Genomic DNA, 56831 nt, shown 5'->3' with positions numbered 1-56831 from the left:
AGCAGCGAACTGATCCGGGCATGCGCGTACTGGACGTAGAACACCGGATTGTCGCTGGTCTGGCGGGTCACCAGGTCGAGGTCGAGGTCGAGGGACGAGTCGAGCGAGGACCGGACCAGCGAGTAGCGGGCCGCGTCGACCCCGACGGCGTCGACGAGGTCGTGCAGGGTCAGGAAGGTCCCGGCCCGCTTCGACATCTTCACCGGGGCACCGCCGCGCGACAGCGTCACCAACTGCCCGATGATGACGTCCAGGTTGGTCGCCGGGTCGTCGCCGAAGCAGGCGGAGATCGCCTTCAGCCGGGCGACGTAACCGTGGTGGTCCGCCCCGAGCAGGTAGATGAGCTGGTCGAAGCCGCGGCCCCGCTTGTCGCGGTAGTAGGCGGCGTCGGCGCAGAAGTACGTCGGCTGGCCGTCGCTCTTGACCAGCGGGCGGTCCTTGTCGTCACCGAAGTCGGTGGTGCGCAGCCACACCGCGCCGTCGGCGTCGTAGACGTGGCCCTGCGCGCGCAGGTCGTCGATCGCCTTCGTCAGCGCGCCGGCGGTGTGCAGCGCCCGCTCGGAGGCCCACCGGTCGAAGTGGACGCCGAAGCCCTCCAGCGTCGAGCGGATCTCGGTGAGCATCAGGGCCAGGCCCTCTTCGGTGGTCACCGCGAGCGCCTCGTCGTCGGGCAGGTCGAGCAGCTCCGGCCGGGCCGCCAGCACCGCCGCGGCGATCTCCGCGACGTACGCCCCGTGGTAGCCCTCCGCCGGGATCTCCCGGCCGGCGGCCGCGGCCAGCACCGACGCGCCGAACCGCTCGATCTGCACGCCGGCGTCGTTGACGTAGTACTCGGTGCCCACCGAGTACCCGGCCGCGGTCAGGATGCGGCCCAGCGCGTCGCCGACGGCAGCCCACCGGGCCGAGGCGAGCGTCACCGGCCCGGTCGGATTGGCGCTGACGAACTCCAGGTTGACCCGCACGTCGCGCGGCTTCGCCGCCTGGCCGTAGCTCTCACCGGCCCGCACCACCGTGCGGGCGATCTCGCCGAGAGCGTCCCCGGCCAGGGTGAAGTTCAGGAATCCCGGCCCGGCGATGTCGACGCTCGCAATCCCGCGCTGCGTGACCAGCCGACCGGCCAGCACCTCGGCGACCTCGCGCGGCTTGCGCCGGGCCGCCTTCGCGAGCTGCAGCGCCACCGGGGAGGCGTAGTCGCCGTGCCCGGCGGTCTTCGGTCGCTCCACCGTGACGGTGGTCGGCACAGTCACGTCCAGGTCGCCGTCGGCGACCGCGCGACCAATGGCCGCGACGATGGCGTCGGCGAGATCGGCGGGGGTCATGTCGCGATGCTATCGGCGCGACGCCATCCCACGTCCGCCCGCCGATCCGACCGTCCAGGCCGCCACGCGGCGAACCGGCGAGCCGAACGGCGCGAACCCGGTGATCCGCCGGCTGGACCTGGCTAGGCCGGCTGGCCGGCGGCGAGCTTCTGGACGACGGTGATCAGCTCGTCGGGGTCGAACGGCTTCGTCAGGTAGTAGTCGACGCCGATGCGAGCCCCGCGCTTGACGTCGGCCTCCTGCGCCCGCGCGGTGAGCATGATCAGCTTGATGTCGGCGGTCGACGGGTCCTCCCGCAGGTGAGCGGCCACGTCCCAGCCGTTCATCCGCGGCATCATGATGTCGAGCGTGATCACCTGCGGGTCGACGGCCCGCACCATCTCCAGCGCGTCGACACCGTCGACGGCGGTATGGACCTCGAAGCCTTCCAGCTCAAGGTTGACGACCACGAGCTGACGGATCACCGCGTCGTCGTCGACGACGAGGACCCGGGGGGCGGCTTGGTACACACCGGAAGCTTACGGCCGACCCGGGTGCGCGATCCGGTGTTCCCGCCTGGTAACGTATGCCGCGTTGCCCCAGAGCCCCCGTAGCTCAGGGGATAGAGCACCGCCCTCCGGAGGCGGGTGCGCAGGTTCGAATCCTGCCGGGGGCACGTACAGCATCCTTGCGGTGAAAGGGCCGGGCGGTTGCTGTACGGGGTGCGGAGGTGCCGACGACCACTTCCGCCAGATCCACCACCTGATCAAGATCCATGATCGGGATTTTTATCATTATCTTTACCTCCCGAGACTCAGGGTTGACATGAACGGTGAGCTGCGTGACCTCGTAGAGACGTCGCTGTAGCGCCTCCGGCGTCTTGTCGAGCTTGAACCGAAGCTTCGGCAGCGCGTCGAGAAGGGTAAGGCTGTCGGGTCCGGGCCGGTCAGGCTCAGCCTCGTCAGCCGCATCAAGATCTTCGAGCTGAGCGAGGGCGGCGGTACGCTGCGCGTCGAGCTCGTTATAGCTACGGCGTAGCCCCTGGGTGAACGGGTCCGCCGGGTCGCCGTCCTGCGCCTGACGCAGAACGTTGCCCTGCTTCCGTGTGAATTCGTCGATCGCGCGTTGAAGCCTGCCCTTCTCGGCTGCCCGCTCCTGGGCAGCTCGATCATCGTAGGCGTCGAGTTCAGCGGCCAGCAGGGCCACCCGACTCCGACCAAATACGCGTTCGGTATAGAAGTCCGAGACGGCTCCTAGCAGGATGTCCTCACGGATGCGGACCGTCTTGGGATGGTCGGCCAGCTTGTCATCGCGCCCCCGGTTGTTCGCCTTCGGCCAGCAGATGTAGTAGACGGGGTCCCCGGCTCGGCGGAGGTNACCGGCCATGCGCCGCCCACAGGAGCAGACGATCATCCCGCGGAAGACGTAGGTACGCAGTGTGGCCGGATGGCTGTTGAGTGCGTTGCCCTCCCGAGAGCCCCGCCTGGTCTGCCGCCGGGCGTTGAACTCGTCGAACATCCACTTGGGGATGAGCGGCTCGTGGACGGGCTTGGGTGACCAGACCCACTTCTCCGGGGGATTGACCGCGCCGCGCCGAGAGCGGCTTGCGCGACGGTTGAACACCTGGTAGCCGGTGTACTTGGGATTGCGGAGCAGGTCGGACACCGTGGACTTGGACCAGGCGCCGCGCGCCTGATGCGCCCCGCCGACAGGCTGGGGTGGGGGGTAGCGCTCAAGATCGGCATTGAGCTGGTCCGCGATCGCCCCGTACCCGAGCTGCCGGTGGTAGCGCCAGTGCGCGATCTGGGTAACTGTCTCCCCGCGCGCCCCGTCCGGTTCGAGCCGGTTCTTCGTCGCGCCGCGGTCGGCCTTGGCCGGGTTGGGATGCCGGTAACTCTTGGCCCGGTAGCCGTAGGGCGGCTTGCCGATGTTCCAGCCGTCCCGGACGTGGGTGCACAGTCCACCCCACGAGCTCTCCAGAACCTGCCATGCCTCGTACTCGGCGACGGACTGGTTGATCCNCCGCTGCAGGATCTGCGAGGCCCGCGGCCCGTCGATCTTGATCGGCTCGTTCCAGGCGAACAGCGGAACCCCGGCGCGTTCGAGCGCACGCTCGATGGAGAGGTTCTCGAACATCCGCCTGGCGATCCTGGACATCGACTCGCAGATCACCGCGTCGAAACGGCGGTTGGGATGAGTCGCTTCGGCGAGAAGATCGTCGATGCCTCCGTCGCGGGGGATCGGGATGTCGAAGCGGGAGACGTCGGCGCCGTGGCCGCGCTCCCCCAGCTCCTTCCGCCCGGACTCCACGTCGTAGAAGTGGGACACGATCATCCAGGATTCAGGCAGCGCCGACTTCGCTCGGCCGAGCTGGCGCATCAGCGACTGGCGCGGATCCTGCTGCTCCTCGGTGGAAGTACGCCCAGCGAAGGCGACACGGACCTCCCCTTGCAGGAGCGCCAGCGGCAGCCCGAACGGGGAGACCGCCAGATCCGACAGCGCCGGGTTCGCCGGGTCGGTTGCCTGATTCGCTGCTCCGGGCCCCGGACGGCCTGATCCAGCCGCCCGACGACCATGATCAGTCATGCCGCCTCCTCACCCAGTGCTCCACCATCGGCCGCGCCTTCCCCAGCAGCCCACCGCAGAAGATCGCGAATGACGTCCGCCAGCTCGGCCCGGATCCGGTCAGCTTCCGGGCCGCTGATCGTCTGGACCTCGCCGTAGAACACCCATCGCCGGCCAGTCCGCCCGCCCCCGCCGTCCGCCTCCGTCCGGGAAGGCAGCGCACGGACATCCGCGCCCGGCGCCTCCCTCGGCTCCTCNACCGGGGCGGGTGGCTCCTCGACCGGGACGGCTCCCGTCGGCCCAACCCGCTCGCTCGCCTCGGGGCGGGTGGCATCGCCTCGGGTGGTCTCGCGCGGGTCGTGGTCGTCCGGGCTATCGAGGGGACCGGTGGTGCGGGTAACCGTCATAGAGCCTCCAGAGGTCGGCGGAATGGGCGAGACCGAGGCAGAGGAGGCCAGCAACGGGCAGCCGCTCCCGGCAGGGCACGGGGCAGTATCCGGCTCATTGACGGAAAGAGTAACACCCGGACGGGCCGAAAGGTAACCCGCGAAGCACGGAAAATGCTCCGATCCGGGAATTGATCGCGGGCACAGGCCCGACTGGGAAGGGTGCGGATTACCGCCCGCCGAGGAGTCGGAGGAACGACCGGGAAAAGAGCCGGGTCCGGACTCGGACTCAACCGCCGACAGTCCGAGGGGATGCGGCGGGTCGACGGGCGCCGCCGGCGGCTCCGAGGGCGAGGCCGCAGGCTGCGGGCCCTCTGGCTGCGGCGCCGCAGGGGATGCCGGACCTATGAGGTGTGGGCGCTGTCCGGAGTCAGGGTGGTCAGGGCTGGTGTGGGACGGGTCGGTCACGGGGCGGGTCTCCCTTCCACGCGGCGCGAAACGCCGCTATAGAGGAATCCGCTTCCTGGGCCCAGTTCTGTCAGTCGATCTTCATCGTTGTTGGAGCGTTGTTCTGTACATAACGAGGGGATTGGTGCCCAGCAGGCCGCTGGGCACCAGCGTTTTCGCTTCCCGACTAGTAGGAATGGGGCCCACCCACCGGACCACCAGGTTGAGAGATCAAAATATGGCCTGACATGGATTCACAGCGAAAAATAGTCTGCATGAACTAGTTCATTCGAGTGGTGATCGCTGGGCACGGCGAGCAGCCCAGATGGAGATCGCTGGCAGCCCCGAGCTCAAGCCCGCGGCCCGCACCCAGCAGACGGGCCACACGAGCGCGACGATCATCTCGTAGGCGCCCAGGGACCGTTCGCAGCCGACGGATAGAACCCGGCGCGGCCGGACCACGGACTCGCTGTACGGGCCGGCCTGCGGCCTACGCGAGGGGCGGTCCACCGGCCGAGCCAACCGCAGGCCCCAGCCACGAACAGCGCCGGAGCCAGGCGGCTTGACCGGCCGCCGATCGAGGCCCTATCCAATGACGGGCGGCCCGCAGCCTCAACCGTCCGCAGGGATGAAGTCAGGCATGGACATCGGTCTGCCCGCAGACCACGGAGTCCGGGTCCGGACCCGGACTTTCACGATCGGACACCGGACCGAGCCGTGCCCAGACCGTCGCAGGCGCGGCACGGACCCACGCCGAGCCGCCGATCAGCCGCCGGCTCCGCAGCGAGTCGGCAGCTCCGAGAAGGCCTCACAGCGCCAGTGGAGCCCGAGCCACTGGCGCCACCGAAGGGAAGCAGCTCGGCCGCCGCCGCGGCGACGAGGCTGCGCGATCGCCCACGGCGGCTCGCCACGCCGATGGATCTGGGACCCGGACGCCAGATCCCGCCCTTGGTTGGGCCTGTCGCCCGGCCGCGCTCAGGTGTCGGAGGTCCAGGTCCGCAAGCGCGAGCGATTGTCGATCCCGGTGCGACGATGTGTGCACGGCGATGCGGGTGCTCTTGGCAGACGCTCCTACCCGTTCCGCACTCGGGCAGCAAGGACTGGAGGAGCTGTCACGCACCCTCAGCGAGAAGGCCGGGCGATGCCGGTGGCCGGGCGAGGCTGCCAGCCGATTTCGGCGTAGGTGCTGTTGCCCAGGATGGCGGTGAGCGCGTTCGCGTCCCAGGCGGCCAGTGGCTGTGGGGGTTCTCCTGGAGCGCACCATCGCCGCCCTGTCGACCCGCCGGAGCGAACGTCCGAGGGGACGGGGTGGCCCTGCCAGTGGCCGATGCTGATGATGAGGCCGAGACCAGCGTGGGTGGTGTCGCGGTGGGCGCTGACGTGAGCGAGGAGGAGATCGCGTTCGGCCACCTCGATCCCGAGGACATCGTGGGCCATTCGGACGATCTGCCGGTAGGGCGAGACCTGGAAGGTCAGCACGGTCGATGGCAGCGCCCACGCCCCCGCCGTGGTCCGGACGAGGAGCACCCGGCCTGCAGGGTCCAGCAGCAGTGCATGCGCGGTCATGCGTAGCCGCAGGCCGGACGGGTTCACCGGGCCCTACCCGGCCCGGCACCGCCAGCCGGCCCCTCGTCGGCGGAGGATGCGACGCCGCCATGGCTGGGGCGATGCCAGGCGTCCAGGGCGCGAAGACCGTTGACCACTCGCCGGAGAAGCGCCGGCTCGTCCGTGAACGTGATCGCGACGGCCGGCGGCGGCACCTCACGCGGGGACCGCCTGGGCAACGTCATCGGCGCGTCGCGTGTGGTTTCGAGGCGCGGCCTCTCTGTCCTCTCGATGCCCATTTCCGCCCAGACGATCTTTCCGCGGTCGCGTGCCCGAAACCATCCCCATCGAGTGCTCAGCGCCTCGACGAGCGCGAGCCCCCGCCCGTGTTCCTCATCTGCCTGCGGGGAGATGGGGACGGGCCGGGCGTCGTTACCGTCCCAGGCTTCGATGAGCAGGTGCCTGGCGGTCAGGGTCAGGCGCGTGGCGATGACGTCGCCGGGCGGGCTGGCCTGCACGGCGTTGGTGATCAACTCACAGGCCACCAGCTCGGCGTCCTGGACCTTCGGAGGGTCGAGGTGCCAGCCGCGGAGCGTACGGACGGCGGCGGAGCGCGCCGCCGGTACCGCGGCGGCAACGGCGGCGTAGTGCTCCACCGCAACGAGGACGGGTGAGGGCGAAGAAGAAGAGGTCATGCCGACTCCGGCAGATCGGATGGCGTCCGGCAGGCCCCTCGCAGCGGCGGTGGGCGGCCGATGGATACCGTCAGGATGCGACCACGAACCTCGCATACGCAAGTACGTATGGAAAATACGCCATGGCTTTGGTCTGCTGGCTGTGAGGCAGAGCGCGGAGCCGACGCCCAGGCGAGGAGTAGGGACGACGATGACGACCACACCGGGTCCGACCGTGCGGCGACGGCGCCTCGGCGCCGAGCTACGACGCCTTCGCGAGGCCAGCGAGCTAACCGTCGAGCAGGCCGGCACACACATCCACCGCAGCGGACCAACGATCAGCCGGATGGAGACCGGTCAGTTCCGGTTCATCGCCCGCAACGTCGCCGATCTGCTCGACCTCTACGGCGTCACCGACTCCGACCAGCGCCAGGCACTGCTCGCCCTGGCGAAGGAGACCCGCACCCCGGCCTGGTGGCACTCCTACGGCGACATCGTCCCCCGCTGGTTCCAGGTCTACATCGGCCTGGAAGCCGAAGCCTCAACGATCAGCACCTTCCACGCCCTGCTCGTCCACGGCCTGCTCCAGACCGCCGACTATGCCCGCGCCGTCATCCGCGCCGCCTCCCCCGACATGCCCCTGGCCGACGTCGACCGGGCCGTCGAACTCCGCCTCACCCGCCAGAAGATCCTCGCCACAGACCCACCGACCACCCTGTGGATGATCGTCGACCAAGCGGTGATCCACCGGCACGTCGGCGGCCCACAGGTCATGAAGGCCCAGCTCGAACGACTGATCGACGCATCCGAGCAGCCCGGCACTACGATCCAGGTCGTGCCCTTCGCCGCCGGCGCCCACGCTGGGATGATCTCCAGCTTCACCCTGCTCGGCTTCGCCGACACCGGCGGCGCACCCGAAACCGCCTACCTCGAAGCCCCCACAGGCAGCCTCTACCTGGAGAAGCCCACCGAGGTCCGCCGCTACGAGCACTGGATGAACCAGCTCCGCGGCACAGCCCTCGACCCCGCCGGCTCCCGGCAGATCATCCACACCGCACGCGAGGAGCTGTCGTGACCGACGACCATCCCCAGCCGCTGACCTGGCGCAAGAGCAGCCACTCCGGCGGCACCGGCGGCGAATGCGTCGAGGTCGCCCTCCTCCCCGACGGCGGACGAGCCATCCGCGACAGCAAGCACCCCGACGGCCCCCGCCTGCACTTCACCGCCACCGAATGGGCCGCCTTCCTCGCCGGCGTCCGCGACGGCGAGTTCGACCAGTAGCTGACTCGTCGCGACCGCAATCGAACTCGGAGTGTCCGACCGATCACGACCCTTCAGGGGCTCACCGCTCGTGTGACTGATCGACTCCGACGGCTCCGAGGACCTGTCTTCGACCGGATCACAGGAAGACACCATGTTACCTCGTACTCAGACCTAACGAGCCACACGTGCGAGCAGCCCCGACCCCCTAAGTGCGCGTGACAACGCATCCCGCAGATGCCCCCACGTCAGCACGGGGAAGGTATTGCGGGGAGCTGACGCAACCGGGACGGGGTGGCAGCGTTGAGATGGGGCAAACGGGACGACATGGTGGTCCACGGGTGGGAGCCGTTCAATGTCGAGCCGCCGCCCGCGGCGCTGGCCGATGCGCCGCTCACGCCGGTGGAGGCGTTCTACAGCCGTAACCACGGACCTGTCCCGAGCACGGATCGGGACACCTGGCGGCTTGCCGTGACCGGGCTGGTGGACCGTCGACTCGCGCTGTCACTGTCCGATCTACGCCGCGGTTTCACGACGTGCACGCTGGCGGTGACGTTGCAGTGCGCCGGCAACCGGCGCGCCGGCATGACGGCGATCCGGGAGATCCCCGGGGAGGACCCGTGGCGGGATGGCGCCACCTCCACGGCCGAGTGGACCGGGGTCCGCCTCGCCGATGTGCTGGGCGCCGCGCGCCCGACGGAGCGAGCCGCCCACGTGGCCTTTGAGGCTGCCGACGTCTCGCAGCTCGCCGAACCCCCACAGCCCTACGGCGGTTCGATTCCCTTCGCCAAGGCGATGGGGCCGGAGGTGCTGCTGGCCTGGGCGATGAACGGCCGCCCGTTGCCCGCCGTGCACGGCGGGCCGCTACGGGTCGTCGTACCGGGCTTCATCGGGGCGCGCAGCGTCAAATGGGTCCGTCGTGTCACCGTCCAGGCCGAGCCGTCGGACAACTACTTCCAGGCGGTCGCCTACCGGCTGCTCCCCCCGGGCACCGATCCCGACCGGGCCGGCCCGTCGGACGGCCTGCCCCTGGGGCCCATCGCGTTGAACTGCGCGATCCTGTGCCCCGCCGATGGAGCGACGGTGCCCTCCGGGCGGACGATGGTCCGTGGCTACGCGCTGGCCGGGGAGCACCGGCGGGTCATCCGGGTCGACCTGTCCGCCGACGGTGGAGCGAGCTGGCAGCAGGCGAATCTTGCTCCGCCGGCGGGTGCGTACACCTGGCAGCTCTGGCACACCGACGTCATGCTTCCCCCCGGGGTGGACCCGGAGCTGGTCGCCCGGGCCTGGGACGACACGGGGGCGCTGCAACCCGAATCGGCGGCGGCGCTGTGGAACCCGAAGGGCTACGCCAACAACTCCTGGCCCCGGGCCGCCATCCACACCCTGTCCGAGACCTGAGCTGCCAGCAGGCACCTCACACCGCGATCATCCTCGTGCTCGAGTTCACCCACACCGGCCTGACTCTGCTTGTCCCCACCACCCTCGCGGTTGCCACCGCGACCCTCGCCGTCCACGCACTGCAGCATTCGCCCGCGGGTCGAACGCCAACCGGTGACGTCGAAGGGCTCCTCGTCCAATACGGNAGCCCCCAATACCCCCGGGGGTATTATCGAGTCTGGAGGTGGGCCACATGGAGATGAACGCCGCGATCCTGTCAGACGCGCTGGTGCGCCTGAAGCGCGCACACGGCCAGTTGGGCGCCGTGATCGGCATGATCGAGAGCGGCGACGACTGTGAGCGGGTGCTGACGCAGCTCGCGGCGGTGTCACGCGCACTGGACAAGGCCGGCTTCAAAATCATCTCCACGGGGATGCGCCAGTGCCAGGCCGCGCGCGAGCGGGGCGAGCAGCCGCCCCTGACCGAGGCCCAGCTGGAGAAGCTGTTCATGGCCCTGTCCTGAGCTGATCGGCACACGCGCGGCGCGGGGCGACCCCCCTGCCGCGCCGCCGCGGCAGACCCTCCATATACCCCCCCGGGTATATGGAGGGAATGAGGACCTTGGGGATCGGTGTGGTGGATCCGCGGGAGTGCCCGGTGGGCGGCCATCCCAGGGCAGCCAGGTCCTGGCGAGAAGGGGCCGGCTCCGTGCCCCAGCGCCGGGCCGGCAGGAACGATCAGAAGGAGATCGAGCAGATGAGAGCGGAAACCGACGTCCGGATCGACGTCGAGGTCGTGACGACCTCGACGCTGGGTGACCGCAGCTACCTGGCCCACGACGGGCGGGTCGCGGTCGTGGTCGATCCGCAGCGCGACATCGACCGCGTCCTGGATCTGGCGGGTCGGCTCGGAGTGCGGATCACCCATGTGGCCGAGACGCACCTGCACAACGACTACGTTTCCGGTGGGCTTGCCCTGGCACGGGTGACTGGCGCCCGGTACCTGGTTGCCGCCACCGACGATGTGCGCTTCGACCGGCTACCGATCACGGGCGGCGACGAGATCACCGCGTCGGACACGATGCGGCTGCGGGCGGTGGCCACCCCCGGTCATACCTTCCACCATCTGTCCTACATCCTCGCCGGCCCACGCGGACCGGTCGGGGTGTTCACCGGTGGGTCGCTGCTGTTCGGCACCACCGGCCGCACCGACCTGCTCGGCCAGCGCCACGCCCACACCCTCGCCGAACAGCAGCACGCCTCGGCGCGCCGGCTCGCCGACCTGCTCCCCGACGGCGCGCAGGTCTGGCCGACCCACGGGTTCGGCAGCTTCTGCTCCGCCACCCAGTCCGATGCCACCGCCTCGACGATCGGCGAGGAACGGCAGGTCAATCCGGCGCTGCGGCTGGAGACCGACGCGTTCGTCACCGAGACACTGGCGGGTCTTGACGCCTACCCCGCCTACTACGCGCACATGGGTGCCCGCAACGCCGATGGTGCCGCGCTGGTGGACCTCACCCCGGCCCGCCAGGCCGACCCGGCCGACCTGCGTGCGCGGATCACCGCCGGCGAGTGGGTGATCGACCTGCGCTCACGCAAGGCGTTCGCACACCGACACCTGGCGGGCACGCTGAGTTTCGGCCTGGACGGGCCGATGTCCACCTGGCTGGGCTGGCTGGCCCCCTGGGGAGCACCCATCACCCTGCTCGGCGAAACCGAGCAGCAGGTCACCGACGCCCAACGCGAACTCGCCCGCATCGGCATCGATCGGCCCGCCGCCGCGGCCACCGGTCACCCCGACAGCTGGGCCGCGGGCGAAAAGCAGCGCCTCGCCACGCTCCTTACCGCCACCTTCGCCGACCTCGCCGCCGCCCGCGCCGGAGACCTCCCACCCGGGCTACCGGCGTCGGAGGTCCTGCTCGATGTACGGCTGGGTAACGAGTGGAACGCCGGCCACATCGACGGGGCGATCCACCTTCCCCTGCCCGACCTGCCCNCCCACCTCACGGGCATTCCCGCCGGCACCGTCTGGGTCCACTGCGGCTCCGGCTACCGCGCCGCCGTCGCGAGCAGCCTGCTGCAACGCGCCGGCCGCCGGGTCGTGCACATCGACGACACCTTCACCCAGGCCGCAGACGCCGGCCTGACCGTCACAGATGACGGCACGACCTCGTGACCAGCCCCGCCCCGGCCACACCCGCCACCCTCGGCTCCGGGGCTGACGACGCCGCCCCGACCTGCCCCCACCCATGATCGCCGCCCTGGGTCTCGGCGCGGCGATCGGGATCCTGCTCGGCCTGCTCGGCGGTGGCGGCGGCATCCTGGCCGTCCCCGCCCTCGTCTACGGAGCCGGCCTCACGGTCAGGGCTGCCGTACCGACATCGCTGCTGGTCGTCGGTATCTCCTCAGCCACCGGACTGCTGCCGCGGCTACGCGCCCGGCAGATCCGCTGGCGCATCGCCGCGGTGGTCGGCGCCGCCGGGGCGCTCGCGGCCTTCGCCGGCGCCGCCGTCAACCGGCTGCTCGAACCCCGCGTCGTGCTCATCAGCCTCGCCGCCCTCATGGCTGTCGTCTCAGTCCGCATGCTGCGCCCGGACGGCCAGGCCCGCAGCGACTGCGCCCTGCCAGACGGCGGGATCAACTGGCACGGCTGCCTCCCCAAAGCCATCGCCACCGGCATCATCGTCGGATTCCTCACCGGCCTGTTCGGCGTCGGCGGCGGCTTCCTCGTCATCCCGGCCCTCGTCCTACTCCTCGGCCTGCCCATGCCCGTCGCGATCGGCACCTCCCTCGTCATCATCGTGATCAACTCCGCCGCAGGGTTCGCCGCCCACGCCGGCGACACCGCACTCGACTACCGCATCACCGCCGCGTTCACCGCCACCGCGATCCTCGGCTCCCTGGCCGCCGGCCGACTCGCCACCCACATGCCCGCCAAGCACCTGCGCGGAGCCTTCGCCTACCTCGTCCTCGCCGTCGCGGCCTTCGTCGCCATCCAGGCCGGTATCCACCCTCCCATCAGCTGACCCCAGCCCCGCAGGGGCGATAGCACACGGTCCACGCCGTCGCGCCCAGCATCAGCTACCTCGCGCCTCCGACCAGAAGACTGGCGAGCACTTCGGGAGTCGGTTCAGAGACGCCGGGCGAACCAGACCTCCTCGGCCGGCCAGCGCTGAATCCATGCGTGCGGAAACTCCGGGAAGTCGTCAGTGACCGCATTCGGCGGCACCTCGACCTCGATCAGGTCCTCCACTGCCAGACCGCNCCCCGCCATGAGCCGGATCCATTCGCCGTGCGGCAGCGTGAACTGCCGGTACTTCATGCCCGAGCCGCCGCGCCGTATCAACCGGTGCAAGCCGAACGAGGCGTGCACCAGTCGATCGGTGACCGGCCCCTCCTCCGGCATACACAGGCGTGCCAGGACCGAGTAGGTCAGAAACACCAGCCGGCCGCCCGNCCGCAGCAGACGGGCCGCTTCCGGGATCCACCGGTACGGGTCGCACCAGACCGCCGCACCACACTCGTTGATCACCAGATCCGCGCAGGCGTCGACCAGCGGCACCTGCTCGGCGTCCCCCTGGACCAGCGGGAAGCACGGACCGTACTCGTCCTGCATACGGCGGGCGATGGCCAGCTGCCGAGCCGAGACATCCACACCAACCGGACGCGCGCCGCGGCGGGCGAGCCACGCCGAGACGTACGCACTGCCGCAACCCACCTCAACCGCCATCGCACCAGCCACATCGGCCGGTAGGACCGGCAACCGAGACTGGGGAACGCGCCACATACCCCAGGAAGGCTCGTCCGCGGCCCACCGAGGACGCACGTACCGCTCGATCCAGGCAGTCGGATACTCGTCCCACTGCCGTTGGGTAACCAATACGTGACCATCCATCGCATCCGCCATGGCGGTGATCGTAAGGCGGTCCGCGCTCGGCTGACCGTGGCCCACTGTCATGATCCACCGCCGGGTTTCGCGACCATCGGCCACCCGCGTCTGGGACTTGTGCGGTCGTACCCGGCATGCCGCGGTCTGTATCCTTCGGGCAGGTGTGCCGGGAAGTCTGGTCGGCAGTGCGGTTCTCGTCCCCTCGACCATTGCGCGATCTCGCAGCAGCGGGTGCAGGGCCGACGTGTCCAGCAGGCTGACCGGAGGAGGTTCCCCATGTCCGGCGCGGCGCGTCGTCCCCCCGCGCGCTCTCGTGCGAACAGGGCCGCGTCATCCGCTCGTCTCCGGCTCCTGACCAGACCGTCACGGCCGCAGGCGCAGGATGTGGCACAGGCCCTGCGCAATGAGACGGTCGGCGGACTGCTCCTGCTCGCCAGTGCGGTGGTCGCGGTGGTCTGGGCGAACTCCCCGTGGCGGGACGCCTATCGGTCCTTCACCGGCACGACCTTCGGCCCGCATTCTCTGCACCTGCATCTCGACCTGGCAGGCTGGGCCGCCGACGGCCTGCTCGCCGTGTTCTTCTTCGTGGCAGGACTCGAACTCAAGCGCGAGTTCGTCCTGGGCGACCTGAGATCACCCAGCCGCGCCGCCCTGCCCGTCGTCGCGGCCGTCGGGGGGATGGCCGTGCCAGCTGGCATCTACACACTGGTCAACATTCTCGCCGACGACGGCTCCCTGGAAGGGTGGGCGGTGCCGACCGCGACGGACATCGCCTTCGCGGTCGCCGTCCTGGCCATCATCAGCACCCACCTGCCCGCGGCGCTGCGGTCGTTCCTGCTGACCCTGGCCGTCGTCGACGACCTGCTGGCCATCATCGTCATCGCCGTCTTCTTCAGCGACGGGTTCCACCCGGCGCCGCTCGCCGGCGCCCTGGCCGTGACAGGGCTGTTCGCCCTGGCCGTCAACAAGGACGTCACGAGCCGATGGATCCTGCTTCCGCTCGCCGTCGCGGCGTGGGCGCTCCTGCACGCCTCCAGACTGCACGCCACCATCGCCGGAGTCCTGCTGGGCCTCGCCGTACCCGCCCGCCCCCGGGAGGGCGAGACGACGGGGATGGCCGAACGGTTCGAGCATGCCTGGCGCCCGATCTCGGCGAGCCTCGCGGTGCCGATCTTCGCGCTGACCGCCGCCGGCGTCCACCTCTCCGGTGGCTTCACCGCCTTCGTGCACGATCCCGTCGGACTGGGGGTGGCGCTGGGCCTCGTCGTCGGCAAGCCAGTCGGCGTGCTGGTCGCCACCGTCGGACTGGCCCGCTTCACCCGCGCCGAGCTCGATCCCGCACTGTCCTGGTGGGACCTGCTCGGAGTCGCCCTGCTCGCCGGCGTCGGGTTCACCGTCTCGCTGCTCATCGGCGAACTCGCCTTCGGCGCCGGCAGCGACCGGAACGCCCACGTCAAAGCCGCTGTCCTGGGCGGATCTGTGCTGTCCGCCGCGCTCGCCACGGTCGTACTGCGGATCAGGAACCGCGTGTACCGCGAGATCGAACGGGAAGGGGACCTGGACCGCGCCACAAGCGGCACTCCCGATACCTTCTGAACATCGGGCCCTGGGAATCCGCTGCTGGGCCCGAGGGCCCGCCAGATCGGTCGGGAAGGGCGGTCGGACGCCAGCCCCGCGTCAGGTCGTGCCGTTCGCCTGTTTCCTCGCCACCGGGTCGAGTCTGGCCAGCCAGTCGTTGTAGGCCTGCCAGCTTGCGTCGTCGTCGTCGATGTCAACCTGCCGCGTCGCCGCACCTCCGACGCGGTCGGCGGTCGGTGTTGTTCCGGCGGGTTCGTGGCCGGTGTGGGTGGTGAAGGTGGCGGTGCGGACCTGTTCCATCCAGCCGCGGCGGGCTCGGCGTACCGCTTCGGGTTTGCGGTACCAGGTCCGGAACACCAGGACGATCATCAGGACCATGATGCCGTCGCCGGCGACCCACATGACGCCGCCGCCGGTCTGGGTGTCCAGCAGGGGGCTGCTGCCCCAGCTGTGCGGGGCCATCATGATCGGCGTCCGTGACTGCAGCAGGACCAGGCCGACGAAGGTGTCGACGCCCATGGACAGCACGAGCAGCGCGAGCCGGCCGGGCATGGACAGCCGGCGGCGGATCGGCTCGTCGCCGAACAGCAGCACGAAGAACTGGTATCCGACGACGAGGTACAGCAGATGCTCGAGCTGGCCGAGCNAGGGCCGAGCCATCGCCTGGTCCATGAACCCGGTGAGATGGGTGCCCACGATGGTGATCGTGTAGCAGGTGAACGCGGCCGCCGGGGAGAACAGCACACCGAGCGCACGGGAGCGGATGACGGCGCGGGCCCGGGTGTGAAGCGGGTTGCGGGTGCTGTGCAGCAGGAGGGTCAGCGGCCGGCCCGCGACGAACAGCGACGGCGCCACCATGATCAGCATCAGGTGTTGGGCCATGTGGATGCTGAACAGCGTCTGGTCGTAGACCCCGACGACACTGCTGGTGGACAGGACGACGACGGCGACGCTGGCCAGGAACGCCGCCGTGCGCGGCCACGGCCAGGGTCGGGCCGGGTGCCGCGCCCGGACCCGGGCGACCCCCCACAGGTACAGGGCGGTGACGGGCAGCAGGAAGGCCAGCGCGACCGCGTCGAGCTGCCAGGTGTCCAGCAGCCGGCCCGGGGTGAGTGGGGGCAGCGTGCCGCCCTGGCCCCAGCGGCACCAGGACACCGGCAACACCGGTCCCGGTCGACGTTGCGCGATCCAGGCGGCCAGCGCAGCCACCAGGATGAGGACTACGACAGCCGCCGCACCCGCGACGCCGGCGTGGCGGCCCTTCCGGCGGCGCGCTGGCGCGCCCATGCCGTGTGCGTCAGGCGCCGCCAGGAGCTGCGAGCCCTCGGCCGGGGCGGGCGAGGGGCCGGTGCGGCGGGTATCTCCCGTCATGACTTCGCCGCGGTCACGCGTCGGATCGTCCGGGCCTGATGGCAACGCGTCCTGACCCTTCCCTCGGCGAATCCGCCCCGCTCCCAGGGCATGGCCTTGGACGACGCACGTGGATCGATCACCTGATCGGATGAGTACACACCAAAGATTGTATGATGCAAATATTGCCTAGGTGGTCGTGGGTGAGACCTGACACGGCCTACGCGTTCTCACCGGAACCNCCGGGCGGAGAGGTGCTGCGATGAGCGCAAATGTGATCATCGACGAGGTCCGGTTCCGGTTCGTGTGCCGCCGCTGCCAGACGGCCTGGTGTCGGCGGTACCGGGTGCGGCGATGGCGGGACCACGAGGGCACCCCGTATGAGCTCTACGAGCAGCACGGGATCGCCATGCCCGCACCGAACAGCGGCATCGCGTGTCCCTCGTGCGGGGGTCTGCGGGTGCACGTGGACACGCTGGTCGACCTCGTTCCGCCAGCCGCGGTCTCCCGGCCGTCTCCTCGGATCCGGCTCCGGCGCCGTCCCCCCATGCTCGTGCCGCGGGTGCGCCGCTTCCCCTGAGGGCACGCCGCTGCGGTCGGAGGGTCTCAGCTCCAGCCGCGGGGGTCGTGCCGATCGGAGCCGAATCCTGGATCGGAGTCGGGATCGTCCGGCGCCCACGGTCGATCCGCGGCGTCGGCGGCGACGCAGAGATCGTCGATCTCGCGAGCCAGCGCCAGGAATCCCTCGAAGTCATCGGGCTTGGCCATGGGCACGCACCCCGCGTCCACCAGGCCAGAACGCTGAACCACACCGAGGGGCAGATCCTGCGTGCCGGACGCGGTGAGGACGATGATGAGGATGTTCCGCAGGCGGCGCCTGCGCCGTGCCTGGACGACGAAGCCCTCGGCATCGCCACCCGGGGAGTGCAGATCCAGCAGGATCGCGTCCGGTGGAGCGGGCAGACCCGCCAGCAGGTCGAGGGCACGTTCGGCGTTGCGCACCACGTGAACCTTCCAGGGATACCCGCCCTCATGCAGGGCCTCGTGTAACAGCGCGACGTCGACCGCGTCGTCGTCGACGAGCAGCAGCCGCCGGGACGGTTCCCGGCCACACTCGCTGCTCATGCGCCATCCGGCGCCAGATCCGCGCCAATCCGGTCCGCGCCGTCCTGGGCCACGCCGACGGCTCTCGGTCGGGCGCGGGATCGATGGCCGCCGGTCCGTGGCCTGTCCTCGGGCGGGATCGGAGGTGCCTGTCGGGCGGCGGGCAGGGGGTGGGTGGCGGCGAGCATCGACTGGTGGGTGATCCACCCGACGACATCGTGGTGGCGGGAGTCGAGGACGGCGACACCGCTGCCCGGGGCGTCCTCCAGTGCGTCGAGGCCGTCGGCGAGACTGGCGGCGGTGGTCACCTCCTGCGGCCAGACGGCGAGGTGACCCGCGCTCTGGCCACGTCGGTCGGGATCGTCGAGGGCTTGGGCGACCGCCAGCGCGGTGAGAATGCCCTGGTAGCGGCCGGTGTCGTCGACGAGTGGCAGGCAGCCGTGCGGGGTGCGGGCGAGTGCCGCCGCTGCGCTGTCCAACGGTGCCGCGACGGGCAGGGCCTCGGGTGGCGGGCCGAGCGCGTCGGTGATCGGCCGGGTTCGCAGCCGGCGGGAGCGGTGAGAGGCGCCCAGGTCGACGCCGCGGCGGGTGAGCTTGAGGGTGTAGATCGTGTCGGGGGAGAGCAGAGCGCTGGTCAGCGTGGCGAGTACAACCGCGGCCATCAGCGGCAGGATGATCGTGTACTCGCCGGTGAGCTCGAACAGGATCAGCACCGCGGTGATGGGTGCCCGCGCCGCGCCGGCGAAGACCGCGCCCATGCCCACCAGCGCGTAGGCCCCGACCGGCGCCACCAGATGCCCGCCGGCATCCTGCGCGATCAGGCCGAACGCGGCCCCGGTGGCCGCGCCGACGAACAGCGAAGGAGCGAACACCCCGCCCGACCCGCCGATGCCGATCGTCAGACTCGTGGCGACCATCTTGCCGACCAGCAACAGCGCGAGCATCGCCAGCCCGTACCGCCCGCCCACCGCCCGCTCGAGAACGGGATAGCCCACGCCGTACATCTGCGGCAGCCCCAGCAGGAGAGCGCCGAGAAGCAGCCCGCCCGCCGCCGGCCGCAGCCACTCCGGGCCCCGCCAGGCCAGGTCGCAGCCGTCCTCCACCGCGTAGAGCACACGGGTGAACACCACCCCGACGACGCCCGCGACGACACCGAGCAGCGCGAAGAATGGGTAGTCCAACCCGGTGCGCACGGTGAACGGCGGCAGCGTCAGAAACGGCTGCGAGCCGAGCAACGCCCGCCCGACCACGCTGGCCGACACGGCGGCCAGCACCACGACCCCGAACGCCTCCGCGGTGAACGACGCGAGAATCACCTCACAGGCGAACATCACCCCGGCCAGCGGAGCGTTGAACGTCGCCGCGATCCCACCCGCGGCGCCGCAGGCGACCAGGACAGGCAGCCGCTCGGCACCGACCCGCGCGACCTGACCGAGAGACGAGCCGAGCGCGGACCCGATCTGCACGATCGGCCCCTCCCGACCCACCGAGCCACCCGCACCGATACACAGCGCCGACGCGAGCGACTTGACCGCCGACACCCGCGGCGCGATCCGACCGTCCCGCTCCGCGACGGCATACATCACCTCTGGCACACCGTGCCCGCGTGCCTCTCGCGCGAACCGGTTGATCAACGGGCCGTAGAGCAGGCCACCGGCGACCGGAGCCAGCAGCAGGAACCAGGCGCCCAGACCGGGCACGTGGGGATTGGCCGCGTGGCCGGTGACCGAGCAGTCCGCCCGACCGCAGAACACCTCGGTGAACAGCCTGATCAACCAGCGGAACCCGACCGCCGCAAGCCCCACCCCCGCACCCACCAGAACCGCCAGCACGACCAGGCCGCCCCCGCCGCGCCCCACACCCGTCCCCGCGCCGGAGGGCCACCGGGACCGCATCCATCGGACCAGCACGTTCCGTTCGTCGACCACCCAGCACATATTTGCAGAGTACAAAAGTTGCGGTGCGCGGGTGCGGTGGTGTGGTGAGCACGGGTCCCTGGGATGGTCGCCACGGGCGGTACAACAGAGTCATGAGCGGCACGCCGGACGCCCCCACTCCAGCCGGCACTCCAGACGAGAGCGTGGACGAGGTCACCGACGCCGTCCTCACCGCGTCCCGCCTTCTCGTCGCGGTGTCCGCCCGCTCGCTGACCGCCGTCGGCGAGGACGTCACTCTCCCCCAGTTCCGCATGCTCGTCGTCCTCGCCAGCCGCGGCACCCTACGCGCCGGCGACCTCGCCGACCACCTCGCCGTCCACCCCTCCACCGCCACCCGCATGGCCGACCGCCTCGTCGCCGCCGGCCTCATCGACCGCCTCGGCAACCCCGACAACCGCCGCGAGGTCATCGTCACGCTCACCGCGACCGGCCGACAGCTCGTCGAGGACGTCACCCGCCGCCGCCGCACCGAGATCGCGGCCATCGTCGGGAACATGGACCCCCACCTGCGCGGCAGCCTGGTAGCGGCGCTACGCGCCTTCGCCGCGGCGGGCGGTGAACCAGGAGTCGACTCCAGCCGCGACGCCAGCGCGTTGGGCTGGAGCTGACCAAAGCGACGCCCGATGAGGACCCAGCCGCCGGCGGACCATCCAGAACGGGAGGCAGCGGTCCACGCTGCGGCATGCGACGATCGGCCGGCCGCGCAGGCTGGCGGCCATGACCGTCACGACGCTGTTCCCGCACCGGCTGTCCGGCACCTGGATGGTGCCATGGGCTCGCATCCCGGTGGCAGGCTCCACTCGGGGCCTTGCCCGTGGATCGGGCTACTCGTCTTTTCTGGGGCTTAGGTTGGCGAGGACCTGCGCGGTTCTGAGAGTGGCGGGATGCTGTTCGCCCAGAAGCCGGCTCCGGCGGGTGAGGGTGTCCTCGAGCAGCGTTCGTGCCGGTGCCAGCCGGCCGGCGGCGGCCAGGTCCATTCCGAGGTTGTGCGCGGCCGCGAGGGCGGTCGGATGGTCCGCGCCCACCGTGCGGCGCAGGCCGGCGAGGGTCTGCTCGCCGAGTGTGCAGGCGGCGGCGAGATCCCCGGTGTCCGCGAGTCGCATCGCCAGGTTGTAGGAGGAGGTGAGGGTGTCGGGGTGGTCGTCTCCGAGGATCCTGCGGCGGCGGGCGAGCGTGTCCTCGTCCAGTTCGCGGGCGGCCCGCGGCTCGCCGAGGGCGGCGAGGCGGTTGGCGAGGTTGTTCGCGGAGGTCAGGGTGTCGGGATGGTCAGGGCCGAGGGTCCGTCGCCGACGGGCCAGGATCTCCTCGTCCAGGTCCCGCGCGTCCGTGTGCTGGCCGAGGTCGGCCAGCTTGTTCGCGAGGTTGGCCGCTGACGCCAGGGTGTCGGGGTGGTCCTCGCCGAGGGTCCGTCGCCGACGGGCCAGGATCTCCTCGTCCAGTGCCCGCGCCCTGGCGTACTGGCCGAGGTCGGCCAGTCGGTTCGCGAGGTTGGCCGCCGAGGCCAGGGTGTCGGGGTGGTCCTCGCCGAGGGTCCGTCGCCGACNGGCCAGGATCTCCTCGTCCAGCGTCCGCGCCGCCGCGTGCTGGCCGAGGTCGGCCAGTCTCAGGGAGAGGTTGGCCGCGGAGCCGAGGGTGTGGGGATGGTCGGGGCCGAGGACCCGGCGGCGGCGCCGCAGCGTGTCCTCGTCCAGCGCCCGGGCGGACGCCGGATCGCCGAGCGCGGCGAGGCGCAGGGCGAGCTGGGATGCGGACCGCAGGGTGTCGGCGTGGTCGGCGCCGAGAAGTCGGGTGCGGCGTGCGAGGGTGTCCTCGTCCAGCGCGCGGGCGGCCTTGTGGTCGCCGAGGTCGGCGAGGGCGGCGGCGAGAGTGTGGGCGGCACGCAGGCTGTCCGTGTGGTCGGGCCCGAGCCGGCGCAGCCAGCGCGTGCGGGCCGTCGTGGCCAGGTGTCGGGCGGTCTGTGTCTGCCCGGCGCGGAACAGGTACCAGCAGGTGTCCGCCAGCAACGCGCGGACATCGTCAGGTTCGGTGAGGTCGCCCCAATCGGCCAGCAGCCGCGTGGCTGCCGTGACATGCGGGGTGATCAGGGCGTAGGCGGGCCAGGCGGAGGGGTCGGCCGGGTCGCCGGGCCGCGCGGTGGCGAGCAGTCGCAGCGCGCCCGCTGCTGCCTCGCGTGTCGCGGCGTCGTCGAGGCGGGCCCGCACCAGGGCGGCCACCAGGCGGTGCAGGCGCATCCGGGTGGTGCCGGCGGCCAGCGCCAGCCGGCTGATGGCGACAAGGGTGCGGTAGGTGGTGGACGGGTCGCCGACGATCAGGGCCCCGCTGTCCGGCTCGGCGGTGCTGGCCAGCGGGACGGGTTCGGGCGCGAGGAACGCCACCTGATGGAGTAGCCGGGCGGCGCCGGGATCAGTGGCGGCGAGGCGGTCGACCGCGAGCGAGACCGTGCGGGCGAGGCCGGGGTGGTGCGGGGACGGCTCGTCCAGCAGGACAGTCGGGGTGGCGGCCAGCTCGGCCAGGTAGACGTCGACGGGCATGGTGGTCTCGGCCAGGTAGGCGCCGGCCTGCTCGACCGCGAGAGGGAGGTCCCCGACGGCGTCCCCCAGCCGGTCCGCGTCGGTGTCACCCAGCTCGGCCAGGTGGCGGCGTAACAGGTGGCACGTCTCCGCCCTGGTGAACGCGGCTACCTCGACCAGCTCGATCCCGACCCGGCGCATACCCGGATCCCGGCAGGTCACCAGCAGCCGGCCCGTGGCCGGCGGCAGCAGGGCGGCCAGCGTGTGCGGGTCGGGGACGTTGTCGTAGATCAGCAGCCAGTCCCGGCGCCGGCCGAGCGCGGCCAGCGCCGCGCGGGCCCGCTCGTCGAGGTCGCCGTCGGCAACACGGAGCCGGCGGGCGAGCTCGGCGAGACCGGTCCGCAGCCCGAGGGCCGTCTCGGCGTCGATCCACCAGACGATGCCCAGCCCGCTGCTGTACCGCCAGGCGTACTCCGCCGCCAGCTGTGTCTTGCCGACCCCACCCATCCCGTGCAGCCCCACCGAGCGGCCGTCGCCGTCGCCGTCGCCGAGCAGCCTCTGGTGCAGAGCGGCCAGGCTCTCCTCACGCCCGGTGAACAGCAGATTCCGCGACGGTACCGGCCCCCACACGGGTGGGAGCCGTCCGGGGAAGCTCGGCCCGGCGCCCGTCACCGCACCCGACGCTCGCTCCGTGGGCTGTGCGGCGGGCGGCGGAAAGGACCGGGTGGGCAACGGCGGCGCGGTGGCGGGCTTCCCACGCTCACCGCGGATCGCGGCGAGCAGCCGGCGACGCGCCTCCCCTGCACCGACGCCGAACAGGTCGACGCCCGCCATCTGAGCAAGCAGGCCCGGCTGGGCACAGTCCTCGACCCGCACGACGACGAGCCCGCGTTCCCGCCCCGCCGGATCCGGAGCGAACACCGCCTGCCACTGCGCCTGCGCGAACGCGCAGGACAGATAGGCGGCGGACAGGACCGCCACCGTGCGTGCCGCCCGCTGTGTCGCCTCGTGCGTCCGCGCGACGACGTGCGAACCGGGCCCGAAGTCCCACGCCCGCAGGCAGCTGGTGTATCCGGCGTCCTCGCACTGCCACGCGACCCACTGCGCCCAGTCCTCGTCAGCTGCCGTGTAGGAGACGAAGAGATCCACCTCGCCCGCCGCACCGACCATGGTCGACAGCCTGCCATCACCATCCGGATCATCTCGGCCCGCCACGCGTTGGACTGCCGGGTTCCGCGCCGTGGTACCGGGCGCTACGGCTCACGGCCCGGCGTCGCGGGGCCAGTTAGCCTGGCCTTCGTGGGTGATCGCCACACCGCACGCGGAGGCATTCATCGAGGATGTGACGCGGCGTCCGCGACGGCGAGTTCGACCAGTAGCGGTCCCCGGCGGGCGTCTCGAGGGTGCGAGCAGAATGTGGCGAGGCGGCCTTCGCCGCCCCGTGATGTCCGGCGCGGTGGGGGTTGGGCTGGTCGGCGCGCCGTCTCGCAAGGAGAAGACAGACAGCGGCCGTGTTGGTGCGACACCGTTNGGCCTTGGCGTGGATGGTCGCTGTCGCCGTGCGCGGCCTGCGATCCCGACGACCTCCCTCGGCGTTTCTGAGCGACAGGGTGGCTTTGGCTGCTCGGCAGCTGTCGAACGACGGTTTCGCGCTGTATGGGAATGTCGGAGTGTGGCCGTGAGGGCCAGATTCGGAGGTGACGTGTGGACACGTCGGTCGTGGAAGCTCTCATCCGGAGCCGGAACCTGAGCGGTGGCCGCCTTCGGGGACTGGTGGCGGCCGTGGCCGCGATGTCCCCGGATCGTCTACGTGACCTGGCGGATCGCTCCGATCTGGATTTGGATGCTCGGGCGAATCTGGTCCGTGCCGCCCGGGGGTATGACGTCGTCCCGATGCTGGAGCGTTGGCCCGCTGACGTCGGTCTCGTCGAGGCGGCGGAAGCAGCCCATGGGGCCGCGCCGTCGTTGGTGGTGTACTGCGCCGCTCAGGGCTGGCTGGTGCAGGCGCGCGAGATGGCGGCCAGGCTGCGGCCCGATGACGTGGGTTCGGTTCCTCCGCTGTGGGAGCGGCAACTCGGCGCCATGATTCCTGACGACGTTCGCTTGCGGTTGCTCGACGCGCTGATGGTGCCCCGCGAGCGTCCGACCGAGTTGGCAGAGAGAACTGATCGTGAACGAGACGAGGTCCTGAAGCGGCTCAAGGCGCAGGAACAGCGTCGCAAGCACATGATCTGGGACTTGCTCGAACCCGTCCCGCACCTGTGGACCGGCCTGGCCCAGGACAGCGAACACGCAAAGTCCGTCCGGTCGGTCCTGCTGGAGTATCCAGAGGAACTTCCCGACGACGTTCTGGCTGCGTGCCTACCGACGGTGACCATGGACGATCGGCGCACAGGGTCGAAGGAGACGCCCAGCCGGCTGGAGGGCGACCTGCGTATGTTTATCGCCGCGAGGCATGCCCGCCGCCGACCCCGACTCCGCGTGGTCGCGGCGGACGTGCTGCGCCAGATCGCTCAGGACGCTGTCGATGATGGCTGGACGCCGCGGCCCAGGCACCTCGGGCCGGACTGGTCGGGCATCGCAGACCTCGCCGTGCTGACGGACGATCCGGTTCTCCTGTCGGAAGCCGCGGTAGCCGCCGCCGAACCAGCGCGACCCGCATCGCCGATCGCCCGCTACTACCCCGACATCCCCGACGAGGCCCTTCAGCGCAGCAACGCCGTCGTGGCGCTGGCGGCCAATCCCGCGACACCCCGCGCCGAACTTGCCGCGCTCCTGCCAACGTTGGACGAGCAGACGTTGCGGCGAGTGCTGGAACACGCCGACGAGGACCTCGCGCAGTCCTGCCGCGTCCAGCTCGACCGGCTCCACCAGGAGGCTGTCGCCCACCAACCCCGGTACGTCGCCGTTCCCGGGGACGACGAGCTGGCCGACAACGCTGACCCGGTCGCAGTTCTTCGTGATCACACACGTTATCTCCGCGGCCCGGCCGCGCAGCGCGACGTCACCGCCGAGGGCCTACTCCGCAGCCACTACACCACACCCGAACTCCTGGGTCTCATCCCCGCCCGCCGCGTGCTCGGCTACGCCGGCCGAGCCGAGCAGATCGCGGAAATGATCATCGAGGTCTGCGGCGACCAGCTCGACCGATGGGAGGCATTCGCCGCCGCAGCGCAGGCGAAACCGCCAGCCTCGATGACCTTCAAAGCGTGGCTGGCGCAGCTCACCGACCCGAGCTGACTACCAAGACCCAGCGCCCTGCTCCCTGGCCTGGCATCGGGCGCCACCTTGCTGACGGGCTGACCATGACGGAAGCGATCCGGAGCGGAGATCGAACGTCGCGAGGCCAGTACGCCAAATTGCTTGCCGCACCCTAGTCGAGGAGAGAAGATGAGAACGCGACTAGGTCTAACGAAGGGTGGGCCCATGGTGCTGCGGCAGTTGGCGATCGAGGAGTGCAAGGACGGCTTCACCTGCCCGGGCGTCTGGGTCGACGACGACGATCCGGATCATGTCATCATCGTCGGAGTGGTGCGGGACNATCCGTCGCCGGTGCCAGTTGGCCCTGGTGAGGTGGCTGTCCGATTGCGGCGGCAGACTGTCCGGGACGCGGGGTTGTGAGGCGGGTGCGATCGTGGATCTGGAGGAGCTAGACCAGACAGTGCGGCGGTCTCAGATCTCCGCCTTCCGGCTGGAGACGCTCCCGCAGTACCTCACCCTGACCGATCAGGAGGCCGCCGAGTTCGAGGCATGGCAGACCGGTCGGCCGTTGCCCTTGCCGACTCCGCAGACCAGCCCGTGGCTGGCCCGGCTCCAGAGCACGATCGCCGGCGGCTACCGCTGGTACCGCGTGCACATCATGGACCACCCGCTGTCGGACTACTCCCGGTTCGAACTGCACGGCTATCAGGCCAACGCGCGGGCCGGCGAGGAAATCTACATCGCGGATCGGCATGCTCATCGCGNCCTCGACGGTCTGCGGCAGGACTTCTGGCTGATCGACGAAGAGGTCGCCGTCGTGATGCACTACGACGACGAGGGCCAGTTCCTGGAGTTGGAGCGCGCCGTCGACNCGGCACCCTATCGGCGGATGCGTGACACGGCGCTCGGCCATTCCGTGCCTCTCACCGACTACCTTGCGCGCGCTGGGCTTCGGCTTACTGCATGACTGATCGGCCCGTCGATCGGCAGGAACTCGCCGCCGGACTGCGCGCTTTGCGGCTCGATGCCGGCATATCCACCACCGTGCTCGCGGTCACCCTCGGCTGGTCGCAGTCGAAGGTGTCCAAGACCGAACTCGGACGCACCACCCCGGCACCGGCCGACGTCGAGGCCTGGTGCGCCGCCACCCAGGCGACCGCCGACATCCGCGGTGACCTGATGCGTCGCGCCGAACAGGCTGCCCACCAGGCCGTGGAGTGGCGCCGCGAGCTCGCGCCAGGTCGGCGCCGCAAACAGGAGGAGATCGCGCGCCTCGAAGCCGGAGCGTCTGTCATCCGTGTCTTCTCCCCCGACATCGTCGTGGGCCTGGCGCAGATCCGCCCCTACGCCGAGGCGGTGTTCCGCCTGGGCCGGCCGATCAGCACCGCCGAGGAGCCGGACGAGACGGCGGTCGATGCGCGGCTTGCCCGCCAGGCGGTACTCGCCGACCCACGCAAACAGTTCCAGCTCCTCATGGGCGAGACCGCCCTGCACCGCCAGCTCGTCCCACCACGCGTGCTGCGTCACCAGCTCGAGCACCTGCTCCAGCTCGCCTCCCAGGCGAACGTCGTCGTGGGGGTCATCCCGTTCGCCGGACCGGAGCGGGTGCATCAATACCACGGCTTCGCGGTGCTCGGTGAGCCTGGCGTGGACGACGAGGCGCTGGTCCTCGCCGAGACCGTCACCCGAGGCGTCACCGTGCGGTCGACCGAGGAAGTCGCCGAGTATGTCACCCACTTCGACGGGCTACGGCAGGGAGCCCTCGAAGGCGAACAGCTCGCCGCGCTCCTCCAGGCACAGATCTCCCGACTCGACACCCCTCCCATCTAGTCTTGAACTTGCACCTAGGCTGAGACTAGATTCATCCGTAGCAACCGGGGCCCGTAGGCCTGGTGGGCAGCTCGGCGCGTGAGGATTTCGACGCTCGTACCCGTCCGTCAGGCCGTACCGAAGCGGATTCTGATCAATGTTTCCGCAGCTCAGTGGCCTCTCGACGTCCGAACCAAAACTTCCCACCTCGGGGAATGTGCTGCTCCCTTCGAGGAGGGCATCGTTGCGAGACGTTCATTCACATTCCTGAGCGATCAGGCCGCGCCCAGCGTTTCAAGGAGGAGCTTGGTGCCTACCCCAGCAGCCGACGTCGCCCCTGATCAGGAAGATGATCGGCCGGAGGAGGTCGCCCGTCTGAGCGAGCAGCTCGTGCGGGAGCTGCGCGAGCTGAAGGCGATCGTGACTCCTGAGGTCGAGCGGGCGGTGCGGGCGGTGCCGCGGCACCTGTTCGTCCCGGAGGTCCCGTTGGAGAAGGCGTACGCCGCCGAGCACCACTACGTGACGAAGAAGGACGAGCACGGGGTCAGCATCAGCTCGGTGTCCGCCGCGCGTGTGCAGGCGATGATGCTGGAGCAGGCCGGGGTGCGGCCGGGCATGCGGGTCCTGGAGATCGGGAGCAGTGGGTACAACGCGGCGCTGCTCGCCGAGCTCGTCGGGCAGGACGGCGAGGTCATCTCGATCGACATCGATCCCGATGTCCTCGACCGGGCCCGCAGGCTCCTGCCGGCCGCGGGATACGACGATGTCACCCTCCTGCAGGCGGACGGCGAGTTCGGGGCGCCCCAGCACGCACCCTTCGATCGGATCATCGTCACGGCCGGCGCCTGGGACATCCCGCCGGCGTGGGTCGACCAGCTCACCCCCGGCGGGCGGATCGTCGTCCCCCTGCGGATGCGAGGGCTGACCAGGACCATCGCGTTCGACCTCGTCGACGACCACCTGGTCGCCCGGGACTACCAGCTGTGCGGCTTCGTCCCCATGCAGGGCGCCGGAGAGAACCGCACACAGCTGGTCCTCCTGCACGACACCGAGGGCGAGGAGGTCGGCCTACGCCTCGACGAGGGGCAGCAGGTGAACGCACCCGCGCTGGCCCGGGCGTTGCATCAGCCGCGGGTGGAACGCTGGTCGGGCGTGACGGTCGGCGGCTTCGAGCCGTTCGACAACCTCGACCTGTGGCTGGCGACCGTCCTGGACGGCTTCGTCCTGCTGACGGCGAAGCCGCTGGCCCGGGAGCGCGGTCTGGTCGCGTCCGTCTCACCGCTGGGCGTGGCGACGCTGGCCGACGACGGTAGCTTCGCCTACCGGACGGTGCGGCCGACCAGCGAGGAACGGACCCTGTTCGAGTTCGGGGTCTATGGCCACGGGCCGAACGCCGACGCCCTCGCGGACCGGCTGGCCGAGCAGATCCGCATCTGGGACCGCGACCATCGTCAGGGTCAGGCCCGGATCGAGGCACATCCCCTCGGCACACCCAACGACCAGCTCCCCGCCGGCCGGGTGATCGACAAGCGGCATCGTCGGCTCACGATCTCCTGGCCGTGACCGGAGTCCTTCCACATCACCAGCGTCTCGTACCCGTTCACCGCCGTCCTCTCTGTCCCGCACCGTCCTTCGGAAGGGGAACCACCATGGAAACGACCTTCACCCCGACGCCCACCGACTTCGACCTGGACGTGGAGATCGCCACGCAGGGCGCGATCATTCCCGATCTGCTGAACAGCACCAGCGACAACTGCACGAGCACCTGCCAGAGCGCGTGCTCCAACAGCACCTGCGTCGCCTAGCCGACCGGCTCGGCCACGTGCTGGAACCCGCCACTCGCGGGTTCCAGCACGACGAGATCGAGGAGGAGGCGCTGCCGGTGTATCGGATGGTCGACACGGCCCTCGTCCGCGCCGCGTCCCACACCGTCGAGTCGGAGCCGACGACCTGGCCGGATCTCACCGGCACCTCGGCGGCGGATGTGGAGCGCTGGCGGGACTGGATCAAACAGGCGTGGTCCCAGGAGCTGATCGCGCAGGCAGTGGAGGATGCCAGCCCGCTGTTCGCCGAGCGTGTCCAGGCGGTTCTCGAAGGGCGGGTGCACGAGCCTCGGCTGGTGCGGCGGGTGACGTCCGCGCTGATCCGCTATCTGCTGCGTAGCCGGTATCGGGCGACGCCCTTCGGCCTGTTCGCCGGGGTCGCCCCAGCCCGGTTCGGCCAGGATCTCGTCGTGCGCTGGGGTGCGGGGCACCGGGCGGTGGCCAGAGTGGACGCGGCCTGGCTCACGGACGTCGTCGCCGGCCTGGAGCGGTGTCCCGAGCTGGTGCGTCGCCTACCGGTCATGGTCGACCCGGCCCACCTGGTCCGCGGCGGCAGACTGATCATCCCCTGCCAGCAGGCGGGCACCGACGGAGCGCAAGGGCCGGCAGAGGTCTCGCTGCGGTACACGCCGGCCGTGGCGAAGGTCCTGGAGGTCGCGCAGGCCCCGGTGCGGGCCTCGGCTCTGGCCCAGGGGATCGCGCACGCCTATCCCGAGGTGGCGGCGTCGGCGGTCGACGGGCTCCTCGGCGAGCTCATCGACCGCCGCGTGCTGTTGACCGGGCTACGCCCTCCGATGACCGCGACCGATCCGCTCGGTCACGTCATCGCCGCGCTGTCCGTAGCTGATGCCGCCTCGATCCCGGAGGTCGCCAGCACCGTCGCCGCGCTGGCCGCCGTTCATGAAACGCTCGCCGCGCACGACCGGGCCGTCACCCAGGCCCAGCTGCCGCTCCGGCGGGCCGCCCACCTGCGGATGACCAAGCTGCCAACCGCGGAGGTAGCGGCCACCGGCCTTGACCTGCGCCTGGACTGCGATCTTGTCCTGCCCGCCCACGTGGCGAAGGAAGCGGAGAGGGCGCTCGGCGCTATCACGCGTCTCACCCCGTTTCCCTTCGGCACCCCGGCATGGCGCGACTACCACGGCCGTTTCCTCGATCGATACGGGCCGGGCGCCATGGTCCCGCTGCGGGACCTGGTCGACCCGGATATCGGCCTGGGGTTCCCCGCCGGTTACCGAGGCTCCACCCTCGACCGTCCCCCGCCACGGCTGACCCCGCGAGACGATCGGCTTCTCGCGCTCGCGCAACGTGCCGCCCTCGACGGCGCTCGGGAGATCGTGCTTGACGACCACCTGCTCGACGAGCTCAGCGATCCCGCCGCCAGGGATGACGCAGCCACCCTGCCCGCGCACCTGGAGTTGTGTTTCCACCTGCACGCCCCGACGCCCGCGGCGTTGGAAGGCGGCGGGTACGAGCTCGTCGTCGACGGTCTGTCCCTGGCGGCCGGGACGCTGACCGGCCGCTTCCTCGATCTGCTCGACCCGGCAGACCGCCACCGTGTAGCCACGATCTACGCAGAGCTACCCACACAGGATGCCGACGCGGTCCGAGCACAGGTCTCCAGCCCGCCGCTGCGGAAACGTACCGAGAACGTGAGCAGAGCCGCCGCTCTCCTTCCCCACGTGATCTCCTTGGGCGAGCACCGGAGCGAAAGCGATACGACGCCGCTGGACGATCTGGCCGTCAGCGCCGACACCCGCCGCCTCTTCCTGATCTCCCTGCGCGACGGACGCAGGATCGAGCCGGCGGTGTTCAACGCGGTGGAACTCACCAACGTCGCGCATCCGCTGGCCCGGTTCCTGTGCGAGCTTCCGCGGGCCGGATCGGCCGCGCTCATCCCGTTCTCCTGGGGCGCCGCCGCGACGATGCCATTCCTGCCCCGTGTCCGATATGGCCGTGCGGTGCTCTCCCCCGCACGCTGGCGGTTGACCACCGCCGACCTCGCGCCGGCCTCCGCCTGCTGGGCAGCGTGGGAGGACAGCATGGTCCGCTGCCGTGCGCGTTACCGACTTCCCGAGGCCGTCTACCTGGGCGCGGCCGATCAGCGGTTACGCCTGGATCTTTCGGAGGCGGCTCATCTCCAGCTGGTGCGCGCCGACCTGGACCGGTGGGGGCAGGTCACGCTGCACGAAGCCCCTGAACCCGCCGCGTGGGGCTGGTTCGACGGCCACGCGCACGAGATAACCGCGGCGTTCACCGTCGCCCAACAGCCCTCTCTTCCCAAGCCGTCACCCCCTCGCCGGCCAGAGGTGATCCCTCGGAACCACGGACATCTACCCGGCGGCTCCGGCTGGGCCTTCGTCAAGCTGTACGGCCACCCGGATCGCGCCACAACGATCCTCACCGCCCATTTGCCCACGCTACTGGACGCCTGGGACACCCCACCCGCGATGTGGTTCATCCGCTACCGCGACCCCGATCCGCATCTGCGACTTCGCTTCCGCCTCACTGGACCCGACGACTTCGCCCCCGTGGCACGGCGAGTCGCCGACTGGGCGACGAGGCTACGAGAGAACGGTTTCGTCGCCCGCGTCCAATGGGACACCTACCTTCCCGAGACCGGTCGCTACGGCACCGGACCGGCCATGGCAGCTGCCGAGGCCGTGTTCACCGCCGATTCCACTGCCGCCCTCGCCCAACTCCTCCACGCCGGACCCGGTCGAGCGGCTGTCCCCGTGACCGTGGCCAGCTTCATCGACCTGGCGATCTCCTTCACCGGCAACCTCGACCAGGCGATGCGCTGGCTGGGCAGCAGGGCGGCGGCGCAGACCGGTCCCGCTCTGGACCGGGCGGTCCGGACCGAGACTCTGCGGCTCGCCGATCCGCACGAGGACTTCGCCCAGCTCCGCGCCATCCCCGGCGGCTCGCAGATCGCCTGCTCGTGGATACGGCGACGCGAGGCGCTGTCCGACTACCGCCAACGACTCGACGCCGGCGGCGGACCCGACCCAGGCGCGGTCCTGAACTCCCTGCTGCACATGCACCACATCCGCATGAACGGACTCGACGAGCCCGCCGAGCAGGAATGCCGTCGGCTTGCCCGCGCCACGGCCCTCGCCTGGACCGCTCGGAACCGACCATGACCGCCATCGACACCCCCGCCGACCTTGCCGGCCTTGCCGATTCGATCGCCACCCGGCTGGCCATTCCCGCCGTGGACGGCCCCGGCGCCGCGGAGCTCTCCCAGTCCCTGGCCAGGGGCGCGCCGGGCATCGTGCTGCTGCACATCGAGCGGGCCCGCGCCGGACGTGGCGACTGGAGCACCGTCCACGCCTGGCTGGCCGCCGCCACCCGTCTACCGATCAACGCCGGACCCGACGCCGGCCTGTACGTCGGCGCTCCCGCTGTCGCCTTCGCCGTCCACACCGCCGCCGCGCAGTCAGAGCGTTACCAGCGCGCTCTCACCACCCTGCACACCACGGTCAGCGCCCTCACCCGTGACCGACTCGACCGCGCCCACCGGCGCCTCGCCCGCGGCGACCCGCCCGCGTTCACCGAATTCGATCTTCTCTACGGCCTGACCGGACTCGGCGCCTACCACCTCCACGTCGATCCCGATGGTGATGACCTCCGCCAGGTCCTCGCCTACCTCGTCCGCCTCACCGAACCGATCCGCCGCCATGGCGAGCAGCTCCCCGGCTGGTGGACCGCCCTGTCTCCTACCCGCCGGCGCACGGCCGACTGAGGTGGTCCCCGTTCTTCGGACAGTGATCTCTATGTGCTTGTTTTAGATATTGATGGTCTTCGCTCCCGGTAGTTCTCGATCGCCCTTGCAGAAACGATCATCGTCTGCTTCATGGTGACGAGCGAGTCGCCGAGCCATGATCCCGATCATGGCCCAGTAGACGAACGACTCGGAACTGTCCGGCCGGCGCTCATAATCCCGGGCCAGCCGCCGCCAGGAGGTGACCCACGCCAACGTCCGTTCCACCACCCACCGTTTCGGCAACGGGGAGAACCCCCTCTGCCCAGCAGGCTTACGGACGATGTCCACTGTGGTGCGCAGCACGGTACCGGCCCAGTCGACGAACCCCCCGGCGAACCCGCCGTCAGCAAAGACATACCGGGTACTCGGGCAGTCGAAATACAGGTCCACCAGCAGCGGCCGGCCGCCGTCACGGTCCTGCACCGACGCCGGGCGCACCAGCACCGCCAGCAGCAGACCCAACGTGTCCACGGCCACGAATCGCTTGCGGCCGTTGACCTTCTTCCCCGCGTCGTAGCCACGGCTGTCCCGCCCGACCGTGGGCGCACCCTTCACCGACTGGGAGTCGACCACCCCCGCCGACGGCTCGGGATCCCGGCCTTCGAACAGACGGACCTTCCGGCGAAGATCGGCGTTGATCCTTACGGCGGTGCCGTCCTTCCGCCAGCGGCGGAAGAACCCGTACACCGTCTCCCACGGCGGGAAGTCCGACGGCAACGCTCGCCACGAACAGCTGTTCCGCGCCACGTACAGGATCGCGTTCACGATCTCTCGGCGGGGATGGGCCTCATGACGCCCGTCCTTCGACGGAGCCGGCAGTTCGGGTTCGATCTGCGCCCACTCGGCATCGGTCAGATCCGAGGGATAGTGGTGTGTCCGTGCCATGACCAGCCCCTGCCGCCAGCACCCCCACCCAAACCCCACCATCAACATCCACACCAGTATTCGGTCACGGTCCGCACACAAAAGAAGATCTAAAACAAGCGTAACTGGTCAGGTATCGTTTTGATCTTGGGTTAGCTGGTTGCGGGCATCCAGGGACGGCCCTCGGCGAGGTGGACGAGGGCGGGGAACAGTGGAATGCCGTGTTTGGTGGCGGTGGACAGGTAGCTTCGGATCGCGCAGAACTGGCGGGCGCCGGTGAGGGTGCGGAGGCACCCGGATACTTTCTGCCGAAGTTTGATCATGCGGATGTCGCGTTCGCATCCGTTGTTGTCCGCGGGAACTCGCAGATCGTGGGTGAACCGCAGGTAGTCGGCTTCGCGGTCGATGAGCCTGCAGGCCAGGGCGTGGCGGGCGGCCATGAGTTTCGTGTCCCGCGGNGAGGTCTGGGNGATCCCGATGTGGGCGGCGTGGCGCAGGGCCCGGGTGTGGGCTACCAGCGTCTTCGGGTCGACCGGCGTGCCGGTGGCGGCGGCGTCGACGGTGAGCCGGTGCAGGGCGACGAGAGCGTCGGCGGCCTGGGTCGCCCAGCACCAGGTGCCGGCCGGGGCGGCGTCACTCACGGCCTGCAGTTCGCGGAGCACGTGGGCGACGCACAGCTGGTGGGTGGCGGTGGTGTAGGTGTCGTACGCGGCCCAGGCGTCGTGGACCATGACCCCGGTGAAGCCGGTCAGCACCCCGAGGGCGTCGATTCCGGCGGTTCCACGCTTCGGATGGCAGTCGATCAACGTGTACTTCCCCGTGCGGGCGCAGTGCACCCAGTGCAGTTTCCCGGCGACACGCAGCCCGGTCTCGTCCGCGCCGACCACCTCGGCGCCGGCGAGCAGGTCGCGGACAGCGGCGAGGAAACCTTCCAGGTCGGTGGCGGCACGGGCGGTCATCGCGGCGACTGTGCCCGCGGACAGGGGGATGCCGACCAGCTCGGCGAGCGCGGTCGCGGTCCGCTCCTTTGACAGGAACTGGCCCGTGTACAGGTAGACCGCGGCCGCGGTCACCCGCGGCCCGTACTGCACCGGGGCGCCCACCCCGGCCGGTGCGGTCGCTTTCGTGCGTGTCCCGCAGCCGCATTCCCGCTCGAGGAGCTGATGTTCGGTCACGTGCGGGCGTAGCTCGGGCAGGTCGAACACCTGCCGGCGTTCGGTCCGGGTCACCGGCCGACCCGCAAGCGACGTCCCGCACCCACCGCATGGCCCCGGCTCGTGCGCCACGCGCACATCAGGATCGGCGACCATGCCCAGTGTCGACCCGGGATGGCCGTTCTGCCCACCAGGGCGCCGGCCCGTCTTCGTCCGCAGTGACTTCGGCGCTGGCTTGGCCAGCCCGTCCGAACTCGGTGGCTTCGAGGAGTTCCGCGAGGTCTTGGCGACCTGGGCCTCCAACTCCGCGATCCGCGCCCGGGCCTGTTCCAACGCGGCCCGCAACTGCGCGATCAATGCCGCCTGCTCCACCACCAGCGCCGCGAGCGCGTCATACGACGGCACCGACGGCACGAGCGGATCATCGGACACACCCGGACCCTACGGTCCGATCAACCATGCCGCACCAACACCCCGGGGTCGTCCGGCCATCGAAACGTCCCCACCAGCCGGGGAACCAAAAACAAACGATCTACAAGACCTGACCAGTTACGGTTCGGGTTCGGTCCGTTAGCGCGCGGTGGATGTGAACGGCGGCCTCGTCGGGCGGTCGCTGGTCAGTGCGTAGCACCAGGTCGAACACGTCCAGGCCCGCTGCGGCGAGGTCGGTTTTCGTCTCGTCCCAGACGGTCAGTCGTTCGGCAACGTCGGTGCTTCCGCGCTCGCGGGCTCGGGTAGCGGTGACCTCGCGGGGGCACCACAGCAGGACGGTCACCCAGCGGGCGGGATATTCGGCGTGCAGGGTGTGGATGCCGGCGACCTGGCCGAGGTGCACGACCGGCACGCGGCCGGCGGTGGTGAGGTCGTCGAGGCGGGGCCGGTCGATGGCGTAGACGTTCCCGTACCGCTCGTTCGCGTAGAGAATCGCCCCCTCGGCTTGGAGGCAGTCAAGCTCGTCGGCGGATACCGCCCGGTAGGGGGCACCGGCGTTCGCGCCGACTTTCAGCCGATCGAAGTGCACATACCGATCGTCCAGCGCGGTGAGGGCGGCGGTAACGGTGTCCTTTCCGGCGGCGGGTGGGCCGTAGAGGATGACGGCGTCAGGACGCATCGCGGATCCGGCTGGCCAGGCGGCGGGCGTGCTCGGCAAGGTTGCTGCGGGCGTGGCGGCTGTTGTCGACCACGTAATGCGTGCACACGGGCCGCTGGTCGGGGTCGATGGTGGCCACGTACTCGTCCCAGTAGGACAGCTTCCATGTGTCGCGGGCGGCGTCGCGGGATTCGAGGTAGTCGCGTTGGGAGTCGATGTCGCAGCGCAGCCAGACCACGGCGATCGCCGCACCGGCCTTCGCGCATCGCTTCTTCATCCTCTCCATCCACGCGGCGTCGGTCAGCTCGCGCACGAACGGCGCCGTGACCACCGTCGGCAGGCCCAGGCGCAGATTGTCGAAGGCGGTGTCGAACATCGCCCGGTACTCCAAGGGGCGGATCCGGCCCGTGTAGACCTCGCCCTGGCGGTCGTTCGGGTCGGTGTCCATCGACAGCAACAGGGACTCGGTCAGCGGGCGGCTCATCGTGTCCTTGTCGAGCAGCGACCAGCCGGTGATCTCGCAGATGAACCGGGCGAACTCCGTCTTCCCGGACCCGGGGAACCCGGCCACCATCACCAGGACCGGGGATCCCTCCCGCGGCCGACCCGAACTCCACGCGTTGAGGATCTTCGCTTCGAGGTCGATCGGGGGCAGCTCGACCCGGCGGCCTCGGCCGGTGGCGGGGGGTTCGATGCTGGCGAGAAGCTGGCGGATGGAGTCAGTGACCTCGTCGCGGCGGGGCACGACCGGCGGTGCCCCGAACGCTCCACCCGCCTGTTCCCGCAGGTGGGTGGGCACCCGCAGCGTCTCTCGCGGCGGGCGGGGCGCGACGCCCGCGGCACCGGGGACTTCCCAGGGGCGGGGTGCCAGGCCGACCATCGCACCAGGGATGCGTAGGCCGTCGGCGATGCGCTCGATGACCTCGACTTCCTCGACCTTCGCCTTGCCCCCGGCGATGCGGCTGATCCTCGACTGGCTGAAGCCCTCGATCGAGGAGGCTATACGGTCCTGGCTGACGTGATCCCATTTGCGCATGAGCAGGAACGCGGCGCCGAAGTCCCGGCCGCGTAGGGCGGCGGCCATGTCGTCGCGGTGCAGCAGCTCGGCAGACACGGTGTAGCGCTGCCAGGCGGTCTCGGGGTCAGCGGTCATTCGTCGCTCTTCGGTCGGTGACAGGTCGGGGCAATCCGCGTGAGCAGACCAGCACGGTGAGCATAGCGGCGCCGATGTCGTGTCGACATCCCAAGCCGGGATCAGGCGGTCAAACGGCGCCGGACCGGCGCTGATCTGCACGGATGGCGCCGGTCGGATCGGCGCTGGAATGCCGTCCATCCATGCCGCCTCGACATTCCGTGGTCGGGTGGTCTCGATGAGTCTTGTCGGCAGTCGACGCCGTTCGTGCCGAGTTCGGCTCCGCGGGCGGCGTCGACCCGAGACCTGATCACGGTGAGAGCGCGACGGACTGTCGGCGGGGCCGTGATCACCGGTCTTCCCGGGTGCCCGTGGACGGCGCGCCGGTGACGAGATGAGGAAGGGGATACGGATGGTGGTCGCCGAACGAACAGATGGGAGGGGCAGACCCGACGTCGGGAGGGCGCGTCTCGGCTTGCCACCGTCAGCGGACGCCGGCTCGGGACGCGAGCAGATGGCCCGGATGCCGTCCCGGCGGGAACTGCTGTGCGCCCGGATGAACAGCGGCGGCGGCTCGGCGGCCGGCGGGACCTCGATGGCTCCTGGGGGCCGCGACGATGTGCGCCGGGTGCTGTGGGCGGTGGTGGTGCGCGGACCGCGCGGCGTGCTGCTGGGCGTGATCGGGTTCTTCGCGACGCGGGCGGCGGCCTGGACCTACGTACGGGATCGGCACTTCTCGGGCGCCGTGGTGCTGCCGGCCATGCCCGCCGGGGTGGGGCTGGCCCGGTGACAGCGCAGCGGGAAACATCGCCGGTCGATCTCACGACCGCGCATCCCGCCCGGATGTATGACTTCTACCTCGGCGGCAAGGACCATCTGCCGGCGGACCGGACGGCAGCCGGGCTGGTGGTGGCGGCCTCGCCGGACGTTCCGCGGGTCGCGCGGGCGAATCGGGCGTTCATGACCCGGGCGGCGCGGTTCCTGGCCGGCGAGTGCGGGATCCGCCAGTTCCTGGACGTGGGCACGGGCATTCCGACCAGTCCGAACCTGCATGAGGTGGTGCAGAACGTCGACCCGGCGGCCAGGGTGGTTTACACCGACAACGATCCGGTGGTCCTGGTGCACGCCCGCGCGCTGCTGACCAGCACGGTGCAGGGACGCACGGCCTATCTCGACGCCGACCTGCGCGATCCCGGGCTCATCCTCGACGCCGCCGAACTGCGCGACACGCTCGACTTCCACCGGCCGATCGCGCTGTTCCTCGTCGCGGTGCTGCACTTCCTGACTGACGACGACGAACCGCACGCACTGGTGCGCAGGTTGCTGGACGGTCTGCCGTCGGGCAGTTACCTCATCGTGTCGCACGCCACCGGGGATCTGGCGCCCCCGGGAGTCGGCGACATCGTCGACACCTACGCGACCACGGCCGCGCCCCTCGTTCTTCGCGGCCTCGCAGACGTCTGCCGCTTCTTCGAGGGCACGGAAGTCCTCGACCCTGGGGTGGTTCGCCTGCCGCTGTGGAGGCCGGACGAGCCGCCCAAGGACACCGAAACGATCTGGGGTTACGCCGGAGTCGGACGCAAGCCATAACCGCCGCACTTGGGCGGCTGTCCCCTCGACCAGAATGATCAACCGGAGGTAAATGATGCTGTCCGACCTACGTGCGGCGGGCGCGGCGAGTGTCGCCCCGGCCGCGGGCCTGTTCCTGCCGGAGCTGCACCACCGGCGAGACATCGGCCTGGACCTCGACCAGGTCAACGGGCTTGCGGACCTGTGCCACTCGTTCACCCAGCAGCGGGCGGAGATCAGCGCCCGGATGACCCGGCTCGCCGGCGAACTGCTCGCGGGCCTGCTGAACGGGCGGGTCTGCGACGACGGCGACCGAGAGGCGTTGACCGCGCACGCCGAGACCCGCGGCACCCTGTTCGCCGACGCGGAAAACCTCATGATCTCGATGCTTGCCCAGGGCTACCGGCTGCTGAGCTGGGAGCAGATCGACCGGGCGCTGAAGGTCCGGCGGGGGCAGACCTCCGCCGGCCTCGACACGGTCGCCGAGGCGATGTCTGCGGACCTGGCGGCGCCCGTCCGCCTGTGAGCCGGTGACGGGCTGCCCCCGACATCGAGCCCGTCACCACCCGGGAGGACTCGCACTCCGCCGACCCCCTCAGCGGCACGGGGCGCGGGTCCTCCCACCCGAACGTCCCATCCCCCTGAACGTGGCCGGTGCCCGTGAGCGCGTCCCATACCGGCCACCGCGGCCCCGGATCCCTTCCCGATGCGGATCCGGGGCCGTGCCATGCCATGCCCGGACGTCACTCGTCGGCCGGCCTCGGGGGCTGGACGTCTACCGGCCGCGCTGCCGGTCGAGGTCGTCGAGGCGACGTATCAGGGCCCGTAGGTCGTCCCGGATGTCGCGGACCCCTTCGAGAATCTGCCGCGTAACCGCGGCCGTCTCCTCCCCGTCGTCCCCCGCCGCACTCTGACCGGCGGTGAGCACGCGCACCAGATGATCGTCTGGCCAGTCCAGCGCACGGGCGATGGCCGTCAGGGTCCGGGTACGCACGCGGCGCGTCGCTCCGTGCTGCACCAGCCGCAGTGTCGACACGGCAATGCCGGCGCGGTCGGCAAGCTCCTGCTGTCCGATCCTCCGGGTCGACATCCGTTCCGTGATGGCCACGGCCACCGCCGCCCAGTTCTCGCCATCGGTATCCGACGGGGAATCGGCGGCGTTCACACGACCGGGACGATCAGCCATGCTAGGCATGCTAGCGAATGGGCAATGCCCCGGGCTGCCCTGGTCAACGCCTATATCGACCCGACATGCCCTGCATGACGTCATGCACCGACGACATTCTTCGATCCCTACTGCTCATGCACCGCCGATATAGCGCTTGATACGCGCTTGTTCGGCGGAGCATTGTCGTTCCGTACCCGCTGGACGGAGTCGACGCCCGGCGGGATGGAACGACAGAGGATGGTGGATCTATGGCGGTGCCAAGGCGCATTCCCGTCGCGTTCGGGGTGGTGTTCCCGGTGGGGGCGTTCGTGGTCGGCGTCGAGCCGGTCAACGACTTCGACAAGGTCAGGGCGGGCACCCCCGACGCGCAGCAGCGCGACGAGGAGACCGGAGACCTGGTCTGGCAGGTCAAGGTCATCGACGCCGACCCGGCGGCCCGGACCAACGAGGTGAAGATCCGGATGACGGCGGCGGTGCAGCCCGTCCCGCCGGACCTGCTGCCCGGTACGCCTTTTCGGCCCGTCGAGTTCGACGGCCTGTCGCTCACGCCCTACATCGACCGGCGCAACGCCGAACGGCCGAAGATCGCCTACTCGATGCGGGCGTCGGCCATGCGTGCGCCCGGCGGGCTGAACGGCCGGCGCCCGGGTCCGGCGGTGGCGGCATGACCGGCCGCATTCGGCCGGCCATCGACGGTCTGCGCTCGGCGACGCATCACAGTCTTCACGTCGGCGCGGACTGGTCGGTGGCCTGCCACACCTATCCGGACCGGTCACCGATCCTCGCGGTCCGTCTCGGCCTGACGTCGGTGTCCCTGTCGGCGATGTCGAACGCGGTCACCTCGGATCATGTCGATTTCGCCTATGAACTGATCGCGGCGGTGAACGACTACCTCGTGGAGTGCGAACGCATCCGGTTCGACTCCGACGATGCCGCCGACTCGGGGCCGCGGGCCGCGTAGCTCGCACCCGGCCGGTTCGACTGGGCGGCCCGGATACCCGTTTTCCGGATTCCGGGCCGCCCGGAACTTCCCTTCACCCCTCCTGTCCCTGGTTTCGTGCGCTCGAAAAGCGGGTGGTATTGCCATGTCCAGAATCAACGGTGACCAGCGTTTCCCGCGGGTACCGACCCGTACCGAGAAGGTGCGTGTGCCGCTGTGGATGCTGCTACTCGCGGTGGCCGGCAAGGGGCTGGCGCTGGCGGTGCGGGGCTGCTGGCGGCATCGGGTCGTGGTCGCCACGGCGATCGGGGGGCTGCTGTTCGTGCACCGGTTCGGCCTGCTCGGGCTGGGCGTGCTGCTCGGCGGCCTGGTGGCGGTCGGGGTGGTGTGGTGGCGGGTGCATGGCCGGTCGTTCTGGCCGGTGGTGTGGTGGCTGTGGGGCCGCGCCCGGCTGACGTTCGTCTACCAGCGGCGGTGGAAGCCGGCGATGGTCCACACCGACCTTGCGATCCGCATGCCCGCGTCGACCGGCGACCAGGTGACCTTCGACGAGTACTTCCCCCGGATCCGCTCCATCCGCTCGTCTCGGTCGGTGGACGTGTTGCGGGTGGAGCTGCTGCCCGGTCAGACCCCGGCGGCGTGGGCGGAGCAGGCCGAAGCGCTGCGGCACGTCTTCCGGGCACGCCGCTGCCAGGTGCATGCGGAGACGTTCCGGTTCGTGCGGGTCGTGTTCCACCGGCATGACTCGCTGACCCGCCCGGTTCCCCCGGCCGCGCTCGACGACTCCGACGGTGCCGGCCCTGACCCGGCCGGCGCTGCCGGTGACGGTCCCCGTTCCGACCGGTCGTCGCGTGTGGGTGAGCTGGTGGCGGGCCTGTCGGCGGTGCCGGTGGGCTGCTGCGAGGACGGATCCCCCTGGACCCTGCCTGTGCGCGGCTCGCATGTGCTGATTGCGGGGGCGACCGGGGCGGGGAAGGGCTCGGTGCTGTGGGGGCTGCTGCGAGGACTGGCACCGGCGGTGGCCGCGGGGCTGGTGGAGCTGTGGGTGTGTGATCCGAAGGGCGGGATGGAACTGGCCTTTGGCCGTCCGCTGTTCACCCGCTTCGCCACCACCACGGACACCATCGCCGATCTCCTCGACGACGCGGTGAGCCGGATGCAGACCCGCACGGCCACGCTGGCGGGCAACACCCGCCTGCACACCCCGACCCAGGAAGATCCGCTGATCGTCGTCGTGGTCGACGAGATCGCCTCGCTGACCGCCTATGTGACCGACCGGGAGCTGAAGAAGCGGATCGGGGCGGCGCTGCCACTGCTGCTGTCCCAGGGCCGCGCACCCGGGGTGGTGGTCGTGGCCGCGGTGCAGGATCCGCGTAAGGAGGTGCTGCCGTTCCGGGACCTGTTCCCGGTCCGCGTCGCGCTGCGGATGACCGAAACCGACCAAGCCGACCTCGTCCTTGGCAACAGCGCCCGGGAACGCGGTGCCCGCGCCGAGGAGATCCCCCGCGCGCTGCCCGGGGTCGGCTACGTGCTGCACGACGGCAACCCCGACCCGATCCGCGTCCGCGCGGCCTACGTGGATGACGTCGAGATCGGCCGGGTCGTCGCCCACTACCGGCCCGCATCCGCGGCCGGCGGCTGGACCCCGGACGTGAGCAACTACCTCGACGACGGCGGCGACTCCGACCCGTTCGACGGCCTCGACCAGGCCGCGTGACCCGACCGGACCCATCGCCCCCGACACCCCGGAGGAATCCCCCTGTCGATGACCCCTCTCACCTCCACCCCCACCCCGACCGAGCGGCCTGGTTCCCGGGCTGCGCGGATGCGTTCGCCGCTGGCCCGCCACGTCGTCGAGGCGGTCGCGGTGGACAACGGGGTGTGCGTCCGGCCGCTGGCGATGCGCCGCACCAGCCTGGACACCGGCGAAACGCAGATCATCCCCGTTCCCTGCGGCGCCACCCTGGCGAGCAAGTGCCCGCCGTGCGCGGACCGGGCCCGGCGGCTGCGGATGGCGCAGTGCAAGACGGGATGGCATCTCGACGACGAACCCGTCCCCGACCCCGACCCGCCCACGGACGACGCCAAAGCACTCGCCGTCCTGCGGGCGGACCTGGAGGAAGCGCGCGGTGAGGTCCTCGCGGCCGGCGACCTCGGCCAGGTCGGGGAGATCGACGAACTGATCGGCCAGGTCGACCAAGAGCTGTCTGACCTCGGTGTCCGCGGGCGGATCGCCCCGGCCGACCGGGACCGGCCGCGTCGGGTCCGCTCGACGAAGCGTCGCCAGGATGCCCCCGACCTGCCCCGGCTTCCCGTCGAGCGGCGGACGGTCGGGCGGACGTTCACCGCGCCGGACGGGACGGTGTGGCGGCCGTCGATGTTCCTGACCCTGACCTGCGACTCGTATGGGCGGGTGCGTTCTGACGGCACGCCGGTGGACCCGGCCTCGTATGACTATCGGCGGGCGGCGCGGGACGCGATCCACTTCCCGAAGCTGCTGGATCGGTTCTGGCAGAACCTGCGCCGCGCGGTCGGCTGGGATGTCCAGTACTTCGCCGCGCTCGAACCCCAACGGCGCCTCGCCCCGCACCTGCACGCCGCGATCCGCGGCACCGTGCCCCGGATGATGCTGCGCCTGGTCGCGGCGGCCACCTACCACCAGGNCTGGTGGCCCTCCGCGGACCGGCCGGTCTACGACGATCAGCATCTGCCCGTCTGGGACGACACCACCGGCGGCTACCACGATCCCGACACCGGCGTCCCGCTGCCGTCCTGGGATGCGGCGCTCGACGCGATCGGCGAGGACGACGAACCCGCCCATGTGGTGCGGTTCGGCGCACAGCTCCGCGCGGACGGGGTGACCGCGAACTCGGCGAACACCGGCCGGATGATCGGCTATCTGACCAAGTACCTGACCAAGAGCCTCGACGCCTGCCACGCCATCGACAGCGACCGGCAGCGGGCGCACGTCGACCGGCTCGCCGACGCCCTGCGCTACGAACCGTGCTCCCCGACGTGCGCGAACTGGCTGCGCTACGGCATCCAACCCCGCAACCCCCGCCGGGACCTCACCCCCGGCCGGTGCACCGGCAAAGCACACCGGCGCGAAACCCTCGGCTTCGGCGGCCGGCGCGTACTGGTCTCCCGCCGCTGGTCCGGCAAGACCCTCACCGACCACCGCCACGACCGGGTCGACTTCATCCGCCAGCAACTCGCGGCACTTGGCGCCACCGGCACCGGCCCGGCTGCACCCGAGGACGATCCGGCCCGTCTCGCCTGGACCCTGCTACGGCCCGGGGATCCGGCCGCGCCCCGACGCGAACATCTGATCCTGCACGCCATCGCGCAACGCCACGCCTGGCGCGTACAGCTCGGACAGGACACCGGAGCAGGGGCCGGCGGGGGTTCGGCCACCGGGCCGCCGCTGGCGGACGCGGCCTGACCACCCCTGTCCCGGCAAGCCTGGAGAGCCCGCGTGACCAAGCTCCTGCTCACCCCGACCGAGGCCGCTGACCTGCTCGGCGTCAGCCGCAGCACCATCTACGACCTGCTGAACAGCGGGGACCTCGAATCCGTCCACATCGGCCGCGCCCGACGCATCCCGTCGGCCTCGCTGCTCGCCTTCGTCAACCGGCTCCGCGGCCTCGACGACGGACAGGCAGCATGACCGCGCTCACGGCCTGCCGGACGGCGGGGGGTCGGGCCGGTGTTCGGCAATCCACGCCTCGACGTCGTCGGTCCGCCAGATGTGACCGGCGGCCAGGGAGGCATACGGCGCGGGGAACGTCGGGTCTTCCTTCAGAAGCTGGTTCACCCGCGTTCGCCCGACACCGAGCCGGCGGGCGATCTCCGCCGCTCCCATGAGCGGTTGCGTCATACCCGCAATCTACTGGACGACCGTCCAGCGCCGCGTGTACCGTGGGCGCCACTGGACGGTCGTCCAGTCACGTTGAGGCGGTTCCGGCCGCGTGCGGCAACACCCGACCGGAACCTTGATCCCTTCCTGCGCTAACAGGAGAGAGACCCATGCCCATCTTCCCGTCCGACACCCCGGACCCCCGCCCGACCCCCGGCACAGACCTGCCGCTGATCGTGGCCAGCATCGTCCGACCCGGCGTGTACGCGCTGACGGTTCGCCCCGGCGCCGACGCCCGCGACCTCGGTGAGGCGATGTCCCGCCTGCCGGTCGACGCCTTCCTGACCGAGCACTTCGGCGACATCGACCTGACCATGGTCTTTCGCGCGGTGCCCGACGGCCCGAACTCCGAGCCCACCGGGGGCATCACCCCGACGGCACCGGCGGCGGCAAGCGGAACCCGCCCGTAGCGGATCCCCTGCCCCACCCATTTTTCTTCCGTTCTCTGGTAGCGCCTGAAGCTGTCGGGGCGGTGGACGGGTCCAGGGTCGGCCGAAGGCCGATCGCGTAGCGACGCGCAGCGCCCTGGACGCGGCCGGCGACCCGACAGACCATCCCAGCGCCAGAGAACGGAAACCCCACCCGCGCCGGACCACGCCACCCGCGACCCGCGCGCCCGTTCTTTCGGCAAGGAGCCACACCCGCCATGCCCACCAACACCCCACGACGGGTGAGCCTCGTGCAGGCGCTGAACGACCACCTCGACCGCGCCGACCGCGGCCAGGGACGCGCCTACCCGCAGGCCGACGGAGAGACCAAGTTCGCCTGCGACATGGAAGACAGCCCCTACGGCTGCCCCTGGTGCGACACCGTCGAATGGCCCGACGGCAACCCCCTGGACGTGGCCTGATGGCCGCGCGCAAGGGCCGGCGCGGAGCCGGTGAAGGAGCCATCTACAAAGACGCTTCCGGCCGGTGGCGGGCTACCGTGGATCTCGGTTGGAAAGACGGCAAGCGGCAACGCAAGTACCTGTCCGGCAAGACCCGGACGGAGGTCGCCGAGAAGCTACGCACGCTCCACCGGCAGCAGGAAGACGGCGTCAAGGTCGTCACCGGCAACAAGCCGCTCACGGTCGACCAGTGGCTGACGTTCTGGCTCGACACGATCGCCAGTCGGAAGGTTCGCCCGTCCACGCTCGCCACCTACCGCGGATATGTCCGCAACCGCATAGTTCCGGAGCTCGGCGGCTACCGGCTCGACCGGCTCGAACCCGAACACCTGGAATCGTTCTACGCCGCGTGCGAGTCGGACGGGCTGGCACCGGCCACGGTGCTCCAGATGCACCGGATCGTCTCCCGTGCGTTGAAGATCGCGCACCGACGCGGGAAGGTCGCGCGTAACGTGGCCACACTCGTGGACGCTCCCACCGTCCAACGGGACGAAGTGAGCCCCTTGTCGGCGAAGGAAGCTCGCGCCGTGCTCGACACCGCCAAGGGCGGACGCAACCCGGCCCGCTGGTCAGTTGCGCTCGCGCTCGGCCTTCGTCAAGGCGAGGCCCTCGGCCTGCCCTGGAACGCCGTGGACCTGGACAGCACCCCCGCGACGCTCACCGTCCGGCAGGCACTCCAACGCCGCGCCTGGGCGCACGGCTGCACCGATCCGAAGTCCTGCGGCCTGGCACGCCGATGCCCACAGCGCACCGGCGGCGGGCTGGTCATCGTGCACCCGAAGTCCCGGGCAGGACGGCGAACCATCGTCCTCCCGGCCGGTCTGGCGGCCGATCTGCGTGCGCACCGCTCGGCCCAGCAGCAGGAAGCGGAAGAGGCTGGCACCGGTTGGCGCAACGAGCATGGTTTGGTGTTCACGCAGCCGACCGGCCATCCGATCGACCCCAGCGCCGATCACCGGGCGTGGAAGAACCTCCTGAAGGCCGCGGGAGTCCGAGCGGCCCGCCTGCACGACGCGCGCCACACCATGGCAAGCCTTCTCCTCGCGCAGAAGGTCCACCCGCGCGTCGTCATGGAGATCATGGGCCATTCGCAGATCAGCCTGACCCTCGGCACCTACAGCCACGTCGCACCCGAGCTGTCCACCGACGCCGCGAATCAGATGGGCGCGACTCTCTGGGACCCGGAGAACGACGGCGGCCCGCGGACAGACTCGCCCCAGGAACCCGACTCCGCGTAGATCAAGTGTGGGGGGCTCCGGCAACGGGTGTGGGGCTTGCGTGGCGGGTGTGGGGGGCTCTGGCTGCCACCCTGGCTGCCACCAAAGATCGCCGATCTAGAAAGACGCCGGCCGCCCGGGGGTCCGGGGGTTGTCCCCCGGGCAGGCATAACGGCAGGTGGCGAAGCTGATCGAAGATCAGCGAGCAGGGGAAGGGAGCGCGTGGGGCGGGTGGGGCTCGAACCCACGACCGACGGATTATGAGTCCGCTGCTCTAACCGGCTGAGCTACCGCCCCCTGAGCCTGGTCCCCGGGCGTCCGGCAGTGCTGGAGCGTCGAGTGCCTACAGCGTAGCGGGTGGGTTCGGGCGCGGCGCGGGTGCTTGGGCAGGGCCGCCTGGGCCCGAGGCCGGCGCCTGGGCGGCCTCGGGCCCAGGCGCCTGCAGCTCCTGAGGGCACGCCGGCGTGGGCGTGGGCGGAGAGGGATGATTCGACCTATGGCTTGCGGGCCACCGCGCCGTAGCCGTCCACCGCCGCGGCGCCCCCGGCGTCCGGTCGCCACTGCGAGATCGACACCACGCCCGGCTCGAGGAGTTCCAGGCCTTCGAAGAAGCGGGCGACCTGGTCCGGGCTGCGCAGGATGTAGGGGACGGCGCCGGTGTCGTCGTAGCCCTGCTGGGCCTCGTCGAATCCCTCGCTGGTGTTGGTGCTGTCCCACAGCAGCAGATAGCTGCCGGAAGGGACGGCGTCCACCACCCGCGCCACGACCGCGCGCGCCTCGTCGAAGTCGGCGAGGTGGCCGAGGATTCCCATGAACATGACGACGATCGGCCGGGAGAAGTTCAGCACGTTCCTGGCGCCGGCGATGATCTGGTCCGGTTCGTGGAGGTCGCCGTCGACGTAGGTGGTCACGCCCTCCGGCGTGGTGTTGACCAGCAGGGCGCGGGCGTGCGCCAGCACGAGCGGGTCGTTGTCGACGTACACGATCCGGGAGGCGGGGGCGAGGCGCTGGGCGACCTCGTGGGTGTTCTGCATGGTCGGCAGGCCGGTGCCGATGTCGAGGAACTGGTGGACGCCCGCCTCACCGGCGAGGTGGCCGACGGCCCGGATGAGGAAGCGTCGGGATTCCATGGCCAGGGTGACGATTCCCGGGAACGCCTTGATGTAGGCGTCGCCGGCCTCGCGGTCCACCGGGTAGTTGTCCTTGCCGCCCATCCAGTAGTTCCAGATCCGAGCCGAATGCGGCGTCGTCACGTCGATCTTCGGATGGTCCACCGGGTCCGCGGTGCCATCGTGCTGCTCAGCCACGTCTCTCCTCGCGCTAGCTGGGCCGGGCGAACCCGGCGAAGCCGGAAGATCCANCCAAGTACGCGGCCCGCGGGCCGGATCGGCACGTAGGGCAGTCTCGGCTACCGACACGAGACTAGATCGGCACGGATGGCAGCGGATCAACTACCTAAACATGAGCTTCTGCTGCTTCTGAATGTCAGGTGTCGACGACCCGGTCCGGCCGCTCCTCCCCCGGCTAGGGACCGTTAACCTGGCACGAGGCTGCGTCGTCGGGTGTCTCGGTCGTCGGGCGTCGCGGTCATCGGGCGTCGCACTGCGCGAGGAACGGGGGAGGATGCGGGTGGGTAAAGCCGGCGCGGTGCGACCGAGCGCCCAGCGGACGCGCGAGCGGCTGCTGCTCGAGGCCGCCCGCATGTTCGCCACCCGCGGATTCCACGGGACGTCCATCGACGACCTCGGCGCCGCCGCCGGCATCAGCGGGCCGTCCGTGTACAAGCACTTCGGCAGCAAGGACGAGGTGCTTGCCGAGCTGCTGATCGACATCGGTCAGCGGATGCTCGACAGCGGGCAGGCCGTCGTCGCGGCCGCGAGCGATGACGCGGACGCGCTGCGCCAGCTCATCGCGTGTCATGCCGGCTTCGCGACCAGCGAGCCCGATCTGATCAGGGTGCACGACCGGGACATGGCGAACCTGTCCGCCGAGGCGGACCACCAGGTCAGGTCCCGGCAGCTCGCCTACACCAGGCTGTGGGTGACGCCCCTGCGCGCCCTGCGGCCCGGTCTCACCGAACGTCAGGCCCAGATCGAGGTGCATGCGATCTTCGGGCTGCTGAACTCGACGAAGTACAGCGACATCGGCACGGCGGCGCGCACCCGGCTGATCGGGATGGCCGAGCGCGCGCTCTCGCTGGCTGCCTGACGGTTCACGGGCGACGGCTCACGGGCAACGGCTCACGGGCAACGGTTCACGGGTAACGGTTCACGGGTAACGGGTAACAGGTAGCCGTCGCTAGCCCGAGGGTCGACGGCCGGTGGCCGGGCCGGGGACGGTGACCCCGACGTTGTCGAACAGGTGGGTGCCGGTGAAGTCGGCGGACACCAGCAGCCGCAGCTCGCCGGCCAGCGGGTCGACCCGGGCGAGCGTGGCGGCGTCGACCACCTCGGCGTAGTCGACCGGCGCCACCGCGGCGATCCGTCGCCGCAGCAGGGAGCGGATCGCCCCCGCGTCCCGTTCGCCCGCCTCGACGGCGGCGACGGCCTCCCTCAGCGCCGCGTAGAGCGTGGGTGCGGCGGCTCGGTCCGCGGCGGACAGCCTCCTGTTACGGCTGGAGGCGCACAGGCCGTCGGCGAGTCGGACGACGGGACACGCGACGATCTCGGCCCGGATCGACAGGTCCACGACCATCCGGCGCAGCACCGTCAGCGGCACCCAGTCCTTCTCGCCCGTGTACGCCCGGCACGGGCCGACGATGTTGTAGTACTTCGCCAGCGCCGTGGCCGCCATCCGCAGGAACGACGGGTCCTCGGCGTTCTCCCACGGCGCGGCCAGCTCGTCGGCCGGCACGACGGCCGTGCGTACCGGGAGATCGGGGTACATCTCCGCCACGGCCGGGCGGAACACCAGGTTCACCCCGGCGTCGAACGCGAGGGCCGCGTCCGCGTCGAAGTCCCGGTCGTAGGCGGGGACCGCGTCGGAGGTCACGCCGGGGACCGGGGCCAGGAACAGCGGCATGATCGACAGTTCGCACTCGGCCGCCATGCGCCGGATCACCGTCAGGTGCCCCTCGTGCAGGGCGCCGCTCGTCCCGAAGAAGCCCACCCGTCCACCGGCGGCGCGCACCGCGTCCNCCGCCGCCCGCACTCCGGCGATCGTCGTGACCGTCCGGGCGGAACCCGCGAGGAGCCCGTTCCCGCTCATGGCGTGGCCTCGCCCAGGACGGTGTCACTCGACGTGATCATGGGAAGGTCCAGCACGGAGACGCAGCCGGGCGGCGCGGCGACCAGGGCGGCAAGCACGTTGATCGCCCGGGCCGAGTTGAGCTGGGCGTTGGCCGCCGCCGCCGCGGTCCCCTCCGGCCAGGTCAGGGTGGCGACCAACGGCGGTGACGCGTCGAGTTCCACGGTCCACGCCGGCTCGTGCTCGGTCTCGCGCCAGCCCGCGCCGAGCCCGAGCACGGCGGTCTGCTCGTTGGTGATCGTCAGGTAGGCGGTCGGCCCGCTGTAGGCGGTCCAGGTCCAGCGGACCCCGCCGACCGTGCCCGCCTCGATGGTGAGGCCGCTGCCGGGGAGCGTCACGGTCTCGGCGGCCAGCGCGGTCCGCTTGTCCGTCTGCTCGATCCGGGTGAACGGGACGCTCAGCGCCGCGGCCACCATCCTGGCCGAGGACGTCATCAGCCACAGCCAGCCGGCGTCCAGCGCCGCGGCGCTCTCGGACTCGCCGGGGGGCAGCCCGAGGCCCAGGCCGTCGCGCAGTTGCGCGGCGGACGGGTAGTGCGCCACGTGGTTGCGCTGGACGGCGTCGATATGCCGGACGGAGCCGGTGTAGCCGGTCAGGAAGATCGGCAGGACGTCGCTGATCAGGCCCGGGATGTTGCCGCCGGCGGCGAAGGTGGAGCCGCCCGTGCGGCAGGCGTCGGCCAGCAGGGCCTGTTCCGGCTCGCCGTCGAGAAAGTAGCCGCCGAGCCCGGTGTAGACGTTGATGCCGGCGGCGAGCAGTCGGGCGATCGACTCCGGGTCGTAGCCCTGCGCGCTCCAGATCGCCGCGTCGGGGGCCAGCGCGATGATCTCGTCGAGGCTGCGGGTGGTGGTGATGCCGAGCGGGGGGAGGCCCACCACGTCACCCGCGTCGCGACCGGCCTTCTCCGCGCTGTGGACCAGGACGCCGACCAGCTTCATCCGGGGATGGCGGGCCAGCCGGCGGATGTTCTCCGCACCGACCCCGCCGGTGAAGCACTGCACGACCCGGATCATCGCAGCGCCACCACCTGGGCGTTGGTGGCCTTGCCGCCGTCGAACCGCTCGAAGATGTTGCTGCTCGAGCACACCGAGATCAGCGGCGGGAGCGCCGTGCCGTCGCAGGTGAAGGTGATCCCGTGCCCGATCGGCAGCGGCACGTTCTTCGCGCTCTTCACCGCCGCGGTGACGGCGGCGGGGCTGATGTCGCCCCGGATGCCCTGGGCCGCCCGGATGAACGACATCATGCCCTGGTAGCCGATGCCGGCGTAGCCGCCCGTCGGGGTGTCCGGCGCGTACCTGGCCATGATCGCGTCGTAGCGCCGCACCTCGGGATCGTCCTTGCTGATCACGTCGTACGGGGTGGCGACCTGGGTGCCGTCGATGGCGGACCCGACCGCGTCCAGGACGCTGCGCTCCACGCAGGGCTGGGTGATCAGCGTGTCGGCGCTGTTGCCGACGGTCTCCAGGGCCTTGATGACGCTGATGCACACCGTCGACTCGCCGATGACGGCGACCGCGTCGGGCTTGCGCCGCAGCGCCGCACTGACGATCGGGGTGGCGTCCGGGGTGCCGGCCGGGACGGTGGCGACGGTGAAGTCCACCCCGGCGGCCTTGAACGCCGGCGCCCCCAACTGCTGGGCGGCGCCGATGGCGGACGGGGAGTCGATGACGAACGCGGTGAACGATCGGTAGCCCTTGTCCTTGGCGTACTTTGCCCACGCCCGCAGGATCGAGGGGAAGCCGCCCGTCCAGACGAACGAGGCGGGGGAGGTCAGCTCGGGGGCCGTCGCGCCGTTGGCGGTGATGTACGGGATGCCGGCCCCGGTCACGATCGGCGCGATCGTCGCGCCCAGGCCCGTCGAGGTCACGACCAGCGCGTCCGCCTTCGCCTCGACCACCTTGTTGGCGCAGGTCCGGGCGGTCGCGACGTCCTCCCTCGTCGGGCAGGTCAGCACGATGTCGATCCGATGGCCGCCGATGCCGCCGAGGTTGTCGTTCGCGTAGCTGACCGCCGCCTTGGCCGCCGCGGTCGTCTCGGGCTGGCTGATCGCCGCCCCGCCCTCGTTCGTGATGATCGCGACGCGCACCGGCGCCGACGCCGACGGCCTCGTGCCGGGAAAGAGGCTCGGGTCCGCCGACGCGGCCGCTCCACCCGCCGCGGAACCGCTTGATCCACAGGCGGCCGTCGTCAGGACGAGCGCAGAGAGCACCGTGCCGGCCAGCGCGCGCGGGGCGATGCCCGCGCGCCGTAACGGGATGATCGACATCGTCGGTCCTTTGCCTGGGAGCCGGGGTCCTCCGCCGAGCGGCCGGCCTGTGCCGGACGTCACAGCGGTGATGCAGGAAGGTAGAGCTCCCACGCCGGGAAAGTCAACGTTCGTTAGCCAGCCACCTTGCGAACCATCGCGCTGACCCTGCCAACTCGGGCTTGAAACTCGCCAGTTGACCACTGAAGCGAACGAACGTTAGCCTCTGCGACGACAGGATCGTATGACCTGCCGCACATTCCGAGTTCGACTCCACCTCGTCGCACCGCCCGCACGCACCGGTCCCGCCTCGCATCGGTCCCGCCTCGCATCGGAGCAGATCAGCAGATGAGCGTCGGCATCGCCAGTGCCGTGGACAGCTTCGCGACAGCGGAGTTGGAGACCTTCCCCCCTGGGCCGCACGACGTCGTCGTCGCGGTCGGCGCAAGCGGGATCTGCGCCAGCGACCACAGCGTGCTCGCCGGCCACCTGCCCTTCGGGCTGCCGTTGGCGCTCGGGCACGAGTTGGCCGGACGGGTGGTCGAGGTCGGCACGGACGTCAGCCGCGTCCGCGTCGGCGACCGCGTGGTCGGGGCGTCGATTCCCGCCTGCGGGCGGTGCTGGTGGTGCCGCCGGCACCTGAAGTACCTGTGCTCCCAGACGCCGGCGATCTGGGCGACGCCTCGCTACCGGACCGACGACGGGCGTGCCGTCAGCGCGTTCTGCGGGCTCGGTTCCTTCGCCGAGACGGCCACCGTGCACGAGCTGTCCGTCGTCCCGGTCGGCACCGACCTTCCCGACGAGCAGCTCGCGCTGATCGGGTGCGGCGTCGTCACCGGGGCGGGAGCGGTCTTCAACACCGCGCGGGTCTCCCCGGGTGACGAGATCGCCGTCGTGGGCGCCGGCGCCGTCGGCCTCGCCGTGATCCAGGCCGCCGCCGTCGCCGGGGCGAGCCGCATCGTCGCGATCGAACCCGTCCCGGCCAAGCGTCGGCTGGCGGCGGACCTCGGCGCGACGGACGTGCTGGACCCGGCGGTCACCGACGACCTCGTCGCAACCGTCCGGGACCTCACCGCCGGCCGGGGCGTCGACGCGGCGTTCGAGGCGGCCGGGCGCGTCGACACGACGCTGGCCGCCTACCGGATGACCCGTGCGGCGGGAACCGTCGTCGCCGTCGGAGCGGCGGAGGCGACCGCGGTCCTCGACCTGGGCGCCTGGGAGCACGTCAGCAGCGGCCGGAACTTCACCAGCGCGGTGTACGGGTCCGCCGACATCGACGTGGACTTCCCGCTGCTGGTGCGCCTGGCGGAGGCCGGCCGCCTGAACCTCGAACGGCTCGTCTCCACACGCATCGGCCTGTCGGCCGCCGACATCACCGCCGCCTTCGCCGACACCGAGTCCGTCCGCACCGTGATCCTCCCCTGACCGTCCGGCGGGAACGGCACCGCCGACCGCCGCCCACCCACCGCCGCCCACCCACCGCCGACAGAACGCGCCGGACCCGGACGTGCCGGGTCGGGCCGTGTCCCCCGCGAGCACCCGAAAGGTCGACATGACCCTCTCCGATAAGACCGCGCTCGTCACCGGCGCCGGCCGCGGTATCGGCCGGGCCATCGCCCGTCGGCTCGCCCGCGACGGCGCGGCCGTCATCGTGAACTACGCGACCAGTGCCGAGCAGGCCGCCAGCCTGGTCAAGGAGATCGAGGCGGACGGCGGCGACGCCTGGACGGAGCAGGCCGACGTCGCCGATCTGGCCCAGGTCGACGATCTGTTCACGCGGATCCGGGCCCGCACCGATCGCGTCGACGTGCTCGTCAACAACGCCGGGCGCGGGGCCGGCGGCATGCCGACGCTGGCCGCGACGACGCCGGCGATCTACGACTCCACGTTCGGCCTCAACGCCCGTGGCCTGTTCTTCGTGACGCAGCGGGCGGTCGAGCTCATGCCCGACGGTGGGCGCGTCATCAGCATCAGCAGCGGCAGCTCGTCGACCCGCCAGCCCGGACTGTCCGCGTACGCGGGCAGCAAGGCGGCGATCGAGGCCTTCACCCGCGTCTGGGCCACCGAGCTGGCCCCCCGCAAGGTGACGGTGAACGCGGTGGTCCCCGGCATCGTGGACACCGACCTGATCCGCAACGGGATGACCCCGCAGCTCGCCGAGCACTACGGCAGCCTGGTCCCGCTCGGCCGGCTCGGGCAGCCGGAGGACATCGCGGACGTGGTGGCCTTCCTCGCCGGCGACGATGCCCGATGGATCACCGGCCAGTGCGTGACGGCCAGCGGCGGTGCCTGACCAGCAGCCCTGATCCAGCAGCCCACCCGTCCGCCGTCCGCCGCGGCCGTCCGCCGTCCGCCGCGGCCGTTCGCTTCCCGCCGCGGCCGTCCGCCGTCCGCCACCCGCCACCCGCCACCCGCCACCGCAGTCAGGAGCGCCGTCGTGCACGTCACCGTCGAGTTCCCCGTGTCGGACCCGCACTACAGCCCCGAGCTGGTGACCGCGGCGGGGGTCACCCGAGTGGTCCAGGCGGCCGAGAGGCTGGGCTACGCGGCGGTCGCCTTCACCGAACACCCGGCGCCGTCGCTGAAGTGGCTCAGGTCGGGCGGGCACGAGGCGCTCGACGTCGTCCCGGCGCTGGCGTTCTGCGCCGCGGCAACGACCCGGCTTCGCCTCATGACGTACCTGCTGGTGCTGCCGTACCGCAATCCCCTGCTCACGGCCCGGGCGGCGGCGACCGTGGACATCCTGTCCGAGGGCAGGTTGACCGTCGTCGTCGGAACCGGCTATCTGCGCTCGGAGTTCCGGGCCCTGGGCGTGGACTTCGACGAGCGCAACCTGCTGTTCGACGAGGCGCTCGAAGTCCTGCGGGGCGTGTGGAGCAGATCCCCCTTCGACTACGAGGGCAGGCACTTCACCGCCGCCTCGATCGCCGCTCTGCCGATGCCCGTCACGCCGGACGGACCGCCGATCTGGGTCGGCGGCAACAGCGCCGTGGCCCGGCGCCGGGCGGCCCGGGTGCAGGGCTGGAGCCCCCTGATGATCCCCGACTCGATCGCCAGCACGACGCGCACGCCCGCCCTGACGTCGTTCGCCCAGCTCAGGTCGGCGGTGACGGAAGTCAACGAGCTTGCCTNTCGGGAGCGCGGACGGGACGTCACCGTCGACGTCCAGCTCCAGTCCCTGCAGAGCACGTGGCTCCAGGACCCGAACGGCTCCCCCGACGAGCATCTGGACTTCCTGGGCCAGGCCCGGGACGCGGGCGCGACCTGGTTCGTCGTGCAGCCCCCCGGGCACAGCGTGGCAGCCTGCATCGACGCTCTCGAGCGCTACGCCGACGTCGTCCGCCTCAGCTCGTCGACGCCGACAGGTCGACCGTGAACTCCTCGCAGACGCCGTGCAGTCGGAGGGTCGCCGGGGCGGTGGACGCGTCGATGTGCCGCAGCGGGCGACGGCAGAGGACCAGGGGATGGTCTGACCAGAGCTGTGGGACTGCGCTCGTCGCCGAGGTCCGGGCGGCACGGCACCCGCTCACCTATCTACCGACGGCGAGCTTCATCCGAGTCTCTCCCCGTGATCATAGAATCACCGCACCGAAGCCTTCGACGCTGGGCGGCTCATGCCGACAACCGAGACATCCGGTGTCTTGTCACAGTGCGCGCGCTAGGATACGGCTGCGTGACCAGTCAGGTACGCAGGGCCCTGCGTGGAATCGCATACGGCACGTCGGTTGCCGCTGTCACTGTCGCGGCGCTTGTGACGCTGCCCGAGGTCGGACCCCTCATCGGCTTCTCCGCGGTAGTCGCGGTCGCAGCCGCGCTTCTGCCCACTCTGTGGCTGGCGGACCGGATTCGACTGGTGCCACCGGCCTCGCTTGTCGCCTGCGGCGTCTCCCTGGCCGTGACGTTCCTCTATCCCGGACCAGCCGTGAATGCCACGGCGAACTGGTGGCTGCTGGAAACAGTCGCGCTGTTGGTCCTCATCGTCCCGGCGGTGCGCCGCCCGAGTCCCCGGACATCCCTGACCCTGGGGACGCTGTTGATCATCACCGTCACCTTGCTGCCGCTGCGGCTGATCCTGCGCGTCGACCCGCATGCGACCTTCGGGCAGGCGAGCAGACTCTGCCTGGCCTGGGCCCTTCTGTCGGCCGCTTCGGTCGGCGGTGGATGCTACCTGCGCTCGCTGGACTCCAGGAGCCGCGCTGCGGTGGTCGCCGAACGCCGGACGCAACGCGTCGACCTGGCCCGTGATCTGCACGATTTCGCCGCTCACGATGTCACCGGCGTCGTCGTGTTGGCTCAGGCCGCGCAGGTCCTTGCCAGGGAGGATCCACGCCGCGCTATCGAACTGCTGCCCCGTATCGAAGCCGCCGGCGCCCAGGCGTTGGCCGCAATGGACCGTACAGTCCAGGTATTTGCCGAGACGGCCAGGGTGGAACGCGGCGAGGTAGTCGGACAGCCGGGCGGCGCGGAGGTCACCCCCCGCTTGCCCCGGGATCTGGGCGAGCTTCCCTCCTTGGTCTCCAGGTTCGCCGGGTAGCCCGGGGGGATCTCACCCCCAGGCCCCCACAGAACGGAGCGTGACGGTCTCCTGTCACTCCGCTCTTCCCATCCAGTCCGTCAGAAACTGGTGACCCATGCCCAGTGGGCGAGCAGGCGGGGCTGTCTACGTATCAGCCCCTTCCACCAGCGTTTGGCCTTCTTGAACGACCGCAGCCGTTTGAACTTCCGCCTTGCCCATCGCACCAGATAGGTATTGATGCGTTGCAGTAAACGGTACAGCTCGGAGCGGTAGAACTCCCCGTAGTAGTTCATCCAGCCACGAATGACCGGATTCAGCCACGCCGCGAGCGCCGCAATGTCCTCGGTCGTGCGCAGGTTGATCC

The 56831-nt window shown here is 70.7% G+C and carries 52 protein-coding genes, 2 tRNA genes and 12 pseudogenes (1 of these 66 running past the window's edge); 38 read left to right on the top strand and 28 right to left on the bottom strand.

Features of this window, described 5'->3' with window-relative positions:
* Together argS and UK82_RS24810 are read right to left on the bottom strand one after the other, a co-directional pair.
* Positions 1-1319, bottom strand: the 5' portion of a protein-coding gene (gene argS / locus UK82_RS24815; protein ID WP_055409664.1) for an arginine--tRNA ligase. It extends 340 nt beyond the left edge of the window; 1319 of the gene's 1659 nt are visible here — the first part of the coding sequence; the start codon lies at positions 1317-1319; its stop codon lies beyond the left edge, outside the window.
* A gap of 122 nt (positions 1320-1441) precedes the next feature.
* Positions 1442-1828: a response regulator transcription factor gene (locus UK82_RS24810; protein ID WP_055409662.1), complete on the bottom strand. Its 387-nt coding sequence runs from the start codon at positions 1826-1828 to the stop codon at positions 1442-1444.
* Between the two features lie 74 nt (positions 1829-1902).
* Here UK82_RS24810 and UK82_RS24805 point away from each other — a divergent pair.
* Positions 1903-1974, top strand: a tRNA-Arg gene (locus UK82_RS24805).
* A 623-nt stretch (positions 1975-2597) separates the two neighbouring features.
* Here UK82_RS24805 and UK82_RS43335 read toward each other — a convergent pair.
* From UK82_RS43335 to UK82_RS31925, 5 genes and pseudogenes are all read right to left on the bottom strand, one after another.
* A pseudogene (locus UK82_RS43335) lies at positions 2598-2674 on the bottom strand (hypothetical protein); the annotation flags it as partial.
* A 1-nt stretch (position 2675) separates the two neighbouring features.
* Positions 2676-3059 (bottom strand): recombinase family protein (locus UK82_RS43330; RefSeq protein ID WP_396230644.1); only part of this gene is annotated, 384 nt, incomplete at its 3' end.
* Between the two features lie 261 nt (positions 3060-3320).
* Positions 3321-3884 (bottom strand): recombinase family protein (locus UK82_RS34440; RefSeq protein WP_236706397.1); only part of this gene is annotated, 564 nt, incomplete at its 3' end.
* A 1934-nt stretch (positions 3885-5818) separates the two neighbouring features.
* The gene (locus UK82_RS24785; protein ID WP_055409689.1) at positions 5819-6262 is read right to left on the bottom strand and encodes a hypothetical protein; all 444 of its coding nucleotides are present in this window, start codon (positions 6260-6262) and stop codon (positions 5819-5821) included.
* Positions 6263-6285: 23 nt separating this feature from the next.
* A complete protein-coding gene (locus UK82_RS31925; RefSeq protein ID WP_161849167.1) occupies positions 6286-6936 on the bottom strand; it encodes an ATP-binding protein in 651 nt (216 codons plus the stop codon).
* Positions 6937-7126: 190 nt separating this feature from the next.
* Here UK82_RS31925 and UK82_RS24775 point away from each other — a divergent pair, with 190 nt between their 5' ends.
* The 7 genes and pseudogenes from UK82_RS24775 to UK82_RS24750 all read left to right on the top strand — a co-directional run bounded on the left by UK82_RS24775 (position 7127) and on the right by UK82_RS24750 (position 12580).
* Complete coding sequence (locus tag UK82_RS24775) at positions 7127-7990, top strand: helix-turn-helix transcriptional regulator (RefSeq protein ID WP_055409652.1); 864 nt, start codon at positions 7127-7129, stop codon at positions 7988-7990.
* The gene (locus UK82_RS24770) at positions 7987-8196 is read left to right on the top strand and encodes a DUF397 domain-containing protein (protein ID WP_055409650.1); all 210 of its coding nucleotides are present in this window, start codon (positions 7987-7989) and stop codon (positions 8194-8196) included. The genes UK82_RS24775 and UK82_RS24770 overlap by 4 nt, the downstream gene beginning before the upstream one ends.
* Before the next feature lie 306 nt (positions 8197-8502).
* A complete protein-coding gene (locus UK82_RS24765) occupies positions 8503-9576 on the top strand; it encodes a sulfite oxidase (protein ID WP_055409648.1) in 1074 nt (357 codons plus the stop codon).
* A 232-nt stretch (positions 9577-9808) separates the two neighbouring features.
* Complete coding sequence (locus tag UK82_RS24760; protein ID WP_055409687.1) at positions 9809-10078, top strand: metal-sensitive transcriptional regulator; 270 nt, start codon at positions 9809-9811, stop codon at positions 10076-10078.
* A 233-nt stretch (positions 10079-10311) separates the two neighbouring features.
* Positions 10312-11550 (top strand): annotated as a pseudogene (locus UK82_RS42100) (MBL fold metallo-hydrolase); the annotation flags it as partial.
* A gap of 1 nt (position 11551) precedes the next feature.
* Positions 11552-11730 (top strand): annotated as a pseudogene (locus UK82_RS39955) (MBL fold metallo-hydrolase); the annotation flags it as partial.
* A gap of 73 nt (positions 11731-11803) precedes the next feature.
* A complete protein-coding gene (locus UK82_RS24750) occupies positions 11804-12580 on the top strand; it encodes a sulfite exporter TauE/SafE family protein (RefSeq protein ID WP_055409646.1) in 777 nt (258 codons plus the stop codon).
* A gap of 431 nt (positions 12581-13011) precedes the next feature.
* Here UK82_RS24750 and UK82_RS39950 read toward each other — a convergent pair.
* Positions 13012-13461 (bottom strand): class I SAM-dependent methyltransferase (locus UK82_RS39950; protein ID WP_236706396.1); only part of this gene is annotated, 450 nt, incomplete at its 3' end.
* A 258-nt stretch (positions 13462-13719) separates the two neighbouring features.
* Here UK82_RS39950 and nhaA point away from each other — a divergent pair.
* The gene (nhaA, locus tag UK82_RS24740) at positions 13720-15039 is read left to right on the top strand and encodes a Na+/H+ antiporter NhaA (RefSeq protein WP_083507355.1); all 1320 of its coding nucleotides are present in this window, start codon (positions 13720-13722) and stop codon (positions 15037-15039) included.
* An 81-nt stretch (positions 15040-15120) separates the two neighbouring features.
* Here nhaA and UK82_RS43325 read toward each other — a convergent pair.
* Together UK82_RS43325 and UK82_RS43320 are read right to left on the bottom strand one after the other, a co-directional pair.
* Positions 15121-15667, bottom strand: a pseudogene (locus UK82_RS43325) (cytochrome c oxidase assembly protein); the annotation flags it as partial.
* Between the two features lies 1 nt (position 15668).
* On the bottom strand, positions 15669-16308 hold a 640-nt coding region (locus UK82_RS43320; RefSeq protein ID WP_396230642.1), incomplete at its 3' end, for a cytochrome c oxidase assembly protein.
* 325 nt (positions 16309-16633) lie between these two features.
* Here UK82_RS43320 and UK82_RS24730 point away from each other — a divergent pair.
* Positions 16634-16951: a hypothetical protein gene (locus tag UK82_RS24730; protein WP_152990012.1), complete on the top strand. Its 318-nt coding sequence runs from the start codon at positions 16634-16636 to the stop codon at positions 16949-16951.
* 26 nt (positions 16952-16977) lie between these two features.
* Here UK82_RS24730 and UK82_RS24725 read toward each other — a convergent pair whose 3' ends face one another.
* Together UK82_RS24725 and UK82_RS24720 are read right to left on the bottom strand one after the other, a co-directional pair.
* Positions 16978-17496, bottom strand: a complete 519-nt coding sequence (locus UK82_RS24725) for a response regulator (RefSeq protein WP_055409640.1) — start codon at positions 17494-17496, stop codon at positions 16978-16980.
* The gene (locus tag UK82_RS24720; protein WP_083507356.1) at positions 17493-19370 is read right to left on the bottom strand and encodes a chloride channel protein; all 1878 of its coding nucleotides are present in this window, start codon (positions 19368-19370) and stop codon (positions 17493-17495) included. Before UK82_RS24720 ends, UK82_RS24725 begins: the two co-directional genes overlap by 4 nt.
* Positions 19371-19504: 134 nt before the next feature.
* Between UK82_RS24720 and UK82_RS24715 the strand changes: the two genes are divergently transcribed.
* Positions 19505-20020, top strand: a complete 516-nt coding sequence (locus UK82_RS24715; protein ID WP_055409637.1) for a MarR family winged helix-turn-helix transcriptional regulator — start codon at positions 19505-19507, stop codon at positions 20018-20020.
* Positions 20021-20236: 216 nt separating this feature from the next.
* Here UK82_RS24715 and UK82_RS43315 read toward each other — a convergent pair.
* Together UK82_RS43315 and fxsT are read right to left on the bottom strand one after the other, a co-directional pair.
* A pseudogene (locus UK82_RS43315) lies at positions 20237-20955 on the bottom strand (tetratricopeptide repeat protein); the annotation flags it as partial.
* Between the two features lies 1 nt (position 20956).
* Positions 20957-23092, bottom strand: a 2136-nt coding sequence (fxsT, locus tag UK82_RS24710) for an FxSxx-COOH system tetratricopeptide repeat protein (protein WP_236706393.1), incomplete at its 3' end; no start/stop codon positions are given.
* A 723-nt stretch (positions 23093-23815) separates the two neighbouring features.
* Here fxsT and UK82_RS24705 point away from each other — a divergent pair.
* From UK82_RS24705 to UK82_RS24675, 9 genes and pseudogenes are all read left to right on the top strand, one after another.
* The gene (locus UK82_RS24705; RefSeq protein WP_152990011.1) at positions 23816-25162 is read left to right on the top strand and encodes a hypothetical protein; all 1347 of its coding nucleotides are present in this window, start codon (positions 23816-23818) and stop codon (positions 25160-25162) included.
* A 328-nt stretch (positions 25163-25490) separates the two neighbouring features.
* Positions 25491-25887, top strand: a pseudogene (locus UK82_RS43310) (DUF6879 family protein); the annotation flags it as partial.
* A 1-nt stretch (position 25888) separates the two neighbouring features.
* Positions 25889-25994 (top strand): annotated as a pseudogene (locus UK82_RS43305) (DUF6879 family protein); the annotation flags it as partial.
* A 1-nt stretch (position 25995) separates the two neighbouring features.
* Positions 25996-26090: hypothetical protein (locus UK82_RS43300; protein WP_396230643.1), on the top strand; the 95-nt coding region annotated here is incomplete at its 5' end.
* Positions 26087-26953, top strand: coding sequence for a helix-turn-helix transcriptional regulator (locus UK82_RS24690; protein WP_083507354.1), 867 nt, complete (start codon positions 26087-26089; stop codon positions 26951-26953). The genes UK82_RS43300 and UK82_RS24690, both read left to right, overlap by 4 nt.
* Before the next feature lie 285 nt (positions 26954-27238).
* Entirely contained in the window at positions 27239-28495 is a 1257-nt protein-coding gene (gene fxlM, locus UK82_RS24685; protein ID WP_396230641.1) for a methyltransferase, FxLD system, read from the top strand.
* Positions 28496-28581: 86 nt separating this feature from the next.
* Positions 28582-28737 carry an FxLD family lanthipeptide gene (gene fxlA / locus UK82_RS31920; RefSeq protein ID WP_083507352.1) on the top strand — a complete coding sequence of 52 codons (156 nt, stop codon included), beginning with the start codon at positions 28582-28584 and terminating at the stop codon, positions 28735-28737.
* A complete protein-coding gene (locus UK82_RS24680) occupies positions 28710-31898 on the top strand; it encodes a lantibiotic dehydratase (protein ID WP_152990010.1) in 3189 nt (1062 codons plus the stop codon). Before fxlA ends, UK82_RS24680 begins: the two co-directional genes overlap by 28 nt.
* A complete protein-coding gene (locus tag UK82_RS24675; RefSeq protein ID WP_055409630.1) occupies positions 31895-32500 on the top strand; it encodes a lanthionine synthetase LanC family protein in 606 nt (201 codons plus the stop codon). The genes UK82_RS24680 and UK82_RS24675 overlap by 4 nt, the downstream gene beginning before the upstream one ends.
* Positions 32501-32542: 42 nt before the next feature.
* Here the strand turns inward: UK82_RS24675 and UK82_RS24670 are convergent, their stop codons facing one another.
* From UK82_RS24670 to UK82_RS24655, 5 genes and pseudogenes are all read right to left on the bottom strand, one after another.
* Positions 32543-33448: an IS5 family transposase gene (locus UK82_RS24670; protein WP_236706392.1), complete on the bottom strand. Its 906-nt coding sequence runs from the start codon at positions 33446-33448 to the stop codon at positions 32543-32545.
* Positions 33449-33537: 89 nt separating this feature from the next.
* Positions 33538-33843: pseudogene (locus UK82_RS39945) on the bottom strand (transposase); the annotation flags it as partial.
* Positions 33844-33855: 12 nt separating this feature from the next.
* The coding region (gene tnpC, locus UK82_RS24665; protein ID WP_236706391.1) for an IS66 family transposase at positions 33856-34971 on the bottom strand (1116 nt) is incomplete at its 3' end.
* Positions 34972-35071: 100 nt separating this feature from the next.
* Positions 35072-35650 (bottom strand): hypothetical protein, encoded by a 579-nt coding sequence (locus UK82_RS24660; RefSeq protein WP_055409626.1) that lies wholly within the window; start codon positions 35648-35650, stop codon positions 35072-35074.
* Positions 35640-36782, bottom strand: coding sequence for an AAA family ATPase (locus UK82_RS24655; protein WP_055409624.1), 1143 nt, complete (start codon positions 36780-36782; stop codon positions 35640-35642). The genes UK82_RS24660 and UK82_RS24655 overlap by 11 nt, the downstream gene beginning before the upstream one ends.
* A gap of 454 nt (positions 36783-37236) precedes the next feature.
* Here UK82_RS24655 and UK82_RS24650 point away from each other — a divergent pair, with 454 nt between their 5' ends.
* The 3 genes from UK82_RS24650 to UK82_RS24640 are packed head-to-tail and all read left to right on the top strand — an operon-like array spanning position 37237 to position 38856.
* Positions 37237-37551: a hypothetical protein gene (locus UK82_RS24650; protein ID WP_152990009.1), complete on the top strand. Its 315-nt coding sequence runs from the start codon at positions 37237-37239 to the stop codon at positions 37549-37551.
* Positions 37548-38351 carry an SAM-dependent methyltransferase gene (locus UK82_RS24645; RefSeq protein WP_055409620.1) on the top strand — a complete coding sequence of 268 codons (804 nt, stop codon included), beginning with the start codon at positions 37548-37550 and terminating at the stop codon, positions 38349-38351. Before UK82_RS24650 ends, UK82_RS24645 begins: the two co-directional genes overlap by 4 nt.
* A 52-nt stretch (positions 38352-38403) precedes the next feature.
* A complete protein-coding gene (locus UK82_RS24640) occupies positions 38404-38856 on the top strand; it encodes a hypothetical protein (protein ID WP_044888115.1) in 453 nt (150 codons plus the stop codon).
* Between the two features lie 249 nt (positions 38857-39105).
* On the opposite strand, the gene UK82_RS24635 is transcribed toward UK82_RS24640, so the two are convergent.
* Positions 39106-39495, bottom strand: a complete 390-nt coding sequence (locus UK82_RS24635) for a helix-turn-helix domain-containing protein (RefSeq protein WP_396230640.1) — start codon at positions 39493-39495, stop codon at positions 39106-39108.
* 251 nt (positions 39496-39746) lie between these two features.
* Between UK82_RS24635 and UK82_RS24630 the strand changes: the two genes are divergently transcribed.
* The 6 genes and pseudogenes from UK82_RS24630 (at position 39747) to UK82_RS24610 (ending at position 44105) form a co-directional block, all read left to right on the top strand.
* Positions 39747-40166, top strand: coding sequence for a hypothetical protein (locus UK82_RS24630; protein WP_044888113.1), 420 nt, complete (start codon positions 39747-39749; stop codon positions 40164-40166).
* Complete coding sequence (locus UK82_RS24625) at positions 40163-40459, top strand: hypothetical protein (RefSeq protein WP_044888112.1); 297 nt, start codon at positions 40163-40165, stop codon at positions 40457-40459. The genes UK82_RS24630 and UK82_RS24625 overlap by 4 nt, the downstream gene beginning before the upstream one ends.
* A 124-nt stretch (positions 40460-40583) precedes the next feature.
* Positions 40584-42155, top strand: coding sequence for an FtsK/SpoIIIE domain-containing protein (locus tag UK82_RS24620; protein ID WP_055409616.1), 1572 nt, complete (start codon positions 40584-40586; stop codon positions 42153-42155).
* A 48-nt stretch (positions 42156-42203) separates the two neighbouring features.
* Positions 42204-43101: pseudogene (locus UK82_RS39940) on the top strand (replication initiator); the annotation flags it as partial.
* 1 nt (position 43102) lies between these two features.
* The coding region (locus UK82_RS39935; RefSeq protein ID WP_313949834.1) for a replication initiator at positions 43103-43880 on the top strand (778 nt) is incomplete at its 5' end.
* A gap of 33 nt (positions 43881-43913) precedes the next feature.
* Complete coding sequence (locus UK82_RS24610) at positions 43914-44105, top strand: helix-turn-helix domain-containing protein (RefSeq protein WP_055409613.1); 192 nt, start codon at positions 43914-43916, stop codon at positions 44103-44105.
* A gap of 6 nt (positions 44106-44111) precedes the next feature.
* On the opposite strand, the gene UK82_RS24605 is transcribed toward UK82_RS24610, so the two are convergent.
* The gene (locus UK82_RS24605; protein WP_236706390.1) at positions 44112-44315 is read right to left on the bottom strand and encodes an AlpA family transcriptional regulator; all 204 of its coding nucleotides are present in this window, start codon (positions 44313-44315) and stop codon (positions 44112-44114) included.
* A gap of 149 nt (positions 44316-44464) precedes the next feature.
* Here UK82_RS24605 and UK82_RS24600 point away from each other — a divergent pair, with 149 nt between their 5' ends.
* From UK82_RS24600 to UK82_RS24590, 3 genes are all read left to right on the top strand, one after another.
* Entirely contained in the window at positions 44465-44764 is a 300-nt protein-coding gene (locus tag UK82_RS24600; protein WP_055409609.1) for a hypothetical protein, read from the top strand.
* Positions 44765-45000: 236 nt separating this feature from the next.
* The gene (locus UK82_RS24595) at positions 45001-45204 is read left to right on the top strand and encodes a hypothetical protein (protein WP_055409607.1); all 204 of its coding nucleotides are present in this window, start codon (positions 45001-45003) and stop codon (positions 45202-45204) included.
* The gene (locus UK82_RS24590) at positions 45204-46481 is read left to right on the top strand and encodes a site-specific integrase (protein WP_055409605.1); all 1278 of its coding nucleotides are present in this window, start codon (positions 45204-45206) and stop codon (positions 46479-46481) included. Before UK82_RS24595 ends, UK82_RS24590 begins: the two co-directional genes overlap by 1 nt.
* Before the next feature lie 202 nt (positions 46482-46683).
* On the opposite strand, the gene UK82_RS24585 is transcribed toward UK82_RS24590, so the two are convergent.
* Together UK82_RS24585 and UK82_RS24580 are read right to left on the bottom strand one after the other, a co-directional pair.
* Positions 46684-46757: transfer RNA gene (locus tag UK82_RS24585), tRNA-Ile, on the bottom strand.
* Between the two features lie 197 nt (positions 46758-46954).
* Positions 46955-47767, bottom strand: coding sequence for an SAM-dependent methyltransferase (locus UK82_RS24580; protein ID WP_044888105.1), 813 nt, complete (start codon positions 47765-47767; stop codon positions 46955-46957).
* Positions 47768-48083: 316 nt separating this feature from the next.
* Here UK82_RS24580 and UK82_RS24575 point away from each other — a divergent pair, with 316 nt between their 5' ends.
* Positions 48084-48668 (top strand): TetR/AcrR family transcriptional regulator, encoded by a 585-nt coding sequence (locus UK82_RS24575; protein ID WP_044888104.1) that lies wholly within the window; start codon positions 48084-48086, stop codon positions 48666-48668.
* A gap of 90 nt (positions 48669-48758) precedes the next feature.
* Here the strand turns inward: UK82_RS24575 and UK82_RS24570 are convergent.
* The 4 genes and pseudogenes from UK82_RS24570 to UK82_RS24560 form a co-directional block, all read right to left on the bottom strand.
* A pseudogene (locus tag UK82_RS24570) lies at positions 48759-49596 on the bottom strand (pantoate--beta-alanine ligase); the annotation flags it as partial.
* A gap of 1 nt (position 49597) precedes the next feature.
* A partial coding sequence (locus UK82_RS41710; RefSeq protein WP_255354357.1) for a hypothetical protein occupies positions 49598-49667 on the bottom strand: 70 nt, incomplete at its 3' end.
* Complete coding sequence (locus tag UK82_RS24565) at positions 49664-50707, bottom strand: hypothetical protein (RefSeq protein ID WP_236706389.1); 1044 nt, start codon at positions 50705-50707, stop codon at positions 49664-49666. The genes UK82_RS41710 and UK82_RS24565, both read right to left, overlap by 4 nt.
* An 8-nt stretch (positions 50708-50715) precedes the next feature.
* On the bottom strand, positions 50716-51972 hold the full coding sequence (locus tag UK82_RS24560; protein WP_044888101.1) for an ABC transporter substrate-binding protein: 1257 nt from the start codon (positions 51970-51972) through the stop codon (positions 50716-50718).
* 327 nt (positions 51973-52299) lie between these two features.
* On the opposite strand from UK82_RS24560, the gene UK82_RS24555 reads away from it, so the two are divergent.
* From UK82_RS24555 to UK82_RS24535, 5 genes and pseudogenes are all read left to right on the top strand, one after another.
* Positions 52300-53376: a zinc-binding dehydrogenase gene (locus tag UK82_RS24555; protein WP_044888100.1), complete on the top strand. Its 1077-nt coding sequence runs from the start codon at positions 52300-52302 to the stop codon at positions 53374-53376.
* Positions 53377-53503: 127 nt separating this feature from the next.
* A complete protein-coding gene (locus UK82_RS24550) occupies positions 53504-54244 on the top strand; it encodes a glucose 1-dehydrogenase (protein ID WP_055409678.1) in 741 nt (246 codons plus the stop codon).
* Between the two features lie 144 nt (positions 54245-54388).
* Positions 54389-55082 (top strand): annotated as a pseudogene (locus UK82_RS24545) (TIGR03619 family F420-dependent LLM class oxidoreductase); the annotation flags it as partial.
* 1 nt (position 55083) lies between these two features.
* Positions 55084-55327 (top strand): annotated as a pseudogene (locus tag UK82_RS39930) (LLM class F420-dependent oxidoreductase); the annotation flags it as partial.
* A gap of 297 nt (positions 55328-55624) precedes the next feature.
* Positions 55625-56485 (top strand): histidine kinase, encoded by an 861-nt coding sequence (locus UK82_RS24535; protein ID WP_161849165.1) that lies wholly within the window; start codon positions 55625-55627, stop codon positions 56483-56485.
* Positions 56486-56565: 80 nt separating this feature from the next.
* On the opposite strand, the gene UK82_RS24530 is transcribed toward UK82_RS24535, so the two are convergent.
* Positions 56566-56831 (bottom strand): group II intron maturase-specific domain-containing protein (locus UK82_RS24530; protein WP_304438068.1); only part of this gene is annotated, 266 nt, incomplete at its 5' end.

It is taken from the genome of Frankia sp. ACN1ag (genome assembly GCF_001414035.1).
GTDB lineage: Bacteria > Actinomycetota > Actinomycetes > Frankiales > Frankiaceae > Frankia > Frankia torreyi.
Note: the sequence above shows the minus strand (reverse complement) of the source record. Positions and strands in the feature narration are given on the sequence as shown.

Excerpts from the sequence above, each read along its gene's own strand:
- UK82_RS24785 (WP_055409689.1), bottom strand. The coding sequence starts at position 6,262 with ATGACCGCGCATGCACTGCTGCTGGACCCTGCAGGCCGGGTGCTCCTC.
- UK82_RS31925 (WP_161849167.1), bottom strand. The coding sequence starts at position 6,936 with ATGACCTCTTCTTCTTCGCCCTCACCCGTCCTCGTTGCGGTGGAGCAC.
- UK82_RS24775 (WP_055409652.1), top strand. The coding sequence starts at position 7,127 with ATGACGACCACACCGGGTCCGACCGTGCGGCGACGGCGCCTCGGCGCC.
- UK82_RS24765 (WP_055409648.1), top strand. The coding sequence starts at position 8,503 with ATGGTGGTCCACGGGTGGGAGCCGTTCAATGTCGAGCCGCCGCCCGCG.
- UK82_RS24760 (WP_055409687.1), top strand. The coding sequence starts at position 9,809 with ATGGAGATGAACGCCGCGATCCTGTCAGACGCGCTGGTGCGCCTGAAG.
- UK82_RS24750 (WP_055409646.1), top strand. The coding sequence starts at position 11,804 with ATGATCGCCGCCCTGGGTCTCGGCGCGGCGATCGGGATCCTGCTCGGC.
- nhaA (WP_083507355.1), top strand. The coding sequence starts at position 13,720 with ATGTCCGGCGCGGCGCGTCGTCCCCCCGCGCGCTCTCGTGCGAACAGG.
- UK82_RS24730 (WP_152990012.1), top strand. The coding sequence starts at position 16,634 with ATGAGCGCAAATGTGATCATCGACGAGGTCCGGTTCCGGTTCGTGTGC.
- UK82_RS24725 (WP_055409640.1), bottom strand. The coding sequence starts at position 17,496 with ATGAGCAGCGAGTGTGGCCGGGAACCGTCCCGGCGGCTGCTGCTCGTC.
- UK82_RS24720 (WP_083507356.1), bottom strand. The coding sequence starts at position 19,370 with ATGCGGTCCCGGTGGCCCTCCGGCGCGGGGACGGGTGTGGGGCGCGGC.
- UK82_RS24715 (WP_055409637.1), top strand. The coding sequence starts at position 19,505 with ATGAGCGGCACGCCGGACGCCCCCACTCCAGCCGGCACTCCAGACGAG.
- UK82_RS24705 (WP_152990011.1), top strand. The coding sequence starts at position 23,816 with ATGCTGGAGCGTTGGCCCGCTGACGTCGGTCTCGTCGAGGCGGCGGAA.
- UK82_RS24690 (WP_083507354.1), top strand. The coding sequence starts at position 26,087 with ATGACTGATCGGCCCGTCGATCGGCAGGAACTCGCCGCCGGACTGCGC.
- fxlA (WP_083507352.1), top strand. The coding sequence starts at position 28,582 with ATGGAAACGACCTTCACCCCGACGCCCACCGACTTCGACCTGGACGTG.
- UK82_RS24675 (WP_055409630.1), top strand. The coding sequence starts at position 31,895 with ATGACCGCCATCGACACCCCCGCCGACCTTGCCGGCCTTGCCGATTCG.
- UK82_RS24670 (WP_236706392.1), bottom strand. The coding sequence starts at position 33,448 with ATGGTGGGGTTTGGGTGGGGGTGCTGGCGGCAGGGGCTGGTCATGGCA.
- UK82_RS24660 (WP_055409626.1), bottom strand. The coding sequence starts at position 35,650 with ATGCGTCCTGACGCCGTCATCCTCTACGGCCCACCCGCCGCCGGAAAG.
- UK82_RS24655 (WP_055409624.1), bottom strand. The coding sequence starts at position 36,782 with ATGACCGCTGACCCCGAGACCGCCTGGCAGCGCTACACCGTGTCTGCC.
- UK82_RS24640 (WP_044888115.1), top strand. The coding sequence starts at position 38,404 with ATGATGCTGTCCGACCTACGTGCGGCGGGCGCGGCGAGTGTCGCCCCG.
- UK82_RS24630 (WP_044888113.1), top strand. The coding sequence starts at position 39,747 with ATGGCGGTGCCAAGGCGCATTCCCGTCGCGTTCGGGGTGGTGTTCCCG.
- UK82_RS24625 (WP_044888112.1), top strand. The coding sequence starts at position 40,163 with ATGACCGGCCGCATTCGGCCGGCCATCGACGGTCTGCGCTCGGCGACG.
- UK82_RS24620 (WP_055409616.1), top strand. The coding sequence starts at position 40,584 with ATGTCCAGAATCAACGGTGACCAGCGTTTCCCGCGGGTACCGACCCGT.
- UK82_RS24605 (WP_236706390.1), bottom strand. The coding sequence starts at position 44,315 with ATGACGCAACCGCTCATGGGAGCGGCGGAGATCGCCCGCCGGCTCGGT.
- UK82_RS24600 (WP_055409609.1), top strand. The coding sequence starts at position 44,465 with ATGCCCATCTTCCCGTCCGACACCCCGGACCCCCGCCCGACCCCCGGC.
- UK82_RS24595 (WP_055409607.1), top strand. The coding sequence starts at position 45,001 with ATGCCCACCAACACCCCACGACGGGTGAGCCTCGTGCAGGCGCTGAAC.
- UK82_RS24590 (WP_055409605.1), top strand. The coding sequence starts at position 45,204 with ATGGCCGCGCGCAAGGGCCGGCGCGGAGCCGGTGAAGGAGCCATCTAC.
- UK82_RS24575 (WP_044888104.1), top strand. The coding sequence starts at position 48,084 with ATGCGGGTGGGTAAAGCCGGCGCGGTGCGACCGAGCGCCCAGCGGACG.
- UK82_RS24560 (WP_044888101.1), bottom strand. The coding sequence starts at position 51,972 with ATGTCGATCATCCCGTTACGGCGCGCGGGCATCGCCCCGCGCGCGCTG.
- UK82_RS24555 (WP_044888100.1), top strand. The coding sequence starts at position 52,300 with ATGAGCGTCGGCATCGCCAGTGCCGTGGACAGCTTCGCGACAGCGGAG.
- UK82_RS24550 (WP_055409678.1), top strand. The coding sequence starts at position 53,504 with ATGACCCTCTCCGATAAGACCGCGCTCGTCACCGGCGCCGGCCGCGGT.